Annotated in this window: 50 protein-coding genes and 1 pseudogene (2 of these 51 running past the window's edge); 20 read left to right on the top strand and 31 right to left on the bottom strand. The window is 61.5% G+C overall.

Going from position 1 to position 57671, the window contains the following annotated elements; translation table 11 throughout:
* From tcyN to CQ041_RS13090, 4 genes are all read right to left on the bottom strand, one after another.
* Positions 1–46: the beginning of an L-cystine ABC transporter ATP-binding protein TcyN gene (gene tcyN, locus CQ041_RS13105; protein WP_105524483.1), read on the bottom strand. 701 nt of this gene lie to the left of the window's left edge; only the first 46 of its 747 coding nucleotides appear in the window; the start codon lies at positions 44–46; its stop codon lies off the left edge, out of view.
* Between the two features lie 3 nt (positions 47–49).
* Positions 50–715 (bottom strand): cystine ABC transporter permease, encoded by a 666-nt coding sequence (gene tcyL, locus CQ041_RS13100; RefSeq protein ID WP_105524481.1) that lies wholly within the window; start codon positions 713–715, stop codon positions 50–52.
* Entirely contained in the window at positions 715–1509 is a 795-nt protein-coding gene (tcyJ, locus tag CQ041_RS13095; RefSeq protein WP_105524479.1) for a cystine ABC transporter substrate-binding protein, read from the bottom strand. The genes tcyL and tcyJ overlap by 1 nt, the downstream gene beginning before the upstream one ends.
* A gap of 215 nt (positions 1510–1724) precedes the next feature.
* Positions 1725–2720, bottom strand: coding sequence for a D-cysteine desulfhydrase (locus CQ041_RS13090; protein ID WP_105524477.1), 996 nt, complete (start codon positions 2718–2720; stop codon positions 1725–1727).
* Positions 2721–2887: 167 nt separating this feature from the next.
* On the opposite strand from CQ041_RS13090, the gene epsC reads away from it, so the two are divergent.
* The 3 genes from epsC to mgrA all read left to right on the top strand — a co-directional run bounded on the left by epsC (position 2888) and on the right by mgrA (position 7356).
* Positions 2888–3814, top strand: coding sequence for a serine O-acetyltransferase EpsC (gene epsC / locus CQ041_RS13085; protein ID WP_105524475.1), 927 nt, complete (start codon positions 2888–2890; stop codon positions 3812–3814).
* A gap of 401 nt (positions 3815–4215) precedes the next feature.
* Positions 4216–6177 (top strand): choline transporter BetT, encoded by a 1962-nt coding sequence (betT, locus tag CQ041_RS13080; RefSeq protein ID WP_163002060.1) that lies wholly within the window; start codon positions 4216–4218, stop codon positions 6175–6177.
* 141 nt (positions 6178–6318) lie between these two features.
* The gene (gene mgrA, locus CQ041_RS13075) at positions 6319–7356 is read left to right on the top strand and encodes an L-glyceraldehyde 3-phosphate reductase (protein ID WP_105524471.1); all 1038 of its coding nucleotides are present in this window, start codon (positions 6319–6321) and stop codon (positions 7354–7356) included.
* 195 nt (positions 7357–7551) lie between these two features.
* Here mgrA and tauD read toward each other — a convergent pair whose 3' ends face one another.
* The 7 genes from tauD to CQ041_RS13040 form a co-directional block, all read right to left on the bottom strand.
* The gene (gene tauD, locus CQ041_RS13070) at positions 7552–8388 is read right to left on the bottom strand and encodes a taurine dioxygenase (protein WP_105524470.1); all 837 of its coding nucleotides are present in this window, start codon (positions 8386–8388) and stop codon (positions 7552–7554) included.
* 11 nt (positions 8389–8399) lie between these two features.
* On the bottom strand, positions 8400–9236 hold the full coding sequence (tauC, locus tag CQ041_RS13065; RefSeq protein WP_105524469.1) for a taurine ABC transporter permease TauC: 837 nt from the start codon (positions 9234–9236) through the stop codon (positions 8400–8402).
* On the bottom strand, positions 9233–10012 hold the full coding sequence (gene tauB, locus CQ041_RS13060; RefSeq protein ID WP_017254560.1) for a taurine ABC transporter ATP-binding subunit: 780 nt from the start codon (positions 10010–10012) through the stop codon (positions 9233–9235). The genes tauC and tauB overlap by 4 nt, the downstream gene beginning before the upstream one ends.
* 16 nt (positions 10013–10028) lie before the next feature.
* The gene (tauA, locus tag CQ041_RS13055; RefSeq protein ID WP_105524467.1) at positions 10029–11006 is read right to left on the bottom strand and encodes a taurine ABC transporter substrate-binding protein; all 978 of its coding nucleotides are present in this window, start codon (positions 11004–11006) and stop codon (positions 10029–10031) included.
* 188 nt (positions 11007–11194) lie between these two features.
* On the bottom strand, positions 11195–12778 hold the full coding sequence (gene gshA, locus CQ041_RS13050) for a glutamate--cysteine ligase (protein WP_105524465.1): 1584 nt from the start codon (positions 12776–12778) through the stop codon (positions 11195–11197).
* Between the two features lie 214 nt (positions 12779–12992).
* Positions 12993–13376 carry a PaaI family thioesterase gene (locus tag CQ041_RS13045; protein WP_105524463.1) on the bottom strand — a complete coding sequence of 128 codons (384 nt, stop codon included), beginning with the start codon at positions 13374–13376 and terminating at the stop codon, positions 12993–12995.
* Positions 13376–15709: a Tex family protein gene (locus tag CQ041_RS13040; RefSeq protein WP_105524461.1), complete on the bottom strand. Its 2334-nt coding sequence runs from the start codon at positions 15707–15709 to the stop codon at positions 13376–13378. The genes CQ041_RS13045 and CQ041_RS13040 overlap by 1 nt, the downstream gene beginning before the upstream one ends.
* Before the next feature lie 357 nt (positions 15710–16066).
* On the opposite strand from CQ041_RS13040, the gene ompR reads away from it, so the two are divergent.
* Both ompR and CQ041_RS13030 read left to right on the top strand, forming a co-directional pair.
* A complete protein-coding gene (gene ompR / locus CQ041_RS13035; RefSeq protein ID WP_015373500.1) occupies positions 16067–16807 on the top strand; it encodes a two-component system response regulator OmpR in 741 nt (246 codons plus the stop codon).
* A gap of 117 nt (positions 16808–16924) precedes the next feature.
* Positions 16925–18238, top strand: coding sequence for an ATP-binding protein (locus CQ041_RS13030; protein WP_105524459.1), 1314 nt, complete (start codon positions 16925–16927; stop codon positions 18236–18238).
* Positions 18239–18316: 78 nt separating this feature from the next.
* Here CQ041_RS13030 and rimK read toward each other — a convergent pair whose 3' ends face one another.
* Both rimK and CQ041_RS13020 read right to left on the bottom strand, forming a co-directional pair.
* Positions 18317–19222: a 30S ribosomal protein S6--L-glutamate ligase gene (gene rimK / locus CQ041_RS13025; RefSeq protein ID WP_003187674.1), complete on the bottom strand. Its 906-nt coding sequence runs from the start codon at positions 19220–19222 to the stop codon at positions 18317–18319.
* Positions 19219–19668 carry an ATP-dependent zinc protease gene (locus CQ041_RS13020; RefSeq protein WP_371923017.1) on the bottom strand — a complete coding sequence of 150 codons (450 nt, stop codon included), beginning with the start codon at positions 19666–19668 and terminating at the stop codon, positions 19219–19221. Before CQ041_RS13020 ends, rimK begins: the two co-directional genes overlap by 4 nt.
* A 331-nt stretch (positions 19669–19999) precedes the next feature.
* On the opposite strand from CQ041_RS13020, the gene CQ041_RS13015 reads away from it, so the two are divergent.
* Positions 20000–20407: an RNA-binding S4 domain-containing protein gene (locus CQ041_RS13015; protein ID WP_105524456.1), complete on the top strand. Its 408-nt coding sequence runs from the start codon at positions 20000–20002 to the stop codon at positions 20405–20407.
* Positions 20408–20481: 74 nt separating this feature from the next.
* Here CQ041_RS13015 and CQ041_RS13010 read toward each other — a convergent pair whose 3' ends face one another.
* Positions 20482–21285 carry a phosphatase PAP2 family protein gene (locus CQ041_RS13010; RefSeq protein WP_105524455.1) on the bottom strand — a complete coding sequence of 268 codons (804 nt, stop codon included), beginning with the start codon at positions 21283–21285 and terminating at the stop codon, positions 20482–20484.
* Between the two features lie 124 nt (positions 21286–21409).
* Here CQ041_RS13010 and hslO point away from each other — a divergent pair, with 124 nt between their 5' ends.
* Positions 21410–22312, top strand: coding sequence for an Hsp33 family molecular chaperone HslO (gene hslO / locus CQ041_RS13005; protein WP_105524454.1), 903 nt, complete (start codon positions 21410–21412; stop codon positions 22310–22312).
* Positions 22313–22491: 179 nt separating this feature from the next.
* Positions 22492–24033 (top strand): phosphoenolpyruvate carboxykinase, encoded by a 1542-nt coding sequence (locus CQ041_RS13000; RefSeq protein WP_105524453.1) that lies wholly within the window; start codon positions 22492–22494, stop codon positions 24031–24033.
* A gap of 56 nt (positions 24034–24089) precedes the next feature.
* On the opposite strand, the gene CQ041_RS12995 is transcribed toward CQ041_RS13000, so the two are convergent.
* The 4 genes and pseudogenes from CQ041_RS12995 to CQ041_RS12980 all read right to left on the bottom strand — a co-directional run bounded on the left by CQ041_RS12995 (position 24090) and on the right by CQ041_RS12980 (position 27426).
* A complete protein-coding gene (locus tag CQ041_RS12995; RefSeq protein ID WP_105524452.1) occupies positions 24090–24941 on the bottom strand; it encodes an EamA family transporter in 852 nt (283 codons plus the stop codon).
* A 74-nt stretch (positions 24942–25015) separates the two neighbouring features.
* Complete coding sequence (locus tag CQ041_RS26570) at positions 25016–25654, bottom strand: DUF1493 family protein (protein ID WP_240995335.1); 639 nt, start codon at positions 25652–25654, stop codon at positions 25016–25018.
* A gap of 324 nt (positions 25655–25978) precedes the next feature.
* Positions 25979–26321 (bottom strand): annotated as a pseudogene (locus CQ041_RS26565) (hypothetical protein).
* A gap of 55 nt (positions 26322–26376) precedes the next feature.
* Complete coding sequence (locus CQ041_RS12980; protein WP_105522220.1) at positions 26377–27426, bottom strand: S8 family peptidase; 1050 nt, start codon at positions 27424–27426, stop codon at positions 26377–26379.
* Between the two features lie 163 nt (positions 27427–27589).
* Here CQ041_RS12980 and CQ041_RS12975 point away from each other — a divergent pair, with 163 nt between their 5' ends.
* Positions 27590–29527 carry an ATP-dependent DNA helicase RecQ gene (locus tag CQ041_RS12975; protein WP_105522219.1) on the top strand — a complete coding sequence of 646 codons (1938 nt, stop codon included), beginning with the start codon at positions 27590–27592 and terminating at the stop codon, positions 29525–29527.
* Between the two features lie 24 nt (positions 29528–29551).
* Complete coding sequence (locus CQ041_RS12970; RefSeq protein ID WP_105522218.1) at positions 29552–29983, top strand: thioesterase family protein; 432 nt, start codon at positions 29552–29554, stop codon at positions 29981–29983.
* A 71-nt stretch (positions 29984–30054) separates the two neighbouring features.
* Here the strand turns inward: CQ041_RS12970 and CQ041_RS12965 are convergent, their stop codons facing one another.
* The 4 genes from CQ041_RS12965 to CQ041_RS12950 all read right to left on the bottom strand — a co-directional run bounded on the left by CQ041_RS12965 (position 30055) and on the right by CQ041_RS12950 (position 34903).
* Positions 30055–30528 carry a glycine zipper domain-containing protein gene (locus CQ041_RS12965; protein ID WP_105522217.1) on the bottom strand — a complete coding sequence of 158 codons (474 nt, stop codon included), beginning with the start codon at positions 30526–30528 and terminating at the stop codon, positions 30055–30057.
* A 205-nt stretch (positions 30529–30733) separates the two neighbouring features.
* Positions 30734–33082, bottom strand: coding sequence for an FdhF/YdeP family oxidoreductase (locus CQ041_RS12960; protein ID WP_105522216.1), 2349 nt, complete (start codon positions 33080–33082; stop codon positions 30734–30736).
* The gene (fdhD, locus tag CQ041_RS12955) at positions 33079–33918 is read right to left on the bottom strand and encodes a formate dehydrogenase accessory sulfurtransferase FdhD (RefSeq protein WP_105522215.1); all 840 of its coding nucleotides are present in this window, start codon (positions 33916–33918) and stop codon (positions 33079–33081) included. Before fdhD ends, CQ041_RS12960 begins: the two co-directional genes overlap by 4 nt.
* Before the next feature lie 97 nt (positions 33919–34015).
* On the bottom strand, positions 34016–34903 hold the full coding sequence (locus tag CQ041_RS12950; protein WP_105522214.1) for a LysR family transcriptional regulator: 888 nt from the start codon (positions 34901–34903) through the stop codon (positions 34016–34018).
* A 132-nt stretch (positions 34904–35035) separates the two neighbouring features.
* Here CQ041_RS12950 and lysM point away from each other — a divergent pair, with 132 nt between their 5' ends.
* Positions 35036–35476, top strand: coding sequence for a peptidoglycan-binding protein LysM (gene lysM, locus CQ041_RS12945; RefSeq protein WP_105522213.1), 441 nt, complete (start codon positions 35036–35038; stop codon positions 35474–35476).
* A gap of 47 nt (positions 35477–35523) precedes the next feature.
* Here the strand turns inward: lysM and yrfG are convergent, their stop codons facing one another.
* The gene (gene yrfG / locus CQ041_RS12940) at positions 35524–36186 is read right to left on the bottom strand and encodes a GMP/IMP nucleotidase (RefSeq protein WP_105522212.1); all 663 of its coding nucleotides are present in this window, start codon (positions 36184–36186) and stop codon (positions 35524–35526) included.
* Between the two features lie 87 nt (positions 36187–36273).
* Between yrfG and nudE the strand changes: the two genes are divergently transcribed.
* Entirely contained in the window at positions 36274–36840 is a 567-nt protein-coding gene (gene nudE, locus CQ041_RS12935) for an ADP compounds hydrolase NudE (RefSeq protein ID WP_105522211.1), read from the top strand.
* Positions 36837–37673 carry a 3'(2'),5'-bisphosphate nucleotidase CysQ gene (gene cysQ / locus CQ041_RS12930; protein WP_105522210.1) on the top strand — a complete coding sequence of 279 codons (837 nt, stop codon included), beginning with the start codon at positions 36837–36839 and terminating at the stop codon, positions 37671–37673. The genes nudE and cysQ overlap by 4 nt, the downstream gene beginning before the upstream one ends.
* Before the next feature lie 65 nt (positions 37674–37738).
* Here cysQ and CQ041_RS12925 read toward each other — a convergent pair whose 3' ends face one another.
* From CQ041_RS12925 to rfbB, 7 genes are read right to left on the bottom strand one after another with little or no spacing between them, the layout of a single operon-like run.
* The gene (locus tag CQ041_RS12925; protein WP_105522229.1) at positions 37739–38194 is read right to left on the bottom strand and encodes a YiiD C-terminal domain-containing protein; all 456 of its coding nucleotides are present in this window, start codon (positions 38192–38194) and stop codon (positions 37739–37741) included.
* 20 nt (positions 38195–38214) lie between these two features.
* Positions 38215–39591, bottom strand: a complete 1377-nt coding sequence (locus tag CQ041_RS12920) for a sigma-54 dependent transcriptional regulator (protein ID WP_105522209.1) — start codon at positions 39589–39591, stop codon at positions 38215–38217.
* Positions 39588–41396, bottom strand: a complete 1809-nt coding sequence (locus CQ041_RS12915; RefSeq protein ID WP_105522208.1) for an ATP-binding protein — start codon at positions 41394–41396, stop codon at positions 39588–39590. The genes CQ041_RS12920 and CQ041_RS12915 overlap by 4 nt, the downstream gene beginning before the upstream one ends.
* Positions 41397–41430: 34 nt before the next feature.
* Positions 41431–42300 (bottom strand): dTDP-4-dehydrorhamnose reductase, encoded by an 870-nt coding sequence (gene rfbD, locus CQ041_RS12910; protein WP_105522207.1) that lies wholly within the window; start codon positions 42298–42300, stop codon positions 41431–41433.
* On the bottom strand, positions 42297–42842 hold the full coding sequence (rfbC, locus tag CQ041_RS12905; RefSeq protein ID WP_105522206.1) for a dTDP-4-dehydrorhamnose 3,5-epimerase: 546 nt from the start codon (positions 42840–42842) through the stop codon (positions 42297–42299). The genes rfbD and rfbC overlap by 4 nt, the downstream gene beginning before the upstream one ends.
* Positions 42839–43714: a glucose-1-phosphate thymidylyltransferase RfbA gene (rfbA, locus tag CQ041_RS12900; protein ID WP_105522205.1), complete on the bottom strand. Its 876-nt coding sequence runs from the start codon at positions 43712–43714 to the stop codon at positions 42839–42841. Before rfbA ends, rfbC begins: the two co-directional genes overlap by 4 nt.
* Positions 43711–44793, bottom strand: coding sequence for a dTDP-glucose 4,6-dehydratase (rfbB, locus tag CQ041_RS12895; RefSeq protein ID WP_105522204.1), 1083 nt, complete (start codon positions 44791–44793; stop codon positions 43711–43713). The genes rfbA and rfbB overlap by 4 nt, the downstream gene beginning before the upstream one ends.
* A gap of 153 nt (positions 44794–44946) precedes the next feature.
* Between rfbB and CQ041_RS12890 the strand changes: the two genes are divergently transcribed.
* The 4 genes from CQ041_RS12890 (at position 44947) to CQ041_RS12875 (ending at position 51167) form a co-directional block, all read left to right on the top strand.
* Positions 44947–47847, top strand: a complete 2901-nt coding sequence (locus CQ041_RS12890) for an aminotransferase (RefSeq protein ID WP_105522203.1) — start codon at positions 44947–44949, stop codon at positions 47845–47847.
* A 120-nt stretch (positions 47848–47967) separates the two neighbouring features.
* A complete protein-coding gene (gene aguA, locus CQ041_RS12885; protein WP_105522202.1) occupies positions 47968–49074 on the top strand; it encodes an agmatine deiminase in 1107 nt (368 codons plus the stop codon).
* Positions 49075–49308: 234 nt separating this feature from the next.
* Positions 49309–49521, top strand: a complete 213-nt coding sequence (locus CQ041_RS12880; protein ID WP_105522201.1) for a hypothetical protein — start codon at positions 49309–49311, stop codon at positions 49519–49521.
* Between the two features lie 350 nt (positions 49522–49871).
* Positions 49872–51167, top strand: coding sequence for an OprD family porin (locus tag CQ041_RS12875; protein ID WP_105522200.1), 1296 nt, complete (start codon positions 49872–49874; stop codon positions 51165–51167).
* 74 nt (positions 51168–51241) lie between these two features.
* Here the strand turns inward: CQ041_RS12875 and CQ041_RS12870 are convergent, their stop codons facing one another.
* Complete coding sequence (locus CQ041_RS12870; RefSeq protein WP_105522199.1) at positions 51242–53371, bottom strand: M48 family metallopeptidase; 2130 nt, start codon at positions 53369–53371, stop codon at positions 51242–51244.
* A 413-nt stretch (positions 53372–53784) separates the two neighbouring features.
* Here CQ041_RS12870 and CQ041_RS12865 point away from each other — a divergent pair, with 413 nt between their 5' ends.
* The 3 genes from CQ041_RS12865 to CQ041_RS12855 all read left to right on the top strand — a co-directional run.
* A complete protein-coding gene (locus tag CQ041_RS12865; RefSeq protein ID WP_105522198.1) occupies positions 53785–54717 on the top strand; it encodes an NAD-dependent epimerase/dehydratase family protein in 933 nt (310 codons plus the stop codon).
* 62 nt (positions 54718–54779) lie between these two features.
* Positions 54780–57593: a bifunctional glycoside hydrolase 114/ polysaccharide deacetylase family protein gene (locus tag CQ041_RS12860; protein ID WP_105522197.1), complete on the top strand. Its 2814-nt coding sequence runs from the start codon at positions 54780–54782 to the stop codon at positions 57591–57593.
* Positions 57571–57671, top strand: the start of a protein-coding gene (locus tag CQ041_RS12855) for a tetratricopeptide repeat protein (protein WP_105522196.1). It continues 3484 nt past the right edge of the window; only the first 101 of its 3585 coding nucleotides appear in the window; its start codon is at positions 57571–57573; the stop codon falls past the right edge of the window. The genes CQ041_RS12860 and CQ041_RS12855 overlap by 23 nt, the downstream gene beginning before the upstream one ends.

Genomic DNA, 57671 nt, shown 5'->3' with positions numbered 1-57671 from the left:
CCACCTGGCCGTTGAATTGCTTGGTCAGTTTTTCAACCACGATCATGCTTCAGGACTCCAGGTCATGCCGGTTGACCCGGGCTTCCAGACGATTTTGAAAATGCGCCAGGATGCTGGCCAAAATCCAGTAGATCAGGGCAGCGGAGAGATACATGGTGAAGATTTCGAAGGTCCGCGCCGACACCAGTTGCGCCTGGCGGAACAGTTCGGGCACCTGGATGGTCGCGGCCAGTGCCGTGTCCTTGACCAGCGAAATGAAGCTGTTGCCCAGCGGCGGCAAGGCCGTGCGCATGGCTTGCGGCAGGATGGCGCGGCGCAGGGTCTGCGCGCGGGTCATGCCGATACTGGCAGCGGCTTCCCACTGGCCGCGCTCGATGGAGCTGATGGCGGCGCGCAGGATTTCACAGGCGTAGGCGGCCATGTTCAGCGAAAAGCCGATCATGGCTGCCGGTATCGGATCCAGCTCGATACCCACTTGCGGCAAGCCGTAGTAGATCAGGAACAGCTGCACCAGCAAGGGCGTGCCGCGAAAGAACGACACGTAGACTCGGGCGGTCCAGCTCAGCAGCTTGAAACGCGACAAGCGCATCAAGGCCAGGCCGAAGCCCAGCAGCAAACCGAAGAACATGCCGCCGAGGCTGAGGATCACCGTGTAGTACGCGCCCTTGAGCAGAAAGGGCGCGGAGTCCAGCGCGAGTTGGAAACCTGCTTCCATTATTGAGTGACGTCAGCGTTGAAGTATTTCTCGGACAGCGTCTTCAGGGTGCCGTCAGCACGCAGCTTGTCGAGGGCCTTGTTCACCGCGTCGAGCAGCTCAGGCTCGCCTTTGCGCAGGGCAATACCGGCTTCCTGGCGGGAGAAGGCATCGCCGGCAACCGACGTGTCCTTGGCTTTCTTGGCGTATTCCAGGGCGGCCAGGCGGTCGATCAGGATGGCATCGATGCGGCCGATGCGCAGGTCCTGGAATTTGGTCGGGTCATCGTTGTAGGTCTTGATGATTGCTTTAGGCTGGTTGTCCTTGAGCCATTGCTCGTAGTTGGTGCCCAGGCCCACACCGACTTTCTTGCCGGCCAGGTCGTCGGCGTTCTTGATGGTGCCGACGTTCTTGGTCAGCACCAGCGCTTGAATGCCGGAGACGGTGTAAGGCTTGGAGAAATCGTACTTCTTCTTGCGCTCTTCGGAGATGGTCACTTGGTTGACCACGGCGTCCAGACGCTTGGATTCCAGGGCCGCGAGAATGCCGTCCCATGGCGTGGCTTGCAGCTTGACCTTCACGCCCAGCTCCTTGGCCAGGGCTTCGGACAGCTCGACTTCGAAGCCGCTGAGCTTGCCGCTTTCGTCGACGAAGCTGAACGGTGGGTAGGTGCCTTCCAGGCCGATCTTGATCTCGCCCGCCTTTTTGATGCTGTCCAGCTGTTCACCGGCAACGGCTTGGCCCATCAGGCCAGCCCCGAGTGCCAGGCCCAAGGTGCCAACCAACAACGTGCGACGGAATACGGAAATAGTCATGAAGAGCCCCTGTGTTTTTATGTTGAGCGAAGCAGGTGACGCGGTAGTCGTATCCTGCCTTAAAGCGCGTAGCGCGTCTTCGCCTGCGGCGCGATGATAATGCCGGTTTTTAAGACTTGAAAATAATATAAATCTTATTTGATATTCCAATAAGGAATATGCCAGGTCTGCTGTGGGAGGGGGCAAGCCCCCTTCCACATTTGCTCCCGGTTCCCTCAGTTGAAGACTGAGTCATAGGCAAACAACGCCGGTGCCCCGCCGGTATGCAGGAAAATAATCGGCCCATCCTCAAAGCGCTGGCGGCCGATGCCATCCAACAACCCCGCCATGGCCTTGCCAGTGTAGACCGGGTCCAGCAGCAGGCCTTCCTGGCTCGCCAGTAACTTGACCGCCGAAAGGGTGCCGGCGTTCGGTTCGCCGTAGCGCGGGCCGAAATATTCGTCCCACAGGATCACTTTGAACGCTTCGGGAATCGCCACACCGAGCAACTCGGCGGTGCGTTCAGCCAAACCTTGTACCTTGGGAAACTGCGCCTCTTCAGTGCGCGACACGGTGACCCCGATCACCGGCAGATCCGGCAGCGCTTCGCTCAACGCCAGCGCCAAACCGCTGTGGGTGCCGGCGCTGCCGGAGGCCAGCACGACGGCAGCAAATTCAAGCCCGCTGTCTTCGATCTGCGCGGCCAACTCAAGGCCCGCACGCACATAACCCAGGGCGCCGAGGGCGTTGGAGCCGCCGATGGGCACCAGGTACGGCTTTTTGCCGTTGCTGCGCAGGCGGTCGGCGAGGGCGTTGAGCTGGTCGTCGACGTTGTCGAGGTTCTCCACCAGCTCCACCTTGGTATCGAACAGTTCCAACAGCAGGCGGTTACCGTTGCCCAGGTAGTTGGGGTCTTCGGTACCGGTGGGGTTTTCCAGCAACGCCACGCAGCCCAGCCCGAGCTTGGCGGCGAGGGCGGCGGTCTGGCGCACGTGGTTGGATTGGATCGCGCCGGCGGTCACCAGGGTATCGGCACCCTGAGCGATGGCATCGGCGGCGAGGTATTCGAGTTTGCGCAGTTTATTGCCGCCCATTGCCAGTGGCGTGGTGTCGTCGCGCTTGACGTAGATATCCCTGCCCAACCAGGCCGACAGCCGCTCGAGTTTTTCCAGGGCAGTGGCGCCGCCCAGCAGTTCCAGACGGTTAAAGCGGTCGAGCTGTTGTTTGATCATGGCTACGCACGGTGATGAAGTGATGGGGCGACTATAGGCAGGCACTTTTCATCGGGCAACCGTCAATCGCGTTATGCCCGATGGTTCTTAGCATCGCACCATTGGTTCTTAAGAGCGGCGCGGGTGCATACCGTAAAGTGATGGGCATTTCGTCAGGAGTGAAAACCGTGAGTGAGCGTTCCAGCCATTGGCAATTACAGACCATCGTCAGCCAACTGCGCGGTGCGCGGGACCAGTGGCGAACGCGCAATGGCCGATTGAGCGGCGAGCACGGCGGTCGCGAATTGCCGTCCCGCGAGGCGGTGGCGCAGATCCTCGAGTCGCTCTGCGGTGCACTGTTCCCCATGCGCCTGGGGCCGGTGGATTTGCGCGAGGAAAGTGAAGACTTCTACGTCGGCCACACCCTGGACGTTGCGCTAAACGCCCTGCTCGCCCAGGCACGCCTTGAGCTGCGCTACGCCGCACGCCAAGGCGCCAGGGATGACAGCGAAGTCGATGCCCTGGCCATCCGCCTGATCCAGGATTTCGCCCTGGCGCTACCGTCCCTGCGCAGTCTGCTGGACACCGACGTACTGGCTGCCTACCACGGCGACCCGGCCGCGCGCAGCGTCGATGAAGTGCTGCTGTGCTACCCCGGCATCCTGGCGGTGATTCACCATCGCCTCGCCCACCACCTGTACCGCGCCGGCCTGCCGCTGTTGGCGCGGATCAGCGCGGAAATCGCCCATTCGGCCACCGGCATCGACATCCACCCCGGCGCGCAGATCGGCCCGAGTTTCTTTATCGACCACGGGACCGGCGTGGTGATTGGCGAGACCGCGATCATCGGCGAGCGCGTGCGTATCTACCAAGCCGTGACCCTCGGCGCCAAGCGCTTCCCGGCGGATGAAGACGGGCAGTTGCAGAAGGGCCATCCGCGTCACCCGATCGTGGAAGACGACGTGGTGATCTACGCCGGCGCGACGATTCTGGGGCGCATCACCATCGGCCAGGGCTCGACCATCGGCGGCAACGTGTGGCTGACCCGCAGCGTGCCGGCGGGAGCGAACATCACCCAGGCCAATCTGCAACATGATGACGGTACGCAAAAATAGCAGACCTCTACAAATCCGCTGTGGGAGGGGGCTTGCTCACGATTGCGGTGTGTCATTCACTCATGGGTAGGCTGACACGCCCTCATCGGGGCAAGCCCCCTCCCACCGTTTGATCGCGTTCCAATTTTAGTCAGCAATAGCTGAACGATTTGTCATCTTCATCCGTCATACCTTTCCTTGAGCTAGTGTAGGAATTACCTACCACTCAGCCCTGCGATTAGTCCCAGACCGCCTATCCATGTTTAACTTGAACACTCGTTCAAGTTAAACCCGGTGGTTCGCTGCCCGCTCACAACAGGAGGCTTACCTTTGCTGAGTCCGTTTTCTACAGCCATATCCCTCACCCTCGGGGTGCATCGTTCATGAGTGCATCGTCCACCCCACCCAGCGGCCTGGTGCGCATGAATGCGCCGGTCTTCTACTTCGCTGCAACCTTCATTTTGCTGTTCGGTGTCACGGTCATCGCGATCCCCCAGCAGGCGGGTGCCTGGTTGCTGGCGGCGCAAAACTGGGCGGCCAATACGGTCGGCTGGTACTACATGCTGGCGATGACCCTGTATCTGGTCTTCGTGGTGGTCACCGCGTTATCGGGCTACGGCAAGATAAAACTCGGTGCCGACCACGACGAGCCCGAATTCAGTTACCTGTCCTGGGCCGGCATGCTGTTCGCCGCCGGGATCAGCATCACGCTGTTTTTCTTCTGCGTTTCCGAACCGCTGACGCACCTGGTGCAACCGCCTCAAGGCGCACCGATGAACGCCGACGCCGCGCGCCAGGCCATGCAGATCCTGTTTCTGCACTGGGGCCTGCATGGCTGGGGCGTGTTCGCGTTCGTGGGCATGGCCCTGGCGTATTTTGCTTATCGGCATAACCTGCCGCTGGCACTGCGTTCGGCGCTGTACCCGCTGATCGGCAAGCGCATCAACGGCCCTATCGGCTATGCGGTGGATGGCTTCGGTATCATCGCCACGGTGTTCGGCCTGGGGGCGGACATGGGCTTCGGGGTGCTGCACCTCAATTCCGGCCTGGACTACCTGTTCGGCATCGCTCACACCCAGTGGATCCAGGTCGGCCTGATCACGCTGATGATGGGCGCCGCGATCATTGTCGCGGTGGCCGGCGTCGACAAGGGCGTGCGGGTGATGTCCGACATCAACATGCTGCTGGCCTGTGCGCTGCTGCTGTTCGTGTTGTTTGCAGGCCCCACCCAACACTTGCTCAACACCCTGATCCAGAACCTCGGCGACTACCTCGGCGCGTTGCCGACCAAGAGTTTCGACGTGTACGCCTACGACAAACCCAGCGACTGGCTGGGCGGCTGGACGGTGTTCTATTGGGCCTGGTGGATTGCATGGTCGCCGTTCGTAGGCCTGTTCATTGCGCGGATTTCCCGTGGCCGTACCATTCGCGAATTCGTGTTCGGCGTGCTGCTGATCCCGCTGGGTTTCACCCTGGCGTGGATGTCGATCTTCGGCAACAGCGCCATCGACCAGGTGCTCAACCACGGCATGGCTGCCCTGGGGCAGTCGGCCATCGATAACCCGTCGATGAGCCTGTACCTGCTGCTGGAAACCTACCCGTGGGCCAAGACCGTGATCGCGGTGACAGTGTTCATCAGCTTCGTGTTCTTCGTGACCTCGGCCGACTCCGGCACCGTGGTGCTCTCGACCCTGTCGTCCAAGGGCGGCAACGCCGACGAAGACGGGCCGAAATGGCTGCGCGTGTTCTGGGGTGTGATGACCGGGCTGGTCACCAGCGCCTTGCTGTTTGCCGGCAGCATCGACTCGCTGAAGTCAGCGGTGGTGCTGACCTCGTTGCCGTTCTCGATGATTTTGCTACTGATGATGTGGGGGCTGCACAAGGCGTTCTACCTCGAATCCCAGAAGCAGATTGCGCAATTGCATTCGCTGGCACCTGTGTCGGCGTCGCGCAGAGGCCGTGGCGGCTGGCGCCAGCGCTTGAGCCAGGCCGTGCATTTCCCGTCGCGGGATGAGGTGTACCGTTTCCTCGAATCGACGGTGCGCCCGGCGATTGAAGAAGTCACGGCGGTGTTCGTCGAGAAGGGCCTGAATGTGGTCACCCAGCCCGACCCGTCCAATGACAGCGTCAGCCTGGAGATCGGCCACGGCGAGGAACACCCGTTCATCTACCAGGTGCAGATGCGCGGTTACTTCACGCCGTCATTCGCCCGTGGCGGCATGGGCTCCAAGGAGATCAACAACCGCCGTTATTACCGCGCCGAAGTGCACTTGGCGGAGGGCAGCCAGGACTACGACCTGGTGGGCTACACCAAGGAGCAGATCATCAACGACATCCTCGACCAGTACGAGCGGCATCTGCAGTTCCTGCACCTGGTGCGCTGAGTAATGTGCGGCAAAACCGTTCCTCTCACGTAGGCCTTTGCTGTAAAAGGAAGAGGCAGACTTAAGCGATTCAGCGGGTTAAAAGCCCTGGGAATAAGGTTATTCCCAGGGCTTATTTGCCCCATGCCCAGAGAGGATTCGATGACGTACATTGCAGCCGAAAACCGCTATGAATCTATTCCGTATCGCCGCGTTGGCCGCAGTGGATTGGTGCTGCCTGCACTGTCCCTGGGGCTGTGGCACAATTTTGGCGACAGCACCCCGATCGAGACCCAGCGTGCCCTGTTGCGCACGGCGTTCGATCACGGTATCAACCACTTCGATTTGGCCAACAACTATGGCCCGCCGTATGGCAGCGCCGAGATCAATTTCGGCCGTTTGCTGCGCGAAGATTTCAAGCACTACCGCGATGAACTGATCATCTCCAGCAAGGCCGGTTGGGACATGTGGCCAGGCCCTTACGGCCAGGGCGGCGGTTCGCGCAAATACATCCTGGCCAGCCTGGACCAGAGCCTGCAACGCCTGGGCGTTGATTACGTGGACATCTTCTACTCCCACCGTTTTGACCCCGACACCCCGCTGGAAGAAACCGCCAGCGCCCTCGCGACTGCGGTGCAGCAAGGCAAGGCGTTGTACATCGGCATCTCGTCGTATTCGGGGGTGAAAACCCGCGAAATCGCCGCCCTGCTCAACGAGTGGAAAGTCCCGTTGCTGATCCACCAGCCGGCTTACAACCTGCTCAACCGCTGGGTAGAGAAAGACCTGCTCGACACCACCGAAGAACTCGGCGCCGGGGTGATCGCGTTCACGCCGCTGGCTCAGGGCTTGCTGACGGATAAATACCTCAACGGCGTGCCCGCGGATGCGCGCGTGAATCGTCCGGGTGGTGGTTCGTTGCAGGCCCAGCACTTGTCCGAGGCCAACATTGCTCACGTGCGGGCCCTCAATGAAATCGCCAAGGGCCGCGGCCAGAGCCTGGCGCAACTGGCTTTGGCTTGGACCTTGCGCGATCCACGCGTGACCAGCGCCCTGATCGGTGCGAGCCGGCCAGAGCAGATCATCGAGAACGTCGGTGCGTTGCAGAACCTGAGCTTCAGTGCCGAGGAACTGGCAGAGATCGACCGCTTCGCCCAGGAAGGCGGGATCAACCTGTGGGAAAAGCCATCCAGCGCTGAATAACCCGTAGAACTCAGTCAATGTGAGAGGGGCTTGCCTCTCCCACATTCGGTGGCTAGCGTGGCGAAGAAAGCGAGTACAACCTGATCAGTGTGGGAGGGGGCTTGCCCCCGATGGCGGTGGATCAGTCAGCTTATCCCTAGCTGCTCCACCGCAATCGGGGGCAAGCTCCCTCCCACACTTGAGTTGCGCCCCTCTCTAGAACGGTACGTCGCCCAGAATGGTCGCCCGGTGCATCACCCGCCGTTGCGGCCGGTAGTCATCCACCGCGTAATGCTGCGTGACGCGGTTGTCCCAGAATGCCACGTCGTTCTCCTGCCAGCGCCAGCGGATGGTGAACTCCGGGCGTGTCGCGTGGGCGAACAACAACTTCAGAATTGCCTCGCTTTCCGCCGGCTCAAGTTCATTGATCTTGGTGGTGAACCCATCACTGACGAACAGCGATTTGCGCCCACTCACCGGGTGCGTGCGCACCACCGGGTGGGACAGCGGCGGGTTCTTCCTGCGGGTTTCTTCCCAGCGCGCCAGGTCTTCGGCGGTGTTGCCAAAGCGCTCCAGCGGAAAGGATTTGGTGAAGTCGTGTGTTGCCGTCAAACCGTCGAGCAAGCGCTTCAACGGCGCCGACAGCGCCTCATACGCCGCAATCCCGCTGGCCCACAGCGTATCGCCGCCAAACGCCGGCAACAGCTTGGCACTGAGCACCGCGCCCAGCGCCGGGGTGGGCAGGAAGGTCACGTCGGTGTGCCAGACGGCGTTGTCGCGCACATCGGTCACGGCAGTGTCGAGGATCAGCACTTCAGGCTGTTCCGGCACATTGGGGTAGATCGGGTGGATGTGCAGGTCGCCGAAGTTCGCCGCGAACCGCGCTTGCTGTTGCGGGTTGATGGCTTGGCCACGGAAGAACAGCACCGAGTGGGTGAGCAACGCCTGCTCGATGGCGTCGCGCTGTTCAAGGTTCAGCGGCTGGGTGATGTCGACGCCACTGATCAGGGCGCCCAATGCGGTGCTGATGGGGGTAACGGTCAGGCTGCTCATGCGGTTCTCACTCAGTGTGCCTGGCCATGCCACGGCACTAATTTACGCTGCAGGGCACGCAGGCCCATTTCCATGGCGAAGGCGATCAGGGCGATGACGAGGATGCCCAGCACCACCACGTCAGTGACCAGGAACTGCGCCGCCGACTGCACCATGAACCCCAGGCCGCTGGTGGCCGCGATCAATTCGGCCGCCACCAGGGTGGACCAGCCCACGCCCAGCCCGATGCGCACGCCGGTGAGGATGTCGGGCAAGGCGCTCGGCAGGATCACATGACGAATCAACTGGGCCCGGGTGGCGCCCAACGACTGCGCCGCGCGCAGCTTGGCCGGGTCCACCGTGCGCACACCGGTCGCCGTGGCGATGGCAATCGGCGCAAAGATCGCCAGGTAAATCAGCAGCACCTTGGACAGCTCGCCAATGCCGCACCAGATCACGATCAGCGGCAAGTAGGCCAATGGCGGGATTGGGCGGTAGAACTCGATCAGCGGGTCGAGAATGCCACGGGCGATACGGTTGGAGCCGATGGCGATTCCCACCGGCACGGCGGTCAGCACCGCAAAGCCCAGGCCCAGGCCGATGCGGCTCAGGCTCGCGCCCAAATGCTGCCACAGGGTGGAATCCATGTACCCCGAGGTCGCCAGCAGCCAGCCTTTTTGCAGCACGGCGGACGGTGGCGGCAGGAACAGCGGCTCGATCAAGCCGGTGGCGGTCACGGCCCACCAGAGGGCCAGCAACGCGACCAGGGTCAGCACGCTGATCCAGCGCGTGCTCAAGCGGCGACGTACCGGGATAACCGCATGCACCGCCGGCTTGGCGGCTGAGACGGGAAGTTCATAGCTGCTCATGCGGACACCTGCCGTTGGGAGAACACTTTGCCCAGCACGTGTTCGCGGGTTTCGATAAAGCGCGGGTCGGACTTGATCGCCCGCGCCGATTCACCGGCGGCGTAGCGTTGGCCGAAGTCCAGGCTCAGGCGTTCGACGATCTGGCCGGGGTTGGGCGCGAGCAGGATCAGGTCAGTGGCGAGAAATACCGCTTCTTCGATGTCATGGGTAATCAGGAACACCGGCTTGGCCGTGCGCCGCCACACTTGCAGCAGCAACTCCTGCATCTGTTCGCGGGTGAAGGCATCGAGGGCGCCGAAAGGTTCGTCCATCAGCAGTACCCGTGGGTCAGCCGCCAGGGCGCGGGCCAGGCCGACGCGTTGCTTCTGGCCGCCGGACAGTTGCCAGATGCGACGGCTGTCGAACCCGGCGAGGTCGACCAACGCGAGCATTTCCCGGGCGCGTACTTCGCGCTGAGCCTTGGGTACACCGGCCAGCTCCAGGCCGAAGCCGACGTTGGCCAGCACATCCTGCCAGGGCAGCAAGGCGTCGTCCTGGAACACCACGCCGCGTTCGGCGCTGGGGCCTTTGACCGGCACGCCGTCGAGGGTGATGCGCCCGGCGGAGGGTTCGACAAAACCGGCAATCAGGTTCAACAGCGAAGTCTTGCCACTGCCGGACGGGCCGAGGGCCACCAGCAATTGCTGGGGCCCCAGGTCGATTGAAATGTCTGACAGTACCGGTTCTGTGGCGCCTGGGTACTGTGCGCTGATGCGCTCCAGTTGTAGCAAGGCCATCGCAATGAACTCCTGATCAGTTGGTAATGAACTTGGCGCTGACGTAAGGCGCGTAGTCCGGCAGCACGGCCTCGACCTTGCCCTGTTCCTTGAGGAACGCGGCGGTGTCGGTCACGGCCTTGGTGGTCGGGGCGCCCAGCAGGGTCACTTGGTCAGCGGCCAGCGGGTAGACGTTGCCTTGCAGCAGCAAGGGGATGTCAGCAGCCTTGGCGCCGGAGAGCTTCACCAGCTTGTCGACGTTGCCTTTGTCGGCGAGCCAGGCTTGTGGGTCTTTGCGGTACGCGGCGTAGGCATCCAGCGTGACCTTGGCGAAGGCGGTGACGATTTCCGGGTGCTTCTCGGCAAAATCCTTACGCACGATCCAGGCGTCAAAGGTCGGCGCGCCGAACTTGGCCAGTTCGCCGGAAGTGATCAGCACCTTGCCGTTTTCCTTGGCGACACCCAGGGCGGGGTCCCATACGTAGGTGGCGTCGATATCACCGCGTTTCCAGGCGGCAATGATGGCCGGCGGTGCGAGGTTGAGGACGGTGACTTTGGAGGGATCGATGTTCCAGTGCTTCAGCGCGGCGAGCAGGCTGTAGTGGCCGGTGGAAACGAACGGCACGGCGATCTTCTTGCCGATCAGGTCTTGTGGGCTGTTGATCCCCGAACCGTTGCGCGCCACCAGCGCTTCGGCACCGCCGATCTGGGTGGCCACGAGGAAGGTTTCCACCGGCACTTTGCGGGTGATGGCCGCGGTCAACGGGCTGGAACCGAGGTAGCCGATCTGCACGTCGCCGGACGCGATGGCGGCGATGATATCGGCGCCGTTGTCGAATTTGCGCCAGTTGATCGTGGCGTTAGTAGCTTTTTCATACGCGCCGTCGGCCTGGGCCACTTTGGCCGGGTCCACGGTGGTCTGGTAAGCAATGGTCACATCCGCCGCCTGGGCAAACAGGCTGGCACCGGCCAGTGACAATGCGGCCAATAGGCGCAGAGGGGTAAGCAGTTTCAAGGGGAAGCTCCTCAATCAGGCGGCCGAGGGTCGGCGTGTGAGGAGACTAAATGATCTAAGAATCCGAAAATAAATAACGTTTTCGAATTAGCTTATGAGAAGAACAGTGAGCGTCGATCCTTCATTGAAATGCGGGCAATGTGGGAGGTGGCAATCCCCCTCCCACATCTGGCCCCCTTTCAACAAGATCAGTTGCTGATGGCCAGGATGCTTGCCTGGTACGAGCCGACAAAAACGTCGAAATCGCCCACTTCGTTGCGCTCCAACTCCGCCTGCTGTTCCAGCGATTTGCGCGCCAGTTCTTCAAAGTGTGCCTGCTCTTGCGCCGGCAACGGTTCCTTGCGGAAATGCTCGGCATGCAGCTGGCTCTGATGCAGGGAGAACTGCGCGAAACTCTCTTTGCGCTCAGCCATTGCCGCCAATACCTGGGCCGATGGGGTCAGCGACGCGTCGCGGACCTTGGCCAACTGGGCGTCAAGCGCCTGGCTGTGCTCACTGATGCCGTGGCTCTCATCAAGCAAGGCGGCCAGCGGCGCGATCTTTTCCAACAGCTCGGTGGCCCATTCCTTCATGTCCACCGGCGCACCTTCGCGCTGCAATTGCAGGCCCGGACGGCGACCTTCCTTGACCACGCTGAGGAAGTTGGTGGTGGCATTGCCGCACTCGTTGTCGGCGAACAACGGGCTGTCGTTCAGCGCGCAGTACAGCAGGAAGGCATCGAGGAAGCGCGATTCCGGCAGGTCGATGCCCATCGGCAGGAACGGGTTGATGTCCAGGCAACGCACTTCGATGTACTGGATGCCACGGGCCACCAGCGCCTGGATCGGCCGCTCGCCGGTGTAGGTCACGCGCTTGGGACGGATATTGGAGTAGTACTCGTTTTCAATCTGCAGGATGTTGGTGTTGAGCTGCACCCACTCACCGTCCTGATGGGTGCCGATTTCGACGTAAGGCGCGTAGGGCGTTGCCACTGCTTCACGCAAGCTGTCGGTGTAGCTGTCCAGATCGTTGTAGCACGGTGTGAGTTCGGCCTGGGCGTTGCTCTGGTAGCCGAGGTCGCTCATGCGCAGGCTGGTGGCATACGGCAGGTACAGCGTGTCGGCGTCCAGTACCTCGAGCTGGTGCGAACGACCGCGCAGGAAGCCGGCGTCCAGGGCCGGCGAGGCGCCGAACAGGTACATCAACAGCCAGCTGTAGCGCCGGAAGTTACGGATCAGCGCGATGTAGGACGTGGACTGGAAGTCGCGGTCGGTGCCGACAAATCCTTCCGTTTCCTTGAGCAACGGCCACAACTGTTCCGGCAGGGAAAAGTTGTAGTGGATGCCGGCGATGCACTGCATGGTCTTGCCGTAACGCAGGGCCAGGCCCTTGCGATACACGTACTTGAGCTGTCCGATATTGGAAGTGCCGTAGTAGGCAATCGGAATGTCTTCCTCGGCCGGCAACGGGCACGGCATCGATGGGCTCCACAGGTATTCGCTGCCGAGTTTGGTGTAGGCAAAGCGGTGGATCTTGTCGAGGCTGCCCAGGGTATCGGCTGGGTTGGGCAGGGCCGGCGTGATGAACTCCAGCAGCGACTCGGAATAGTCGGTGGTGATTTGCTCGTGGGTCAACGCGGCGCCCAGCGCTTCGGGATGCGGCGTTTGTGCCAGGCGACCCTCAGCGGTGACGCGCAGGCATTCGCGCTCGATGCCGTGCAAGCAGTGCTCTAGCAGGGAGAGGTGTTCGCGCTTGCCGAGCAGGGCCAGGCGGCGGTTGAGAAGTTCGCTCAAGTTGGATTCCTTCACGCGTCAGTCGCCCCAATATGGGGGTGGGCAAGACGGTCTACAAGGGTGAAGTTAAAACTGGCGTTTTCGCCTGGTTAAGAGTCGATTTGATCCGCTCTGTAAAAGCCGACTTCACTCCATGAATTGGGCTACAGCGCAGCGAGAAAATTCCGACGCTGTTTGTACAGCGCCGAAATTAACTCAAATCGAGGGTGGGGAGCTATAGGACAGCGAAGGTGCCCTGTGCTTTTGCGACAAGTCTGTCGCCCTGGTACACGTCCGCTTCGACGACGAGTGTGCGTCGGCCGGCATGAATCACCCGGCTGGTACACAGCACGTCACCGTCTTCGACGGCGCGGATGTAGTTGATCTTGCATTCGATGGTTGCGCTCTGCTGGTCGAACCCGTGGGCGCTGGAGCAGGCCAGGCCCATGGTGATGTCCACCAGGCTGAAAATCGCCCCGCCATGGAGCTTGCCCGCGCGGTTGCGCAGGTGCGGCTCCAGGGTCAGGGCCACCTCGGCAACGCCTTCTTCAAGGCGTTGCAGGCGGCAGCCGATCAGTTCGCTGAAGGCGCTCTGGGTCAAGCCGGCCGGGATCTCCATCAGCGCTTCTTCAACTGCTTGGCGTTGGCGAACAGCGAGGCCATGGCGTTGTTGCTCGGTGCAGAGGTGGCGGTTTCCTTGCGCGGTGCACTGTCAGAGCGGTTTTGCGACTGGCGTGGCGCGGAGCCCGGGCGGGCACCACGGGCACCGTCGATTTTCTCCCCGGGGGTGTCGCTCATGCGCATCGACAGGCCGACGCGTTTGCGCGGGATGTCGACTTCCATGACCTTGACCTTGACCACGTCACCGGCCTTCACCGCTTCACGCGGGTCCTTGATGAATTTCTCCGAAAGCGCAGAGATATGCACCAAACCGTCCTGATGCACGCCGATATCCACAAAGGCGCCGAAGTTGGTCACGTTGGTCACCACGCCTTCGAGGATCATGCCCAGTTGCAGGTCCTTGAGGTCTTCGACGCCGTCCTGGAACTCGGCAGTCTTGAACTCGGGACGCGGGTCGCGGCCGGGTTTTTCCAGTTCTTGCAGGATGTCGGTGATGGTCGGCACACCAAAGGTCTCGTCGGTGTACTTCTTCGGGTCCAGGCGCTTGAGGAATGCGGCGTCGCCGATCAGCGAGCGGATGTCGCGGTCGGTCTCGGCAGCGATGCGTTGGACCAGCGGGTAGGCTTCCGGGTGGACGGCGGAAGAATCCAGCGGGTTGTCACCGTTCATCACGCGTAGGAAGCCGGCGGCTTGTTCGAAAGTTTTTTCGCCCAGGCGTGCGACTTTTTTCAGCGCGGCGCGGGTCTTGAATGCACCGTTCTCGTCGCGGTGGGTGACGATGTTTTGTGCCAGGGTGGCATTCAGGCCGGAGATACGCGCCAGCAGCGCCACGGAGGCGGTGTTCACGTCCACGCCCACGGCGTTTACGCAGTCTTCCACCACCGCATCCAGGCCGCGCGCCAGCTTCAGCTGCGACACGTCGTGCTGGTACTGGCCGACGCCGATGGATTTAGGGTCGATCTTCACCAGTTCGGCCAACGGATCCTGCAGGCGACGAGCGATGGACACCGCGCCACGGATCGACACGTCGAGGTCCGGGAATTCCTTGGACGCCAGTTCCGACGCCGAGTACACCGACGCGCCGGCTTCGGAGACCATGACCTTGGTCATCTTCATGGCCGGGTATTTTTTGATCAGCTCGGCGGCCAGTTTGTCTGTCTCGCGGCTGGCGGTGCCGTTGCCGATGGCGATCAGGTCCACGGCGTGCTTGGCACACAGCGCGGCCAGGATGGCCAGGGTCTGGTCCCATTTGTTGTGCGGCACGTGCGGGTACACGGTGGCGTGGTCCAGCAGCTTGCCAGTGGAGTCAACCACGGCGACCTTGCAGCCGGTACGCAGGCCCGGGTCGAGGCCCAGGGTGGCACGCGGGCCGGCCGGCGCGGCCAGCAGCAGGTCGTGCAGGTTGTGGGCGAACACGTTGATCGCCTCGGTTTCGGCGCCGTCACGCAGCTCGCCGAGCAGGTCGGTTTCCAGATGCGTGTAGAGCTTGACCTTCCAGGTCCAGCGCACGACTTCACCCAGCCACTTGTCCGCAGGACGGTTCTGATTCTGGATGCCGAACTGTTGACCGATCATGCCCTCGCACGGGTGCATGGTGCCCGGCAGCTCGTCGCCGACTTTGAGCGCGGAGCTCAGGATGCCTTCGTTGCGGCCGCGGAAAATCGCGAGTGCACGGTGGGACGGCATGCTTTTGAGCGGCTCGTCGTGTTCGAAGTAGTCGCGGAACTTGGCGCCTTCTTCCTCTTTGCCGGCAATGACGCGGGCACTGAGGATGGCTTCCTGCTTGAGGTAGGTGCGCAGTTTTTCCAACAGGCTGGCGTTCTCGGCGAAGCGCTCCATGAGGATGTACTTGGCGCCTTCGAGGGCGGCCTTCACGTCGGCGACACCTTTCTCGGCGTCGATGAAGCGTGCGGCTTCGGTGTCCGGGGTCAGCGACGGGTCGTTGAACAGGCCGTCGGCCAGCTCGCCCAGACCGGCTTCCAGGGCGATCTGGCCCTTGGTGCGGCGCTTCTGTTTGTACGGCAGGTAAAGGTCTTCGAGGCGGGTCTTGGTGTCGGCGAGCTTGATGTCGCGCTCGAGTTGCGGCGTCAGTTTGCCCTGCTCCTCGATGCTGGCGAGGATGCTGATACGCCGTTCGTCGAGTTCTCGCAGGTAGCGCAGGCGCTCTTCCAGGTGACGCAGTTGAGTGTCGTCGAGGCTGCCGGTCACTTCTTTACGGTAACGGGCGATGAAGGGCACCGTGGAGCCTTCATCCAGTAGAGCGACGGCCGCTTCGACCTGTTGTGGGCGTACGCCGAGTTCCTCGGCAATGCGGCTGTTGATGCTGTCCATAAAACCACCTGAAATTCTGAAAATCAGCTCGCAGGCCCGGAAAACAAGGCCCGGCAAGGCTGGTTGAGCGGCCCGACTGGCGCCGCTGCCTGGGTCAAGAGGCAGCCTATTGACCCTCGAAATCGAAATAATCACGACAAACGGGTAAAAAAAAGCCCGGCAGTAGACGGCAACAATCTGATGTTGCCCTGCACGAAGGCGCCGCATTATAACCAGCGTTCTGTCCTTGGGGGGTACTGCACCGGCGGTTGCAGGGCGCGGCTTCGCTGGCAGTAGAGGAAAAATCTGCTAACAATGCACACGGTGCGTATAACGGCAGCTACGCCATAATGCGCGCCGAGATAAGAGGAGCATCCAATGAGCAGCACTGCACAAACTGCTGAAGGCGAAAAAATTCTCATCGTTGATGACGATCCGGGGCTGAGCAGCCTGCTGGAGCGGTTCTTCAACTCCAAGGGCTACCGTGCCCGCGCGGTGCCGAACACCGAGCAGATGGACCGCCTGTTGGGGCGTGAAGTATTCAACCTGGTCGTCCTCGACCTGATGCTGCCCGGCGAAGACGGCCTGACCGCCTGCAAACGCCTGCGCGGCGCGAACAACCAGATTCCGATCATCATGCTCACCGCCAAGGGCGACGAGCTGAGCCGTATCAAGGGCCTGGAGCTTGGCGCCGATGACTACCTGGCCAAGCCGTTCAACCCGGACGAGCTGATGGCACGGGTCAAGGCTGTATTGCGTCGCCAGGCTCCGCCGGTTCCAGGCGCACCGGGCAGCGAAGACGAAAGCGTCACCTTTGGTGATTACGAGCTGTCGCTGGCCACCCGTGAACTCAAGCGTGGCGATGAAGTGCACATGCTCACCACGGGTGAGTTCGCCGTACTCAAGGCGCTGGTGATGAATGCCCGCCAACCGTTGACCCGCGACAAGCTGATGAACCTGGCCCGCGGCCGGGAATGGGACGCTCTGGAGCGTTCGATCGACGTGCAGATTTCCCGACTGCGCCGGATGATCGAGCCGGATCCGTCCAAACCGCGCTACATCCAGACGGTGTGGGGCGTAGGCTATGTGTTTGTGCCGGATGGCACCGCCACCAAGTGACCGATGATTTGCATCGGCGGGCATCCTGGCGTTTGACTCCATGAGGGTCGACGGGATGTCCGGCGTCTGCAATTCTGCGAGCACCGCTCGTTCCTGCAAGGTGTCTAGCAGTCTTCTATGAAAACCCCGTTGTGGTTCCCGCAAAGTTTTTTCTCTCGCACCCTTTGGCTGGTGCTCATCGTCGTGCTGTTTTCCAAGGCCCTCACGCTGGTTTATCTGCTGATGAACGAAGACGTGCTGGTGGATCGACAGTACAGCCACGGCGTCGCCCTGACGCTGCGCGCCTATTGGGCGGCCGATCCCGAAAATCGCGAGAAGATCGCCAAGGCCGCGACGCTGGTGCGGGTTGCCGGTGCCGGTGTGCCCGAGGGCGAACAACATTGGCCCTACAGCGAGATCTACCAGCGTCAGATGCAGGCCGAGCTGGGTGACGACACCGAGGTGCGACTGCGCATGCATGTGTCGCCGGCGTTGTGGGTGCGCGCGCCGAGCCTGGGTGAAGACTGGCTGAAGGTGCCGCTGTATCCGCATCCGCTCAGGGGGCAGAAGATCTGGAACGTGCTGGGGTGGTTCCTGGCGATTGGGTTGCTGTCCACCGCATCGGCCTGGATTTTTGTCCGCCAGCTCAACCAACCGCTCAAACGCCTGGTGTTTGCCGCCCGCCAACTGGGCCAGGGTCGCAGTGTGCGACTGCCGGTCAGTGACACCCCCAGCGAGATGACCGAGGTGTATGGCGCGTTCAATCAGATGGCGGAGGACGTCGAACAGGCCGGGCGCGAACGCGAGCTGATGCTGGCGGGAGTGTCCCATGACTTGCGCACGCCGCTGACGCGATTGCGCTTGTCCCTGGAGTTGATGGGCAATCACAACGACCTCACCGATGACATGGTGCGCGACATCGAGGACATGGACGCGATTCTCGACCAGTTCCTGGCGTTTATCCGCGATGGTCGTGATGAGGTGGTCGAAGAGGTTGACCTGACGGAGTTGGTGCGTGAGGTGGTTGCGCCCTACAACCAGAATGGCGAGCAGGTGCGCATGCGCCTGGAACCCATCCAGCCGTTTGCGTTGCGTCGGATCTCGATGAAGCGCCTGTTGAACAACCTGATCGGCAATGCCTTGCACCACGCCGGTTCCGAGGTGGAAGTGGCGGCGTACGTGTCCGGTGACAGTGCGGCGCCGTATGTGGTGCTGAGCGTGCTGGACCGGGGTGCGGGAATCGATCCCGAAGAGCTGGAAGGCATCTTCAACCCGTTTACCCGTGGCGACCGGGCCCGTGGGGGTAAAGGCACTGGCCTGGGGTTGGCGATTGTGCGGCGGATTGCGTCGATGCACGGCGGCAATGTCGAGTTGCGCAACCGTGAAGACGGCGGCCTGGAAGCGCGGGTGCGCCTGCCGCTGGGGCTGATGTTGCCTAGAGACGCGGTATAACCAACAGCACTGCACAAATGTGGGAGGGGCAAGCCCCCTCCCACATTGATTTTGCAGTGTTTGAAACGCTGGTTTTTATCAACCCTTACCCTTGGTCCGAGTCATATTCGGCCCACCATTTTTCTCCAGATGCTGAATGATGATCCCCGCCACGTCCTTGCCGGTGGTGGTCTCGATCCCTTCCAGGCCTGGGGATGAATTCACCTCCATCACCAGTGGCCCGTGGTTGGAACGCAGGATATCCACACCCGCCACGCTCAAGCCCATCACCTTGGCCGCTCGCAGCGCAGTCATGCGCTCTTCCGGGGTGATCTTGATCAGGCTGGCGCTGCCACCACGGTGCAGGTTGGAACGGAACTCGCCTGGCTTGGCCTGACGCTTCATCGCGGCAATCACTTTGTCGCCCACCACAAAGCAGCGAATATCCGCGCCGCCGGCTTCCTTGATGTATTCCTGCACCATGATGTTCTGCTTGAGGCCCATGAAGGCTTCAATCACCGACTCGGCGGCCGTCGCGGTTTCGCACAGCACCACGCCAATACCCTGGGTGCCTTCCAGCACCTTGATCACCAGCGGCGCGCCGTTGACCATCTCGATCAGGTCGGGGATGTCGTCAGGCGAGTGGGCAAAGCCGGTCACCGGCAGGCCGATGCCCCGGCGTGAGAGCAATTGCAGCGAGCGTAGTTTGTCCCGTGAGCGCGCGATGGCCACGGACTCGTTCAGGGGAAAGACCCCCATCATTTCAAACTGGCGCAGCACCGCGCAGCCATAAAACGTCACCGAAGCCCCGATCCGCGGGATCACCGCATCGAAGCCCTCGAGCGGCTTGCCCCGATAATGGATCTGCGGCTTGTGGCTGGCGATGTTCATGTAGGCCCGCAACGTGTCGATCACCACCATTTCGTGGCCACGTTCGGTGCCGGCCTCAACCAGGCGGCGGGTGGAATACAGACGCGGGTTTCGCGACAGCACAGCAATCTTCATGCAGCACCTGGGGCAGAAATAGTAGAGACCGGGAACACCGGCTTGTCTTGAACGTACTTGACGCCTGGACTGACCACCAATTGGCCGTCAACCAGCGCCTTGGAGCCCAGCAACAGGCGGTAACGCATGGCTTTGCGGCAGGCCAGGGTAAACTCCACCCGCCATACCCGATCACCCAGCGCCAGGGTGGTGCTGATCACATAGCGCACCTGCGCATGACCATTGGAGCTCTTGATGGTTTTCATCGTCACCAGGGGCGCTTCGCAGCGGCGGTGACGCAGTTGCACCACGCTGCCCAAGTGCGCGGTAAAGCGCACCCACTGCTCACCGTCGCGCTCAAACGGCTCGATATCGGTGGCGTGCAGGCTCGAGGTGCTGGCACCGGTGTCGATCTTCGCCCGCAGGCCAGCCACTCCCAAGTCGGGAAGTGCCACCCACTCACGCAGACCGACAACGGTCAAATGGTCAAATGTCTTCAATATGAGTAACCGGTCATTCAGAAATGTTTCGTAGTCGTCGAGGACAGTAACGTCCAACTGCGCACAGCGTGTGACAATCCCCGAATCATGGCCGAGGGTTCGGTGCTGAATTCGCGGTATTCACGCAGAATATCCGGCAAATGGCGACAGATATCTTGCGGGCTTGATCAATCAGTCATCGCGGTGCAAAACCGCGCAAATCGCGTGGCGCCTGGCGTATCTTAGGTGAGCCTTGAGGTTTATGCGTCGAAGGGTTTCAACGGTAAAGTTGCGACATTTTTCAGAGCGAGGAATTCAAGTGGCTCAAAAGCAGGAAGAGGAAGAAAAAGTCCGGTTGGACAAGTGGTTGTGGGCTGCGCGCTTCTACAAAACCCGTGCCCTGGCCAAGGCCGCCATCGAGAGCGGCAAAGTGCACCATCGCGGTGAACGCTGCAAGCCGGGCAAGGAACCGCGCGTCGGAGATGAGTTCCAGATTCGTACAGGGTTTGACGAAAAAACCATCGTGGTTCAGGCACTTTCCATCGTGCGCCGTGGCGCGCCTGAAGCGCAGGCATTGTACGCAGAGACCGACGCCAGCATCGCCAGGCGCGAGAATGCGGCGGCGATGCGCAAGGCCGGTGCCATGGGCTTGAGTACCGATGGCAAGCCGAGCAAGAAGCAGCGCCGTGACCTGTTCAAGTTTCGCGGCAGCGGCAATGATGACTGATTGCCCGGGCCTTCAGTCCCAGGGAGATCAACTGTGGAAGCGAGCAGGCTCGCTCCCACAGTAGGCCTGCATCGTCATGCGGCTGTGCGCACGACGTTCAGTCGTCCGACGACGGGCAAATGGCTCATCAACGTGAACACCGGTGCTGTCGCTCGCAACAACAGGCCCGACACCTTGGCCGCAAACGGCGTGTAATAGCCCCAGCCCAGGGCCAGCAGCGCCAGCAATACACCGCCGATGTAATCATCCTGGCCCCAATGCGCGCCGGCGACCAGGCGCGGCATCATGAACAGCAGCGCCAGGCCCCAGATCACCAGTATCTGGCCGATGCGCTTGGCAAATACCGTCATGAACATCCCCCAGATCAACAGCACCGAGGCGTGATCGCCCGGGAAGCTCTGGCTCGAGCGGTCCTTCAGTTCCCAGGTTTTTTCCAGCCCCGGGAAATAGTCGCTCATTTGGATCGCCCCGCTGATCACCATCGACGGGCTGCTGTGCTGCCAACCCATCGACGCCGCGAGCTTGGAAAACAGCATGCGTATGAACAACAGCAACAGCAGGATGGCGACAAATCCGAACAGCGCCTGGCGGACCTGCACGGCCTTGAACACCCAGTCGCCGCGAATCAGCAACGTCAGCAGAATCACGCCAACCACTGCGTCGAAAGGTCGCAGGCTGGCCACGGCCCACACATGCAGCCATGCCGAGCTGCTCGCCAGCGGGTCATTGAGCAGATGAAACAGCCATTCGTCGAAAACCACACACAGCATCTGGCCCGTGGGCCACAGCCAGAAAAGCAGCAGTCCGATCGCCAATAGATTGCAAGCGGCCCATCGCCCGAGGTTCCACTTGGCTTGGAACAAACCCGGATTGTTCATAAACTGTCCTCATCGCTCTAAAACTCTCCGCCATCCAGGAGAAAAGCCGCACCACAGTGGTGCTAAAGCGTTTAATTTTATAAACCTTGTAATCATTTTGTCATCAATTCAGATACCCAGACCTATGACTGATCTACCGGATACCGACTTCACCCAACGCTTCATCTTCGACGAGAGCGACGCCCGTGGCGAAATGGTCTCGCTGGAGCGCAGCTATGCCGAAGTCCTGGCCAAGCACGCTTATCCGGAGCCGGTCGCACAACTGCTCGGTGAGCTGATGGCGGCTGCGGCGCTGCTGGTGGGCACCATGAAGTTCGATGGTTTGCTGATCCTGCAGGCGCGCTCCGAAGGCCCGATTCCGTTGCTGATGATCGAATGCTCCAGCGAGCGCGAAATCCGTGGCCTGGCCCGTTACGAAGCGGACTTGATTGCTCCGGACGCTACCCTGGCCGACCTGATGCCCAACGGCGTACTGGCCCTCACCGTCGACCCGACCGTGGGCCAACGTTATCAAGGTATCGTCGACCTCGACGGCGACACCCTGTCGGACTGCTTCACCAACTATTTCGTGATGTCCCAGCAAGTGGGCACCAAGTTCTGGCTCAACGCCGATGGCCATCGCGCCCGTGGCCTGCTCCTGCAGCAACTGCCGGCTGACCGCATCAAGGACGACGATGAGCGCGCCGAAAGCTGGCGCAGCCTCACGGCCCTGGCCGGCACCCTGACCGCTGAGGAACTGCTGGGCCTGAGCAACGAAACCATCCTGCACCGCCTCTACCACGAAGAGGCCGTGCGCCTGTTCGATGCCCAGACCCTGCGCTTCAATTGCAGCTGCTCGCGCGAGCGTTCGGGCAACGCGCTGGTCAGCCTGGGCCTTGAAGATGCGCAGGCTTTGGTGGTGGAGCACGGCGGCAATATCGAGATCGACTGCCAGTTCTGCAACCAGCGTTACTTGTTCGATGCGGCCGATGTAGTGCAATTGTTCGCTGGAGCAGGCATCGACACCCCTTCGGACACCCGCCACTAAAACGTTTAAGCACAGGTAAATCACCTGACAAACGCCGGATTAGCGCAGTTCTGACGGGAGGGCCCTACTCTTTTTGGGCTTTTCTGGCATAATCCGGCCCACTTTTTTCGCGGTAGTAGTGCGCAACTTTCTACTACAAAACGTTTGGAGCACTCGGCCATAGGCCGACGGGGAACCTAATGACGCAAGCCAATAACGCCGTATACACCGATCTGAGTGTTGACGATCTGGTCAAAGAAGCCCTGCAGCGCGGTGAAGGCGTGCTTGCCGATACTGGCGCGCTGGTCGTAGAAACCGGTCACCGTACCGGTCGTTCGCCAGTCGACCGTTTCATCGTTGAAGAGCCAACCACCCAGGACGCCATTGCCTGGGGCCCGATCAACCGCAAGTTCCCGGCCGACAAGTTCGATGCCCTGTGGGCTCGCGTCGAGGCCTTCAACAACGCGCAAGAGCATTTCGTTTCCCACGTTCACGTAGGCGCGGCCGAAGACCACTACCTCGCCGTGAAAATGACCACCCAGACTGCCTGGCAGAACCTGTTCGGTCGCTGCCTGTTCATCAACCCGGCCCAGTACAACCCGGCCGGTCGCGAAGAATGGCAAGTGCTTAACGTGGCCAACTTCGAGTGCGTGCCAGAGCGTGACGGCACCAACTCCGATGGTTGCGTGATCCTCAACTTCGCACAGAAAAAAGTGCTGATCGCCGGCATGCGTTACGCCGGTGAGATGAAGAAGGCCATGTTCTCGGTGCAGAACTTCCTGCTGCCAGCCTCCGACGTACTGCCGATGCACTGCGCCGCCAACATTGGCGAAGCGGGCGACGTGACCCTGTTCTTCGGTCTGTCGGGCACCGGTAAAACCACCCTGTCCGCTGACGAAAGCCGTTACCTCATCGGTGACGACGAACACGGCTGGGGCGAAGGCGTGGTGTTCAACATCGAAGGCGGTTGCTATGCCAAGTGCATCGACCTCTCCGAGAAGAACGAGCCGGTCATCTGGAAAGCCATCAAGCACGGCGCCGTGCTGGAAAACGTGGTGATCGACGATGCCAAGCACGCCGACTACACCGACGTCAGCCTGACCCAGAACAGCCGCGCCGCCTACCCGCTGGAGCACGTTGCCAAGCGTTCCGAACAGAACCTGGGCGGCGAGCCAAACGCGGTGATCTTCCTGACCTGCGACCTGACCGGCGTACTGCCACCTGTGTCGATCCTCAGCGAAGAGCAAGCGGCCTACCACTTCCTGTCCGGCTACACCGCCCTGGTGGGCTCGACCGAAATGGGTTCCGGCGGCGGCATCAAGTCGACCTTCTCCACCTGCTTCGGCGCACCGTTCTTCCCGCGTCCGGCTGGCGAATACGCTGAACTGCTGATCAAGCGCATCCGCGGCTTCGGCTCCAAGGTCTACCTGGTCAACACCGGCTGGACCGGCGGCGGCTACGGCGTCGGCAACCGCTTCAACATTCCGACCACTCGCGGCGTGATCGCAGCGATCCAGAGCGGCGCGTTGATCGGTGCTGAAACCGAACACCTCGACACCATCAACCTCGACGTGCCACTGGCCGTTCCGGGCGTTGAGACAGGCCTGTTGAACCCACGTAACACCTGGGCTGACAAGGCTGCCTACGACGAAGCGGCGAAGGCACTGGCCGGCTTGTTCATCGAGAACTTCAAGAAGTTTGAAGTGAGCGATGCAATCATGGCTGCGGGTCCTAAGTTGTAAGACACGCGTGTTGTGAAAAAGCCGCCTCTTTGGGCGGCTTTTTTATGCGCGAAAGGTCAATCGACGATGTGCAAAACCACTGCGCCGACCAATACCAGCACCACCCCCAACACCTGCACCGCCGATAACCGCTCCTTGAAAAACACAAACCCCAGAATCGCCGCAATCCCCCCCGACAGCGTACTGATCACCGTCACTACCGACACCGAGCCCGCCATCGCCCCCCATGAAAATGCAGAGAACCCGCCCAGGTTCATCAGGCTTGCGCCGGTCAATGTCGCGCAGTTTTTCAGCGGCGGGATTTTCAGGCCGTCCTTGATCTTCAGCACCATCACCACCAATACGCACAGGCCCACCAGGTAACCCAGCCACAACATGGTGATCGGCCCCAGCGCCGGCAGTGTGTATCGCCCTTGCAACCAGAAACTGGTGCCGTACAGCGTTGCTGCGAGCATGGCGTAGGCGATGGACAGCTGTGGGTTGTTGTGAGGGACGCCGTTGTCCTTGTGGATGCTGGAAAGGGTCACGCCGATGACGCAGAGGGCGATGCAGCCGAGTTGAACGAGACTAATGTGTTCACCGCTGGCCCATGACAGCAGCGTGGTGACTACGCCGTAGGACGTCACCAGTGGCGCGACGATGGCGGCTTTGCCCAGGGCGAAGGCCTTGGACAGCGCGAGGGCGCCGGAGACGGTGAGTAGGGCGGCCACCATGCCCAGCAGCCAGACGCTCAATGCAGCATCAAGGGATTTAAACAGGAAGGCAGGGAAGACGACCAGCAGCAGGGTCATGATCAGGAAGCCGAGGGCTTGGCCGAAGTACACCGCACGCTTTACGCCAACGGCGCGGGCGTTGAGGCCCACGAGGAAGTCCGTACCGCCCCAGAGCAGGGCAGCCAGCAGGCCCATTGTTACGTCCATGTAAGGTCCTTGTTGTTTTGTGCGCCGCTCGCCAGGTTAGCGCAGATCGAATGTGCTTTGGATTAGCTGAGATTTTCCAGGGTTTGCGTGTCCCAGCTGTTGGTTTTGATCGCCAGGTAAAGCATGCCGATGGTCAGCGGCACTTTTTTGCCACGGCCCTTGGCGCGATGCTTGAGGAATACGTCGAAAACGGGCGGGTTGAAGTAACGGTAAGCATCATAGTCACCCAGGTCGAACGCAAACGCCTGTTCCACGGCTTCCATAAATTGCTTTGCCTCCGCACCGTCGCATCCTAGGTCGATGTTGATCGCGGTTTGCAGACGGAGGGTCTTGTGCTTGGGCAGGCCGATTTCTTCATGGAGTAGCTGCAGAAGCTGCTGCATCTCGGGGTCGTCGGGGAGGTCAGGGGCCAGGTTCATGGTGGGGGCACGCAGAAGTGGGTGAGGAGGGGAGGGACGTTTGAGGCGATATTTGTTTTGGCTCACCAGCAAAGCGATGCCGGTGACAAAAGCTATCACCGGCAGACTCTCCACCTGTGACCCTCCTATCCAGGCAGTCGCGCAGAATAAAAGTATTGGACCGGCTACCACAAGGATCAGCCCAACCCATTTTCTGAGTACGGGGCGCTTCACTATCTTCTCGACTAAAGCGGCGACAGCCAAGAGTAGGATCAGGCTGACCCATGAGTTGTTTTCGTTCATCGCATCAGCCGCCCTGGCCCTGTCGGACTGTGGCGGAGAGTGAGCGGCTTGGAGATAGCAACAGTCATCTTGCAAGGCAAGACGAGCATGCGAATCACGGTGAACGGGATGCCGCAATGGCCGATGTACTGGGTCCTTTCGATGTTCACAGTTGTTTGCCGAGGCTGTTGAAGGGGCGCTAGTTTCGGTCACGCGAATGTGGATTTTGTAGGGGGCGCGATCACTGTTTTAAGCAGTTTCGGAAATGGCTGACGCAGGGTGCTGCGGTTTCTTACAGGGGTTTCCGGGGTTTTGCTTTGACGGAAAGTGTCTGCCCGGAATAGGTCATTGGCGGGTGAGGTTCCCGGCGATGGCGGTGGCGCAATACAGGCAATTGACTGATGAGCGTGGGACGCTGATACACCGCTCGAAAATTGCCTCCAACCCCCGATAATCACACGCCACTGCATCAATATTCGCCGGCACCCACGCGGCGTGATGGATATGCTGCAGGCGCTCGAGGTCGTAGGGAGGAGGGAAAAGCGGAAGTTTGCCTACGGCGATTTCAGACAATTCCCGCATCGGCCTGATGCAAAAGGACTTCGTCATGCACATCAAGGCGGTTGCGAAGCACGCCGCTACCGGGGTAGCAGTAAGGGTCCTGGCCCACCCCGTATGTGTCGAGCATCAGCGTGGGGTACTGCGGTATTTATCGAGGACGGCTCTGCGTGTTTCGGCAATGGCTACGGTCGCGAGGCTGCGTCGAGGTCCATCAGCCCTCGACCATAGGCTTCGCTGTTGGCATAAATTCCGGTTTTATTCGCCGTACTGAGCAGGCGCTCACGCACTTGTTGCGGTGTCATCCCGGGAAAACGACTTTGCAATGCCGCCAAGGCACCACTGACCAACGCAGCGGCCGGCGAGGTGCCGGCGGTTGGCCCGTAGCTGCCGTCCTTATGGGTGGTCAATAACCCTGCACCACCGTCGCCCCCTGGCACCGCGATACACCAGCGTGCCGCGAGGCCGCAATAATTGGATTTGAGATTGATGGCCATGCCGTCGTTCTTGAGGGCCATGACGGCGATCCAGCCTTTCTCAAGTTCGGGAACCAGCGCGGGCAGCCCGGGTTCTGCGAGCGGCTCGCGCTTGACCTCATTACCCGTTGAGAAAACAAATACGGCCCCTTCGGCCACCCGTCTTTTTGCCACGCCCAACGCGTCACCCATCAGGCGCTCATAGACGGGAACCTCGTTGGTGTTGGCTTCAATGGGATTGGCCCATGAGTTGCTGAAAATGCGTGCCCCTTGGGTGAAGGCGAGGTCCCAGGCCTGGGCGATTTCACCGTCGAAGTAGAACGGCTCCCTGTCATCACCGAAGCGCATGGGTATCAGTTGGGCGTTGAAGGCGATGCCATGGATGCCCTGATCGTTCTTGTTCGCGGCGAGAATACCGGCCATCTGGGTGCCGTGGCCCTTGATGTCGAGGGTGCCTGGCTGCTGTGTCACGAAATCGTAGCCCGGGTCGGCCACGCGTCCCTGAAATTCTGGCAGTGCCTGGTTGAGCCCTGAGTCGATCAGCGCGACTTTAACGCCCTGGCCCGTGCCGCCCCGCGCGTAGAGGGAGGATGCTTTTACAATGGGCAGGGCTTTTTGCCGGAAATATTCGGGCGTTTCAAAACGCTGTGTGTCCGGTTCGGCAGGCATTTGGGCGGGGGCGCTTGCGCAACCCTGCAGGAATAACGGCAGCGTGAACACGACGAGACGTTGCAGTAAAAACGGTGTGCATCGAGACATCTACGACTCCTTGTCGGGGTGGTTGAGCAGGCGTGCTACTGTCTTCGTTTTTGCGCGGGCTTGCTGGTGTTCTCTGTATCAGTTTGTAGCGTTTATCCCCGACCTTTTCTTGATCGCTGATCTATGTTTTTTACTCCTTCAGCGGTCAACGGAGTGACAGCCTATGCACGACACCCTCCAGCAGGTCTTTGGGTATCCACAGTTTCGTTTGGGCCAGGAAGCAACGGTCAACGCCGTGCTGGCCGGTCGTTCGGCGGCCGCTATTTTTCCTACGGGGTCTGGCAAGTCCTTGTGTTACCAATTGTCAGCGGTGCTGTTGCCGCACCTGACGCTGGTGGTATCGCCGTTGTTGGCGCTGATGCAGGACCAGTTGGGTTTCCTGCAGCGCCACGGCATTTCGGCGGGCAGTATCGATTCGGCCCAGAGCCGTGAGGACGCCAATGACGTGATGGCGCGGGCGCGTTCCGGCGAGCTGAAAATCCTGATGATTTCCGTGGAGCGCCTGAAGAACGAACGCTTTCGCAATTTCCTGCAGAGCGTGCGGATCTCGTTGCTGGTGGTGGACGAGGCACACTGCATATCCGAATGGGGCCACAACTTCCGCCCGGATTATTTAAAGCTGCCGGACTACCAGCGCCAGTTCAATATCCCCCAAGCCTTGCTGCTGACGGCTACAGCGACGCCCAAGGTGATTGCCGACATGCAGGCCAAGTTCGCCATTGCTTCCGACGATGTGGTCACCACTGGCTTCTACCGGCCCAACCTCAACCTGCTGGTGGAGCCCGTCAGTGGCGCGGACAAGCGTCGCAGGCTGGTGCAGTGGATGAGCGAGCGGGCCAACCAGCCGAGCATCGTCTATGTCACCCTGCAAAAGACCGCCGAACAGATTGCCGAACACCTGAACCGCAACGGCATCCAGGCCGAGGCTTATCACGCCGGTTTACCCCACGATAAGCGCGAAGGTATTCAGCAGCGGTTCATGGGCGGGCGTTCCAATTGCATCGTCGCCACCATCGCGTTCGGCATGGGCATCGACAAGAGTGACATCCGCAATGTGGTGCACTTCGACCTGCCCAAGTCCATCGAGAACTACAGCCAGGAAATCGGCCGCGCCGGGCGTGATGGGCAGCCGTCCGATTGCCTGGTGCTGGCCAATCGCGACAGCCTCAACGTGCTGGAAAACTTCGTGTACGGCGACACGCCGGAGCAGGACGGCATTCGTCGAGTGCTGGAGGAGTTGCAAGCGGCGCGAGGCGACGGCCAGTGGGAGTTTTTGCTGCGCTCGCTGTCGGACCTCAGCAATATCCGTGAATTGCCATTGAAGACGCTGCTGGTGCAGTTGGAACTCAAGGGCGTGATTGCCCCGCGCTATGCGTTTTATGCCGAATACCGTTTCAAGTACCTGATCGAACCCGACGCGTTGCTAGCGCGATTTTCCGGTGAGCGACAGCAGTTCGTCGCGGCAATCATCGCGGTGTGCAAGCGCGCGAGGACGTGGGCAACGGTCGATTTCGACGCGCTGTATCAACAGCACAACGCCGGGCGTGACCGGGTAGTGAAGGCGCTGGATTACTTTCAGGAGCAAGGCCTGATCGAGCTTGAAAGCAAGCAGATGACCGAGGTCTACAGCCTGCTCGACACTGACTTCGATCCACAGGTGCTGAGCGCCGAGTTATACACAGGCTTCAAGCAGCACGAAGTGGGTGAGGTGGCGCGCATCCACGCCATGCTTGATCTATTCGCCACCGAACAGTGCCTGGGGCAACGCCTGGCGCACTATTTTGGCGATGAGCACGCGCCCCAGCGTTGCGGGCATTGCTCGGTGTGTCATGGGCAGGTTGCACATCTACCCCCACCCCCGAACTTGCCGCCGCTTGTGGATAAGAACTTCATGGGGCTGTGCGGTGATTTTATCCACAGGCATCATGAACACACCGGCCAGTTGCCTGAAGCGGAACGCTTGACGCGGTTTCTTGGCGGCATCAGCGTGCCGCTGTTTACCCAGTTGAAGGCGCGGGGGATTCCAGGTTTTGCTGCACTGGAGGATTACCCTTATGCCGACGTGCGTGAGTGGGCTCATGCCCATTTGAACGTCCTGTAAATCCATTGCCAAGAGACGCGTCCCATGCCTGATTCAGTGCCACAACGTGCCGACTACCCTCACTTCCAGCCGATCATCACGCGTTGGCACGACAATGATGTGTATGGTCATGTGAACAACGTCACCTACTACAGCTTTTTCGATACGGCGGTGAATACCTACCTGATCGAACAAGGTGGCTTGGATATCCATGACGGTGACGTAGTGGGCTTTGTGGTGAGTTCGGCGTGCGATTATTTTGCGTCGATTGCCTTTCCCGAGCGCATCGAGATCGGCCTGCGGGTGGGCAAGTTGGGGAACAGCTCAGTGCAGTACGAGTTGGCGGTGTTCAAGGCAGGCGAAGAGGAGGCCTGCGCGGCGGGGCGGTTTGTGCATGTGTTCGTGGACCGGGGGTCGAACCGGCCAGTGCCGATTCCGGGGATGTTGCGCGAAGCGTTGCAGCGTTTGGCAGTTTGACGCCAGCCTGTGCAGCAGTGGAGATAAAATGTGGGAGCTGGCAAGCCCACTCCCACATTTGAATCGCTGACTCAGCGGTGACGATAGTGATGCTTGTTCTTGCGATGGCCATAGGCATGACCGCGACCACGATGGTCATCACGGTCGTAACGACGGTGATCGCGCGAACGACGGTCGTCGTCGTCGCTCTTGTTACCCATGTAGTTGCCCAGTGCACCACCCGCGCCACCGCCGGCGGCTGCGCCGATCAGGCTGCCGGTGTTGCCGCCCATGCTGCGGCCCACCACGTTGCCGCCTGCTGCGCCCAAGGCGCCGCCGATGGCCGCTTCGCCACGGCTGCGTTTGTCCGCACCCACCGCACTGCCGCCTGCGCCGCCCAAGGCTGCACCGATGGCCGAACCGGTGTTGCCGCCGATCTGCTGGCCAACAACCGAGCCTAGAACCCCGCCCAATGCGCCGCCTACACCGGCTTCGGTGGTGCCGCCGGCCATGGCTGCGCCACTGACCAGGCCAAGGGACAACAAGAGAATCGAGGAGAACTTCATTCAGGGAAACCTCAAGGGGATGACGGCGCGATCCTGAGGCTGTATCGGCACAGTGACAATAGAAATCCGACCAATAACACGAGTTGTACACAATTCGCTAAGTTACTGTTTTAACTAGGGAACTTAAGTCTATTTCGCGGGTCTTTAGTTACTTCGGAACGGCCGCTTTTGTGCAAAAGCGGCCTTTTTTGTGCCTGGATTTTCGTCAGGCCGTACGTGCCATGATCAAGCCAGTATCGCTCGCCGCCTCCAGGCGAATCGCCACAAACTTCGACGTCGGCGTATGGCTGCCGTCCCCGGTGCTTTCCAACGGCACCAGTGGGTTCACTTCCGGGTAATAGGCCGCCGCCTGCCCCGCCGGAATATCAAAGGCCAGCAGGGTGAAGCCCTTCACGCGGCGCTCACGGCCATCTTCCCACAGCGACACGATGTCGGCCTTCTGCCCCGGCTTGAAGCCCAGGCGGATGATGTCGGCTTCGTTGACGAACAGCACGTCCCGTTGACCCTTGACCCCACGGTAGCGGTCGTCCAGGCCATAAATGGTGGTGTTGTACTGATCGTGGGAACGCATCGACTGCATGATCAGGTCGGGCACGCGGCCGGTGGCGTGGGTGCGTTCGTGGATCAGGTCCTTGGGCAGGATGTTCGGGCGGAAGTTGGCGCGCCCCGAGGGGGTGTTCCAGCGCCGCGCGCCGGCGGAGTTGCCGAGGTAGAAACCGCCCGGGTGTTTGATCTTTTCGTTGAAATCCTTGAAGCCCGGAATGGTGTCGGCGATCAGGTCGCGGATGCGCCCGTAATCGGCCACCAGCCAGTTCCAGTCCACCGGCGTGCTGCCCAGGGTCGCGGCGGCGATGCCCGCGAGAATCGCCGGTTCGGATTTCATCAGCTTCGACAGCGGTTGCAACTGGCCGTTGGAGCCGTGAACCATGCTGAACGAATCTTCTACCGTCACCGCCTGCGGGCCGTCGGCCTGTATATCGATGTCGGTACGGCCCAGGCACGGCAGGATCAGCGCATCCTTGCCATGGGTGAGATGGCTGCGGTTGAGCTTGGTGCTGATCTGTACGGTGAGGTCGCAGTTGCGCAACGCCTCGAAGGTGCGCGTGCTGTCGGGTGTGGCCTGGGCGAAGTTGCCGCCCAGGCCGATAAACACCTTGGAGCGGCCTTCGAGCATGGCGTGGATCGCTTCGACCACGTTGTGGCCGTTGGAACGTGGCACCTGGAACTGGAAGCGGCGTTCCAGCGCGTCGAGGAACGCCACCGGCGGACGCTCGTTGATACCCATGGTGCGGTCGCCCTGCACGTTGCTGTGGCCGCGCACCGGGCACAGGCCGGCGCCTGGGCGGCCGATGTTGCCGCGCAGCAGCATCAGGTTGGCGATTTCCTGGATGGTCGGCACCGAGTGGCGATGCTGGGTGATGCCCATGGCCCAGCACATGATCACGTTCTTGCTTTTGGCATACATGCGCGCCGCTTGCTCGATCTCCACCAGAGTCAGGCCGGACTGCTCGACGATTTCATCCCAGGAGGTGTCGTCGATCTGCGCCAGGTAGTCCAGCACGTTGGCACTGTGTTCGTTGAGGAAGTCGTGGTCGAACACGGCTTCCTTGCCTTCGGCCTGTGCCTGGCGCTCCCACAGCAGCAGGAACTTGGCCATGCCGCGCAGGATGGCCATGTCGCCACCCAGTGCCGGGCGGAAGTAGGCGGTGTTGGTGGGTTTGTCGCCGTTGGTGAGCATTTCCAGCGGGTGCTGCGGGTGCTGGAAGCGTTCCAGGCCGCGCTCCTTGAGCGGGTTGATGCACACCACCTGGGCGCCACGCTTCACCGCTTCGCGCAGCGGTTCGAGCATGCGCGGGTGATTGGTGCCGGGGTTCTGGCCCCAGACGAAAATCGCGTCGGCATGTTCAAAGTCGTCGAAGGTCACGGTGCCTTTGCCGACCCCCACGCTTTGCGCCAGGGCCACGCCGCTGGCTTCGTGGCACATGTTCGAGCAGTCCGGGAAGTTGTTGGTGCCGAAGGCGCGCACGAACAGCTGATACAGGTACGCCGCTTCGTTGCTGGCGCGGCCCGACGTGTAGAACTCGGCCATGTCCGGGCTGGGCAGGGCGTTGAGGTGCTTGCCGATCAGGTCGAACGCCGCTTCCCAGCTGATGGGCTGATAGCGGTCGGTGTGCGCGTCGTAGCGCATCGGCTCGGTCAGGCGGCCCTGGTATTCCAGCCAGTAGTCGCTCTGTGCAAGCAGGTCGGTCACGCTGTGCTTGGCGAAGAACGCAGCGTCGACGCGACGCTTGGTGGCTTCCCAGTTCACCGCCTTGGCACCGTTCTCGCAGAACTTGACCATGCCGCTTTCCGGCGAATCGCCCCAGGCACAGCCCGGGCAGTCAAACCCGCCGTTCTGGTTGGTCTTGAGCATCATGCGCAGGTTTTTCAGCGCGTTGTCGCTGGTCAGCCAGGCCTGCGCCACGCTGATCAGTGCACCCCAGCCGCCAGCCGGGCCTTTGTAGGGCTTGTAGCGCGGGGTGGGGGTTTGGTCGGCTTGGTGGTGTTGGCTCATGGCTGGTTCTCCATCGCAGGGCTGTAAACCCGCGGCGCACTTTTCTGCGGCAGGTGGATGAGATTGAGGTTGTGCCGGCGCGCCCATTGCAGGGCCAGGCCGGTGGGCGACGACAGGCTGACCAGGGTCTGGATGCCCGCGCGCAAGACTTTCTGGATCAATTCGAGGCTGCAACGGCTGGTGACAATCGCCAGGCCGCCCTCGGTCGGAATCTGTTGGCGGATCAAGGCGCCGATCAATTTATCCAAGGCGTTGTGCCGGCCGATGTCTTCACGGCCCAGCAGCAATTCGCCCTGGCCGTTCATGAACACTGCCGCGTGGACGGCGCCGCTGCACTGGCCCAGGGGCTGGAAAGCGCTGATGCGCTGGCGCAGGCCGTCGAGCCACGCGGCTGGCGGCAGGGGCGCGCCCGGCAGTACTTGCAAGTCGGGCAGGGCTTGTTCAACGGCTTCGACGCCGCACAGGCCACAGCCACTGGTGCCGGCCAACTGGCGACGCTGCTGCTTGAGGTTCCAGAAGGCCCGGCTGGAAATCTGCACCTGGGCATACTGGGTGGAACCCGAGCCGCTGAGTTTCAGGTCATAAATGTCACTGACGTCAGCGATAATGCCGCTGCCGATGCTGAAGCCGACAATGAAGTCTTCGAGGTCGGTGGGTGTCACCAGCATCACGGCCTGGCTGATGTCGTTGTAGGCAATCGCCAACGCCACTTCTTCGGCCAACGCAGTGCTGGCCACTTCAGTGTGTTCGAGAGTGCAATACTGGTAGCTCTGGCTGGCGGCGGGCGCGGGCGTTTCAGAAGCGGGCGCCGCGCAGACTGGGCGCTTGGCGTTCATTGGGCAGTACCACCGACGGATTGGTCAGTGTTTAGACTAGGCGCGACAAAGCGTCACGTCTAATTGCCAGTACTGATCCACCGATAGATGACGTCGATCAAGACTCGTTTTGCGATTTCTGAAACAGCGCGAAACAGGCTTCGGCCAATGCCGAACGGGGGGCGCTGCGACGCATGATCAGCCCCAGGCGCGCGAGGGTGTGAGCATCGTCGATGGGTTGCAGGCGCAAGTGTTCGGTGAGGGCGTCCAAGCCGCCTTCCAGTGGCATCACCGCACAGCACAGCCCGCCGTGCACGGCTTGCAGCAGCTGATGGACGGCATCGGTTTGCAGCAACGGTTGCGGGTTGAGCCCACGGCTATGGAAGTTATGGTCGATGGATTGGCGAAAGTGCATGCCGCTGGTGAGCATGCCAAGGGGCAGTTCGGTCAACGCTTCCCAGCTCAACGGTGTATCGCCGAAGTTGAAGAAACGCTGGTCATACAGCAGGCCCATGCGGGTTTCACCGAGGGCCAGCGAGTCGAAGCGCTCGCTGTCCAAGCGTTCCAGATAGGACACACCGAGGTCCAGCCGATTGCTCGCCAGCTGTTCAAGAATCTGCTCGGAGCTGAGTGCCGACAATTCGAAACGCAGGCTCGGGTGCTCTTTATGCAACTGTTGCATCAGTGCCAAGGGATCGAAGCTCGACAGCGGCACCACCCCCAGGCGCAGCGTGCCCACCAGGTTACCGCGACAGGCAGCAGCTTCAGCCTGCAAGCCGTCGTAAGCCGCCAGCACCGTGCGTGCCCAGGCCAGCACCCGTTCGCCGGGGGCGGTGAAACTCTCGAAGCGCTGGCCGCGATTGACCAGCGGCAAGTCCAGCTCTTCTTCAAGGCTGCGCAGGCGCATTGACAGGGTCGGCTGGGTGATGTGGCAACGCGCTGCCGCCTGGCCGAAGTGCCGGGTTTCGTCGAGGGCGATGAGGAATTTCAGCTGTTTGATGTCCATCTTCGCTCCGGGGCTTATTCCAATGGCGGGGGGATTCTAGCGCGTTTGGGTCTTGAGCCGGGTTGGAACCCAATTTCCCAGGACTGGTCTAGTCTTGAGCAACTGCAAACCAAACCACAAGGAGAGCGCACCATGAGTCTTTTTAGCTTTGTTAAGGAAGCCGGCGAGAAGTTGATCGACCTGTTGACGCCGGGCAATGCGAACGCCAGTGAGCAGTTGAAGGAACACGTGGCCAAGGTGGGTCTGGGCAATCCGAATGTGCAGACCACGGTGGAGGGTGACAAGGTAATCGTCACCGGTGAAGTCGCCACCCAGGAAGAGAAAGAGAAGATCCTGCTGGCGCTGGGTAATATTGCCGGTGTGGCCAGCGTGGAAGACAACATCACCGTTTCCGGGCCTGTGGTCACTGCCGCGCGTTTTGTCGTGGTGAAGAAAGGCGACACGCTGAGCGCGATTTCCCTGGCGGTGTATGGCAACGCCAACCAGTACAACAAGATTTTCGAGGCCAACAAACCGCTGCTGTCGCATCCGGACAAGATCTACCCAGGGCAGACTTTGCGTATTCCTGAGTAAAACGCAGAGCAAAATGTGGGAGGGGGCAGGCCCCCTCCCACATGGGTTCAGAGTCCGGCAATAAGATCTCGATAGTCTTCGACTGCTGCAAACTCCGCCGTATCCTTTGGTCCCTTCTGGCTGTCCGGCTCCTTTACCGCCAGCAAATGCCCCACGCCAAACGCCTGGGCGCTGCGCAGGATCGGTAGGGTATCGTCGATAAACAGACTACGCGCCGGGTCGAAGTCGATATCGGCTTGCAGGGCGTCCCAGAACTGCGGGTTTTCCTTGGCGAAGCCGTAGTCGTGGGAGCTGATCAACCGCTCGAAATACGGCGCCAACTCAATGCGTTCCAGCTTCAATGACAGCGAGTCACGATGAGCGTTGGTGATCATGATCACGCGCTTGCCGGCCTGTTTGATCGCGGCCAGAAAGGTGTCGGCGTCGGGGCGCAGGGCGATCAGGTGGGCGGTTTCCAATTTGAGTTCGCGCACCGGAATCTTCAGTTCGGCACTCCAGAAATCCAGGCAATACCATTGCAACTGTCCGGCGTTACGCTCGAACAGCGGCTGCAACTCCATCTCGGCCATGGCCAGGCTCACCCCGTGCAGTTCGGCGTAACGCTGGGGCAGGTGCTGCATCCAGAAATGGTTGTCGTAATGCAGGTCGAGCAGGGTGCCGTCCATGTCCAGCAGGACGGTATCGATGGCGTGCCAGGGCAAAGAAGGCATGGGGCGGTCTCTTGTAAGTAGAAATATCCGACACAGACAATCGGAAAAGCCACGGTATAGTAACCCGATCACACCAAGGAGCCGCTCATGCGCCAGAAACCCACCGTCCTCGCCCGCGAAATAGTCGCCAGTAGCCGTTTGTTCCGCGTGGAGGAGGTGCAGTTGCGCTTTTCCAACGGCGTTGAACGGACCTACGAGCGCCTGGTGGGCCGCGGTGCCGGTTATGGTGCGGTGATGATCGTGGCGATGATCGACGCCGACCATGCCTTGCTGGTGGAAGAGTACTGCGGCGGCACCGACGAATATGAGCTGTCCCTGCCCAAGGGGCTGATCGAGCCCGGCGAGGACGTGCTGGCGGCGGCCAACCGCGAGCTCAAGGAGGAGGCGGGCTACGGCGCGCGGCAGTTGGAGCACATCATCGAACTGTCATTGTCCCCGGGTTACATGAGCCAGAAAATCCAAGTGGTGCTGGCCACCGATCTCTACGAAGAGCGCCTTGAAGGCGATGAGCCTGAGCCGATGCGCGTGGACCGCGTCAACCTGCGTGAACTGGCGATGCTTGCGCAGAACGAGCAATTCAGCGAAGGCCGCGCCCTGGCTGCGTTGTATCTGGTCCGCGACCTGTTGACCCAGCGTGGAGTGTTTGGCGCATGAGCGAACTGTTCCTGGGTCACCCGTTCATTGCCCCCGTGATCGAATTGGCCCGCCAGGCCGGTGAAGTCATCCTGCCGTACTGGCGCGCCGACGTTGCCGTGACCGCCAAGGCGGATGATTCGCCGGTGACGGCAGCCGACCTGGCGGCCCATCATCTGATTCTCGCCGGCCTGACTGCGCTGGACCCGAGCATCCCGGTGTTGTCCGAGGAAGACGCCGATATCGACCAGAGCGTGCGCGCTGGCTGGCAACGCTGGTGGCTGGTGGACCCTCTGGACGGCACCAAGGAATTCATCGCCGGCAGTGAAGAATTCACCGTCAATATCGCCTTGATCGAGAAGGGCCGCGTGGTGTTTGGCGTGGTGTCGATGCCTACCAGTGGCCGTTGTTATTTTGGTGGCGCCGGCCTGGGCGCCTGGCGTTCAGATGTGAGCGAGGCGCCCAAGCAGATTCAGGTTCGCGTGGCACCGGCAGCGGGTGAAGCGTTTACCGTGGTCGCCAGTCGTCGACATACCAGCCCGGAACAGGAGCGTTTGCTCGACGGGTTGAGCGAAGGTCTGGGTGAGTTGAAATTGGCGAACATCGGCAGTTCGCTGAAGTTCTGCCTGTTGGCTGAAGGCAGCGCCGATTGCTATCCGCGCCTGGCGCCGACGTCGCAGTGGGACACTGCAGCGGCCCAAGGCGTGCTCGAAGGTGCGGGCGGCGAAGTGTTGGAGTTGAGCGGCGAGCCGTTCAGCTATCCGGCACGGGAATCGTTGTTGAATCCGTTCTTTTTGGCGCTGCCAGCCAAGGCTGCGTGGCGGGAGCGGTTGCTTAGCCTGGCGCGGTCCTGAGTCCCTGATGACTTGATGTGGGAGCTGGCAAGCCAGGTCCCACAGTTTGGGTTGTGTGAAGGCTTTTAGCGGTGCAGGACGTATTGGCCCGTGAAGGCCACTGCTTTTTCTTCACTGCCCTCGTTCAAGATCCAGGTCTGCAGCGTCAAGCGCGCGCGGCCATAGCGCTTGTACGTCGCTACAAACCGCTTCCATACCTTTTCCTCTGGCGCCTGGCACACCACGGTCGCGTCCCGCGTGACCGGCAGCGGATAACTGATCTGCCCCTCCTGAATCACGATATGCCCGTCTTCGATGCCTTCCGCGCGCAGCTGTAAATGCAACCAACCCCAACCGGCCAGCACCGCGCCGCAGTACAGACTGCCGCCAAACATGGTGCTCTTGTGGTTGATGTTGGCCTGCAACGGCAACTGCAGTTCCAGCCGCCCGTGCTGCCAGTCGCGCACTGTGAGGCCCATCTCCCGGGTCAGGGGGATGTCGTGGTGCAGGACGGATTCTAGGTAATGGCTGTCGCGGTTCATGGCGGATTCTTTATCGGTGTTCATTCGTCGTCGGCGCTTTGGTTGGCGAAGTTCAGGCCATGCTTGCGCAGTTTGTCGTGCAGGGTCTTGCGCGGCACGCCCAGCGCTTCGGCGAGGCTGCGCATGGAGCTGTGGGGGCGGGTCAACTCGGCGGCGATCAGGCTTTTTTCAAACTGCTCGACCTGCTCGCTCAGGCCGCCCGGCGTGGACGTCAGCACGCTGCTGGCAGGGTTGTCCGGCGTGGCATCCAGGGCCAACTCCAGGCCGAGGGCGAAGCGTTCGGCGGCGTTCTGCAGTTCGCGCACGTTGCCCGGCCAGCTATGGCGCAGCAGCAGCGCGCGCTGGCCCGGTTGCAGCTCGTGCAAGGGCAGGCCATGGCGGCTGCTGGCTTCGTCGGCGAAATGCTGGAACAGCATCAGCGCGTCTTCACCGCGTTCGCGCAGCGGTGGAATACGCAGCGGTGCAACGTTGAGGCGGTAGTACAAGTCGGCACGGAAGCGCCCTTGGTCAGCGGACTGGCGCAGGTCTTCCTTGGTGGCGGCGATGATGCGGATATCCAGCGGGATCAGTTGATTGCCACCCAGGCGCTCCACGACGCGTTCCTGCAGCAGGCGCAGGAGCTTGACCTGCACATCCAGGCTCATGCTCTCGATTTCATCGAGGAACAGCGTGCCGCCGTTGGCGAATTCGAACTTGCCGATCCGGCGCTTCTGCGCGCCGGTAAAGGCGCCCGGCTCATGGCCGAACAGTTCGCTTTCCACCACCGACTCGGCTAGGGCCCCGGCGTTGATCGCCACGAACGGCCCGCTGCGCCGGCTCGACAGGTCGTGCAAGGCGCGGGCGACCACCTCTTTGCCGGCGCCGGTTTCGCCGAGAATCAACACATCGGCCTTGGTCGCGGCCAGCGCACCGATCTGCTCGCGCAGGCGCAGCATTTGTGGCGAGTGACCCACCAGGCGGGTGCTCAATTGCTGGCGATCACTGAGGGCCAGGCGCAGGCTGCGGTTGTCCAGCACCAGGCGGCGCAGGGCCAGGGCGCGGCGCACGCTGTCGAGCAGGGCGTCGCTGGCGAAGGGTTTCTCCAGGAAGTCATAAGCCCCGGCGCGCATCGCCTGCACCGCCAGCGGCACGTCGCCGTGGCCGGTGATCAGCAGCACTGGCAGGTCAGGGTCCTGGCCGTGGAGCTCGGCGAGCAACTCCAGGCCATCCATGCCGGGCATGCGAATGTCGCTGACCACCACCCCCGGCCAGTCCCGCGACAGGCGTGCGGTGAGGCCGGTGGCTTCGCCCAGGGGCAGCACTTTCAGGCCGGCCAGGTCCAGGGTCTGGCTCAGGGCCTGACGCAGGTGCGGATCGTCGTCGATCAACACCACCTGAATCTGGTTATCGATACTCATACACTGCGGTCCTCGGACGGTTGCAGACTGACGCCCGGCGAGCCGGCACGCAATTTCAGGGTTAACAATGCGCCGCCTTCCTTGTGGTTGGCGAACAGCAGCTCGCCACCAAAGGCGCGCATCAGCGTGTCACAGATGGCCAGCCCCAAGCCCAGGCCCTGGGTGCGCGTCTTGGTGGTGTAGAACGGCTCGCTGGCGCGGCCCAGGGCTTCCATGCAAAAACCCGGGCCGTTGTCGCGAATGTACAGGTTGACGCCCTGTTCGGTGGTTTCGGCACTCAGCCAGAGTTTGCGCGGCGGGCCTTTCTCGGTGAGGGCGTCGAGGGCGTTGGCCAGCAGGTTGCCCAGCACTTGGCGTAGACGGGTTTCGCCGGCTTGCACCCACAAGGTCGCCTCGGGCAGGTCGCGAATCAGCTCGACTTCCATCGACCGTCGGCGCTTGGCCAGCAACGCCAGTGCATCGTCCAGTGCCGGTTGCAGGGCCACGCTTTCCGGCGCATGCCGGTCACGACGTGCGAAAGCGCGCAGGTGGGCAATGATCGAGGCCATGCGCCCGGTGAGCTCGCTGATCAGCTTGAGATTGCCCCGCGCGTCGCCGGTACGTTCGTGGTCCAGCAGGATCTCGGCGTTTTCGGCGTAGCTGCGAATCGCCGCCAGCGGTTGGTTGAGTTCGTGGCTGATACTCGCCGACATGGTGCCCAGCGCCGACAGCTTGCCGGCCTGCACCAGGTCATCCTGGGCGCGCACCAGTTCCTGTTGGGCCTGTTCGCGCTCCAGCACTTCCTGGCGCAGGCGCCGGTTCAGGCCCTCCAGGTCGCTGGTACGTTCGACCACACGGGCTTCCAGTTCGCGACGTGCCTTGGCTTCGAAGGCGATGCGATCGAGGTAGTGCCGGCGCCGCTGCATCATCAGGCCCAGCAACAGCATCAGCACCAACAGGGTGGCGCCCCCCACAGCGACCACTGTACGCACCGGCCGGTTGATCAGCGAGCGCGGGGCGAGAATCTCCACGTTCCAGCCGGTCTCGGCGATGGCTGTGGATTGGCGCAGCCAGGCGGTACTGCTCAGGCTCAGTGGCTGCGGATCGCGGGTCGGATAGGGCTGGATGGCGATGATGGCCTGGCGCTCTGCGGCGGTCAGTGGACGGGTAGCACGGAAGCGCCATTGCGGGCGCGACGTGAGGATCACCACGCCGTTGTGGTCGGTCACCAGCAGCTGCTCAGGGGTGTTGCCCCACAGGCTTTCGGTGTGGTCCAGGTCGACCTTCACCACCAGCACACCGATAACGTTATCGCCGTCACGCACGGCGGCGGCGAAAAAGTAGCCGCGCTTGGCCGAGGTGGTGCCCAGCCCGAAGAAGCGGCCCAGGCGCCCGGCCATGGCTTCGCTGAAATACGGGCGGAACGAGAAGTTGCGCCCGACGAAGCTGTCCTGTTTGTCCCAGTTGGACGCGGCGAGGGTATTGCCGTTGGTGTCCATCAGGTACATCACCTCCACCCCGGCCTGGGCGGCGACGTCCTTGAGCAGCACATTGGCGTTGGTCCGGTGACTGCTGACCTGCGGCGCGGCCAGTGCGGTGCGCAGGGCGGGCAAGTCGCCGAGGATCTGCGGCAGTACCTCGAAGCGGTGCAGGGTGCCCAGCAGGTTGGCGACGTACAGGTCGAGGGTCTGGCGGTTCTGCCCGGCCAGTTCGCTGCGGTAATAGCGCTCGGCCAGGTGCTCCAGTGGCCACAGCAGCGGCGCCAGGCACAACGCCAACAGGGCGAGGCTGCGCCAGCGGGGTCTTCGCGGGAGGGTTGGAGTCATGGGAATCGCGCCTGTGGGTACAGGCGCATTATGCCTAGTGCGGCGTTGCAAGACACTCGCGCAATGCGTCCTGCCACAGCGGCTGACTGACCTGCCATTGCTGGTGCAGGCGGCTGCAGTCCAGGCGTGAGTTCAGCGGGCGCCGGGCCGGGGTCGGGTAGGCGCTGGAAGGAATCGCTTCCAGCTCGGCACAGGCCTTGCCCTCGGCGCGCAGGTGTTCGCCAATCGCCTGGGCAAACCCAAACCACGAGGTCTCGCCCTGTGCGGTCAGGTGGTACACGCCCCATGCCCCGGCCTGGCCGGCCTGCCAGCGTTCGATCAGGGCGCGGGTGCTGTTGGCGATACTGCCGGCCCAGGTCGGCGCGCCGATCTGGTCGGCGACGATGCGCAGGTGCGGCTTCTCTTGCAGCAGGCGTTGCATGGTCAGCAGGAAGTTCTTGCCGTGGCTGGAATAGACCCAACTGGTGCGCAGGATCAGGTGCGCGCCGCCCACCGCCGCAATCGCCTGCTCGCCGGCCAGTTTGCTCTGGCCGTACACGCCCAGCGGGTTCGGGGCGTCCGCTTCGGTATATGGCGCAGGCTTGCTGCCGTCGAACACGTAGTCTGTGGAGTAGTGGATCAGCGGAATGCCCAGGGACTTGGCTTCCTCGGCAAGGATGCCAGGAGCGATGGCATTGATGGCAAACGCCGCGTCCGGTTCGCTTTCGGCCTGGTCGACGGCCGTGTGGGCCGCGGCGTTGATGATCAGGTCGGGGCGATGGCTGCGCACCTGTTGGCGGATCTGCTCGATGTTGGCCAGGTCCAGCTGATCACGGCCCAGCACGATCAGTTCACCCAGGCCCTGGAGCCGCCGTTGCAGCTCGCGGGAGACTTGGCCGTGCTGGCCGGTGATCAGGATTTTCATGGGAACAGGTCTGCGTCCTTGAGGGCTTTGCCGACCTGGTCCTTGGCGGACAACTGCGGCGCTTCGGTCAACTGCCAATCGATGTTGAGGTCCGGGTCGTCCCAGCGAATGCAACGTTCGGCGGCCGGCGTGTAGTAGTCGGTGGTCTTGTAGAGGAACTCGGCGTAGTCGCTCAGCACCACAAAACCGTGGGCAAAACCTTCCGGCACCCACAGTTGGCGATGGTTGTCTGCCGAAAGGCGCACGCTCACCCACTGGCCGAAGTTCGGCGAGCTGCGGCGGATGTCCACCGCCACGTCCAGGACTTCGCCGGCGGTGACGCGCACCAGTTTGCCCTGGGTGCGTTCGAGCTGGTAATGCAGGCCACGCAATACGCCTTTCTGCGAGCGCGAATGGTTGTCCTGCACGAAGTTGCGCTCCTGCCCGGTGGCCACTTCAAAGGCCCGGGCATTGAAGCTTTCGTAGAAGAAGCCGCGCTCGTCGCCAAACACCTTGGGCTCGAGGATCACCACCCCTGGCAGTGAGGTTTCAGTCACATTCACGTGCGCTCACCTGCCAGAGAGAAGAGGTATTGACCATAGCCGGTCTTGCCGAAGTACTTGGCACGTTCCAGCAGGTGGTCGCGGTCGATCCAGCCATTTTCGTAGGCGATCTCTTCCAGGCACGCCACCTTCAGGCCCTGGCGGTGCTCGATGGTCTGCACATACGTGGACGCCTCGAGCAGGCTGTCATGGGTGCCGGTGTCCAGCCAGGCGAAGCCACGGCCGAAGCGTTCTACGTGCAGGTCGCCACGCTTGAGATAGGCGTTGTTGACGTCGGTGATCTCCAGCTCGCCACGGGGCGAAGGCTTGACCGCCTTGGCGATCTTGATCACGTCGTTGTCGTAGAAGTACAGGCCGGTCACGGCATACGGCGACTTGGGCTTGGCCGGTTTTTCTTCGATGGAGAGCGCACGGCCGTCTTTGTCGAAGTCGATCACGCCGAAGCGTTCCGGGTCCTTTACCCAGTAACCGAACACGGTGGCGCCCGACGGGCGTTCGGCCGCAGTGCGCAACTGTTCGCCGAAATACTGGCCGTGGAAGATGTTGTCGCCCAGGATCAGGCACACCGGGTCATCGCCGATAAATTCTTCGCCGATGATGAACGCCTGGGCCAGGCCGTCTGGCGAAGGCTGTTCGGCGTAGGTGAAACGCACGCCGAACTGGCTGCCGTCACCCAGCAGGTTGCGGTATTGCGGCAGGTCAACCGGGGTGGAGATCACCAGGATGTCCTTGATCCCCGCCAGCATTAGCACCGAGATCGGGTAGTAGATCATCGGTTTGTCGTAGACCGGCAGCAGTTGCTTGGACACACCCAGGGTAATGGGGTGAAGACGGGTGCCGGAACCGCCGGCCAATACGATGCCCTTCATCATGCGATCAAATCCTTTGTGTCTGTATTGCCAAGGCGTTCGCCCTGATAGCTGCCGTCCTGGACCCGGCGGCACCATTCCAGGTTGTCGAGGTACCACTGCACGGTCTTGCGCAGGCCGGTCTCGAAGGTTTCCTCGGGCACCCAGCCCAGCTCGCGTTCGATCTTGCTGGCGTCGATCGCGTAGCGCTGGTCGTGGCCCGGGCGGTCCTTGACGAAGGTGATCAGGTCGGTGAATTTTTCCACGCCGGCCGGGCGTTGCGGTGCCAGTTCTTCCAGCAGGCCGCAGATGCCGCGTACCACGTCGATGTTCTTCTGCTCGTTATGGCCGCCGATGTTGTAGGTCTCGCCGACCACGCCTTCGGTCACCACCTTGAGCAGGGCGCGGGCGTGGTCCTCGACGAACAGCCAGTCACGCACTTGCAAGCCGTTGCCGTACACCGGCAGCGGTTTGCCGGCGAGGGCGTTGAGGATCACCAGCGGGATCAGCTTCTCGGGAAAGTGGAACGGCCCGTAGTTGTTCGAGCAATTGGTCAGCAGTACCGGCAGGCCGTAGGTGCGCTGCCAGGCGCGGACCAGATGGTCGGACGCGGCCTTGCTGGCCGAGTACGGCGAGCTGGGGGCGTAGGGCGTGGTTTCGGTGAACAGGTCGTCCACGCCGTGCAGGTCGCCATACACTTCATCGGTGGAAATATGATGGAAGCGGAAGGCCGCCTTGGCCGGCTCGTCGAGCTTTTGCCAGTAGGCGCGGGTGGCTTCCAGCAGGCTGTAGGTGCCGACGATGTTGGTCTGGATAAAATCCGACGGGCCGTCGATGGAACGGTCCACGTGAGACTCGGCAGCCAGGTGCATGATCGCGTCAGGCGCGAAACGCGCGAGCACGGCGCTCACGGTGGCCTGGTCGATGATGTCGGCCTGGACGAACTCATAGCGGCTGTTGGACGCGATGCTGGCCAGCGACTCCAGGTTGCCGGCGTAGGTGAGTTTGTCCAGGTTGAGCACTTCGTGCTCGGTGTGTTGAATCAAGTGGCGGATCAGGGCAGAGCCGATGAAACCAGCGCCACCGGTGATGAGAATGCGCATGTCGGAGGGCCTTTTCCTTAGACGGACATTGAGCGAATGAAGCATAGCTTGAGTTGTGCGGCGGGTCGGCGCAAGCGCTGTGTAGGACAGGGGGTTGCCTAACCCCCCGGAACAATGGCGAGATAGACGTCTAACAAAACAGAGGTCGTCACAATGCTGCTCGCCACGTTGATCCACCGCGCCAGTCTTCCCTGCCCACAAGTAGGCCCCGACCAGGCCGCGCAGCTCCTTGGCCAGCACTACGGCATTGCTGGCACTTTGCAGTCATTGGGCAGCCAGCAAGACCTCAATTACAAAATCGATAGCGACCGCGGCCGCTTTGTTCTGAAAATCTGCCGCGGCGATTACGCCGCCGTGGAGTTGCACGCGCAACACGCTGCCCTCAATAGCCTGCAGGCCGTGCGCGTGCCCAAGGTCATCCCGGCCCTCAACGGCGATGAGCTGCTGACCGTGAACCTCGATGGCCAAACCCTGCACCTGCGGTTGCTGGACTACATCGACGGCCAGCCCCTGACCCATCTGCCTCACCTGGGGCGCGAGGTGATCGCCGGTTTCGGTGACCTGTGCGCACGCATGAGCCAGGCGTTGGCGGCGTTTGAGCATCCGGGCCTGGAGCGCACCCTGCAATGGGACCCGCGCCACGCGCTCGAGTTGATCGGCCACCTGCTGGCAACCCTGCCACAGCTGGCGCATCGCGCCGAGTTGGAGCGCGTGGCCGCGCAGGTCGAAACGCACCTGCGGCCCTTGGCGGATCAATTGCCCTGGCAGGCGGTACACATGGACATCACCGACGACAACGTGGTGTGGCAGCGTGACGCCCAGCGTCACTGGCAGGTCCAGGGCGTGATCGACTTCGGCGACCTGGTGCACACCTGGCGCATTGCCGACTTGTCGGTGACCTGCGCTGCGCTGTTGCACCATGCCGAGGGCGACCCGTTCGCCATCCTGCCGGCGATCCAGGCCTTTCACGCCGTCACCCCCTTGCAGCACGTGGAATTGCAGGCGCTGTGGCCGCTGATCGTCGCCCGCGCGGCGGTGCTGGTGTTGAGCAGCGAGCAGCAGCAGCGCCTGGACCCGGATAACACCTACCTGCTGAAAAACGCCGAGCATGAGTGGGAAATCTTCCATGTGGCGACCTCGGTGCCGTTCGAATTGATGGAAGCGGCGATTCTGTGCAGCGTCGGCCACGCGCCAAGCGCATTGGCCAACGAGGATTTCGCGCCGCTGTTGCCCGGGCTGGTGGGGCGAGAATTCGCATTGATCGATCTGGGCGTGCTCAGTCCGCATTTCGAGGCGGGCAATTGGGAGCAGGCCGGTGTTGATCAGCGCTTGTTGCAGGAAGCAGCGGCGGTACACGGCCTGGCGGCGAGCCGTTATGGGCAATACCGGTTGTCGCGGACCCAGCCGGACAGTGCCCGGGAGCCGCAGACGTTCCCGCTGCATGTCGAACTGCAGGTGCCCCTTGGCACGGTTGTCGAGGCGCCGTTCGCGGGCATCCTCCAAGGCGGCACCGACGGCGAAGTGCGTGTGAAAAGCCACGCGGCTACGGTAAGGCTGTGGGGCGTCCAAGCACAGCTGCCACCCGGCGCCGCCGTGCTCAAGGGCCAGGTGATCGGTGAGGTGTCGGGCCCGCTCACGGTGCAACTGTGCCGCACTGACCTTGCGGCGCCGCTGTTCTGCACCCCGGCCCGCGCGCCGGCGTGGCAAGCGTTGTGCCCATCACCGGCGGCGTTGCTGGGGCTGGCCTGCGACGCCGAACCCGAGCTGGATCCCGCAGCCCTGCTGGCCCGTCGCGATGCCAGCTTTGCCCGCTCGCAAAAGCATTATTACGTCGATCCGCCGCGCATCGAGCGTGGCTGGCGCAACCACCTGATCGACATGCAGGGCCGCTCCTACCTGGACATGCTCAACAACGTCGCCGTGCTCGGCCATGGCCACCCGCGCATGGCGGCGGTGGCGGCGCGGCAATGGTCGCTGCTCAATACCAACTCGCGGTTTCACTACGCGGCGATCGCCGAATTTTCCGAGCGGTTGCTGGCGTTGGCGCCAGAGGGCATGGACCGGGTGTTTCTGGTCAACAGCGGCACCGAGGCCAATGACCTGGCGATTCGCCTGGCCTGGGCCTACAGCGGCGGGCGCGACATGCTCAGCGTGCTGGAGGCGTACCACGGCTGGTCGGTGGCAGCGGATGCAGTGTCTACCTCGATTGCCGACAATCCCCAGGCGTTGAGCAGTCGCCCGGAATGGGTGCACCCGGTGACGGCGCCCAACACCTACCGGGGCGAGTTCCGCGGGCAGGACAGCGCGCCGGATTACGTGCGCAGCGTGGAACACAACCTGGCGAAAATCGCCGCGAGCAATCGCCAGTTGGCGGGCTTCATTTGCGAGCCGGTGTATGGCAACGCCGGCGGTATCTCCCTGCCGCCGGGGTATCTGCAACAGGTCTACGGGCTGGTCCGCGCCCAGGGCGGTGTGTGCATCGCCGATGAAGTGCAGGTGGGCTACGGCCGCATGGGGCATTTCTTCTGGGGCTTTGAAGAGCAGGGTGTGGTGCCGGACATCATCACCATGGCCAAGGGCATGGGCAACGGCCAGCCCTTGGGCGCCGTGATTACCCGTCGCGAGATTGCCGAGGCGCTGGAGGCCGAGGGGTATTTCTTCTCGTCGTCGGGGGGCAGCCCGGTGAGTTGCCGCATTGGCATGGCGGTGCTGGACGTGATGGAGGAAGAAAAGCTGTGGGAAAACGCCCAAGGGGTGGGCGGGCATTTCAAGGCGCGGTTGGAAGCACTGATCGAACGTCACCCCCTGGTGGGCGCGGTTCACGGCTCCGGTTTTTATCTGGGGCTGGAGCTGGTGCGCGACCGGCAAACCCTGGAGCCGGCGACTGCAGAAACCCAGCTGTTGTGTGATCGCCTGCGGGAATTGGGCATATTCATGCAGCCGACCGGTGATTACCTGAACATTCTGAAGATCAAGCCGCCGATGGTCACGTCCCGCCACAGCGTAGACTTCTTCGTCGACATGTTGTCGAAGGTACTGGATGAGCAGCTGTAATTTACCGATTGTTATCGGTAATCAACTGTCACATTCATCCGTTATTGTTTAAGTGAGCTTCTAAAGTCGATTTTTATCCGTTATAAAGTCGGCCTTTACCCATTCGGAGTCCTGATCGCCATGACCACCCTGCACAGCACCCCCCGCGCCGATGGCTTTTATATGCCTGCCGAATGGGCGCCACAAACCCAGACCTGGATGATCTGGCCCGAGCGTCCGGATAACTGGCGCCTGGGCGGCAAGCCTGCGCAAGCGGCGCATATTGCCGTGGCCAAGGCTATCGCACGTTTCGAGCCGGTCACCGTGGCGGTGTCCGCCGGCCAGTACGAAAACGCCCGTGCGCGCCTGGATGTGCCGAATATCCGCGTGGTCGAGATGTCCAGTGACGACGCCTGGGTCCGTGACACCGGCCCGACCTTCGTCATCAACAACAACGGTGAAGTCCGCGGTGTGAATTGGGATTTCAACGCCTGGGGTGGTTTTGACGGAGGTCTGTACGCGCCCTGGAACCGGGATTCCCAAGTGGGCGGCAAGATCCTCGAGATCGAGCGCACGTCGCGGTACCGCACCGAAGGTTTCGTGCTGGAAGGTGGCTCGATCCACGTCGATGGCGAAGGCACCCTGATCACCACCGAAGAATGCCTGCTCAACCGCAATCGCAACCCCCATTTGGATCGCGCCGCCATTGAGGCCGTGCTCAGCGCCAACCTGTCGGTGGACAAGATCATCTGGCTGCCGGATGGCCTGTTCAACGACGAAACCGACGGCCATGTGGATAATTTCTGCTGCTACGTGCGGCCCGGCGAAGTATTGCTGGCCTGGACCGACGACGCGCAAGACCCGAACTACGCGCGCTGCCACGCTGCCCTGGACGTTCTGCAAAGCAGCACCGATGCCAAGGGCCGCCCGTTCACGGTGCATAAAATGCCGATTCCAGGGCCGTTGTACGCCACCGAAGAAGAATGCGCAGGCGTTGACGCGGTGGACGGCAGCCAGGAACGCAATCCGAGCGTGCGCCTGGCGGGTTCCTACGTGAACTTCCTGATCGTCAACGGCGGCATCATCGCGCCAAGCTTCGATGACCCGCTGGACGCCCAGGCCAAGGTCATTCTGCAGGACCTGTTCCCGCAGCATGAAGTGGTAATGGTGCCGGGCCGTGAACTGTTACTGGGTGGCGGCAATATCCACTGCCTGACCCAGCAACAGCCGGCCCCGCACAAAAATTGAGTGCGGTTGTAACAGCACTGTGACGGTGAACGTTCGCTGACCGTTTCCAGCCGTTACCACCAGCCCGCGGCCCAGCAAGGTCGCGGGCTTTTTTGTGGCCGAATGCTGGTGAAATCAAGACGTTGGCATAGCTCTTGTAATGGCATTTGCCCAGTAGCCCAGGGTCATGACTGCGCAGTTCTGTCACAAACCTTGAGTAAGTTAGCCGCTCACGCAGCTGGAGAGAGCGCGAAAATGAATGCCGATATCAACCCGATGTACACGCGCACGTTCCACCCTTCACGGGTCGAGGGCGAGGCCATCCACGCGCTGGCGCTCTGGTTGAGGGAAAACGGCTCGCGGCGGATCCGGCAGCCGGACATGCGCAGCCTGGTGAGCGAACGCTACCCGGCGGGGTTGTTCACCGAAGATGAAGTGCACGCGCTGTGCGAGCTGATGAGTAGCTGAACCCCCCCAGTAAGGTTTGGGCTGCAGCCTGAAAAATATGTTGCGAGATGTGTCTTCCTGTCTTGGAAGAGACCTTTTTTGTCGCTTTCAGAATGTCGATAGGCCGTTGCTTAGAATTTTTTCGCCTAAATACAGACGATTCGCGAAATTGACACAAAGTTCAACCCATGACTAGGATTGCGCCCAACGCCTGTGGCTAACCGCCATGACTCATCCAATAAAAAAAGGCCCGCGGCAGATCACGTCGTCCGCGGGCCTTCTTTTATTCCGGAAAAAGTCGACACCAGATAAGCAACACGGAGCCCTGGTGTCACAGCGCGTACTCAAACAGAAATAAGGAATACAAGAAAATGTTGAAGCAACGGATGAGTCTGATCGCTCTGGGGATTTTGAGCGCATCGACAGCAATGGCTAACGACCAAGCGGAATCGAAAGGTTTCGTTGAGGACAGCCACCTGAACATCGCAGCACGTAACGCGTACATCAGCCGCGACTACAAGAACCACAACCAGGACAAAGCTGAATGGGGCCAAGGCTTCATCGGCAAATTCGAGTCCGGTTTCACCCAAGGCACCGTGGGTGTGGGTGTGGACGTCCTGGGCCAATACGCTATCCGTCTGGACGGTGGTAAAGGTCGCAGCGGCGCCGGCGGCATCGACTTCTTCAAGCAAGGCGACAGCGGTTCGGCCGCCAACGACCTGGCCAAGGGCGGCGCAGCGGTCAAGGCACGTATCTCCAACACCGTGCTGAAATACGGCCAACAGCTGCCGAACGTACCGGTGCTGGCCTATGACAGCGGCCGTCTGCTGGCGGAAACCTACGAGGGCACCTCGATCGTTTCCAAAGAGATCCAGGGTCTGCAATTGGACGCGGGTCACTTCACCAAGCAAGGCCGCAAGAGCGCCGAAGGCAGCGACAGCGGCCACCTGAAGAGCATCAACTACCTCGGTGGTAGCTACAAATTCACCGAGAGCCTGTCGGCTGCACTGTACGCCTCCGACATGGAAGACGTGCTGAAGAAGCAATACGTCAACGTGAACTACGTATTGGCCCTGCCAGAAAAGCAGTCGCTGACGTTTGACTTCAACGGCTACAAAACCAAGCTGGACAAAGATTTCGCCCAGTTGACCCAAGGCGATCAAGACGCCCGCGACAACAAGATCTGGAGCCTGGCGGCCACGTGGGCTGTTGGCCCGCACAGCTTCACCGTCGCTCACCAGCGCAGCACCGGCGACACCGGCTACCTGTACAGCGGCTACCGCCAGAACAACCGCAACAGCGGTATCGGCGACGGTGGCAACACCATCCTGCTGGCCAACTCCTACTGGTCCGACTTCAACGGCAAGGACGAGCGCTCCTGGCAAGCCGGCTACGGCCTGGACTTCAGCGCCTTCGGCGTGCCTGGCCTGAGCTACAACATCGCTTACGTGCGCGGCACCAACATTGACGACGGTTCCAACCGTGGCAATGGCACCGAGCGTGAGATCTTCAACCAGATCAAATACGTCGTTCAGAGCGGCCCGGCCAAAGACCTGAGTCTGCGTGCCCGTGCCTCGTGGTTGCGCGTTTCCGACAACGCCAGCAACTACAACATTGGCGGTAATGAACTGCGTCTGTTCGCCGACTACCCGATCAACGTTTTCTAATGTGATCGCAGGTCGCGCCTGAATCTCAGGCGATAAAAACCCCGACTGGTTCGGGGTTTTTTTATGCGTGTGATTCAGCCTTGGCGACTGTTCAGCACTTTGCGGGCGAGGGCCGCGTTCACGTACTCGAGCATGAGCGTCAGGCCTTCATAGGGTTCGAGCTTGCGGTTGTCGATGCACAGTTGCGCCATGTGCAGCAGCACCTGGCGTTTCTTCTTGTTGACCCGTGCACCGGGCACCCCGAACGCGGTCTTGCGCAGTTGCGGCAAGGGCGCCTCAGGTGTCAGTTGCAGCGTCACCCAGAGGCCTTGCATGAACTGCAGCGAGACCTCGGCGATGTGCTCGATGGGCAGTGGCGCGGCCAGGTTGGCGAACACAAAATGCTCGGGCGTCAGGCGCAATGCAGTCTGTGGTGCGCGTTTGAAACGACGGGCCCCCAGCCACAGATAACCCACCCCAATCAGGCACAACACCGCCCCCGCCCCAAAGGCCTCCAGCGCAGTCCCTTTCAAGCGTTCCGGTGCCAGCCACGGCCGGCTGACTGCCCACACGCCCAGCAGCAGAAACGGTATCGCCACCATCACCATAAACACCCCGCGTCGCCGTCCACCTTCGTGAAAGGCCTGTTCACCCAGGCCCGAGGCCGCCAGGGTTTCGAGCAAGTGAGTGTTTGCGCTGTTCTCCGTTATCGCCAGGTCGATCAAGTGCGCGGACACCTCCTCGCGCACGGCTGTTGGCGCGCTGAAGCAGCTGTCGATTTGCGCACTCGCCGCTGCAGCGTCCACACCGCGGGTGGCGCTGTGCACAGCGTCATCCAGCGACACATTCAATGCGCGCAGGCGTTCGCCGTTGGAGGGGTGGGAGTCGGTGGGGTGAGCCTGATGAACCGCCAGCGCCTCAGGCGGCACGTGCAGTTCGAGGCCTTGCAGGGCGGCCAGTACCGCGTCGATCAACTCGCCCTCGTTGGCGCCTTCAAGCTGCGTCGCCAATGCGTCATCGATAGGGGCGTGCAGCACCGACACGCGCAGCAACGCAGACGCGGCCGCGGCATGGCCCACCAGGCGCGCACCTGCCGCATCGGCCAGCAACTCGCGCTCACGGCTCCAGTGGTTCACGGCGTGATCGAAGTGCTGCATGAAAAACACGCCAAGGTCGAAGGACGGGCGCATCAGTCGCCCCTGGATCACATCGCTGGCCAGCATGGTCTGCGCCAGCGCCCCCAGGCTGCGATTGACACCATCGTAGATTGGCAGGAAACGCAGGCTGTATTCGGTGTCCTCGCCGGCAAAATGCGCCAGTTCATGGCCGATCACCGCGCCGATCTCCGCCGGGCTCAACACGCCAAGATGCAGCAGCGGCACGTGCAGGGTACGTCCGCGCAGGGCGGTGTTGGCAGGCAGCACCTCGGCGTCGCTGGAGGTGACGTAAAATTCCTGGGCCAGGCTCACCACGATATGGTCCGGCGGCAGCGCGCCCAAACCGTGTGCCAGCGTGTTGACCTGGCGCCACAACGGCGGCGCCTGTTCAGGCGTGACCACCGAGCCGAACAGGGCCATAGGCTCAGGCTTGAACATCGCCAACATGGCGCGCAGCTGTTTAAGCAACTGCCAGATCGAATACAGGCAGAACGCGGCCACTACGCCCAGCACCGCGATCAGCTTGACCTCACCGCTGCCCATCCGCCCGATGTGCCACAGCGCCAGGCCTTCGAAGCTCAGCACCAGCGCGACGGTCGCGGCCATTGCCACCACATGGCTCACCAGCACATACGGCAACAGTCGGCTGCCCAGGGAAAAACCCTGCAACAGCTTCTCCCGCGACTGCCGCGCCCGCCGTCCCGCCCAGTGGGTGCCGACCAATGCTGCCAGCCCGATGAATGCCGCCAACCCGCCGAAACCCATCACCCAGGGGGCCAGTGCCCGCATTGCACGGTTCACACGGTGGGCGGCAGGCAGTTCCGGTTCGATGCTTTCAAGTCGCGAGAGCGCCAGTTGAACGCCGATTTTTTCCTCGGGCAACTCGACCATGGCCGTCGGATCCTTGGCCGCCAGCGCCTGCAGCTGTTGTTTCGCAATGTCGACATGGATGTGATAGTCGATCAGTGCGGTGGATTTCACCTCGGCACGTTGGCGTTCCCAGCCACCCACAGCGGCCAGCAGCAACGGAAAAACCACCAACAGACACAACAGTTTCAGCGCGTTCATGGGCATCCGTTCACCACGCAAATTTGAGCAGCAGTTTTCCACTTTATGGCTATGCTTGCGAAATCATCAACGGTGTCCTGTGGATGGAATCGCACTGGGGGCAACGCTGAATTTATGTCAAATAAATGACGACCATGATTGGATATTTACCGTTTGGCGGCAGACAAGACAATACGTTGACAGTTCCAGACGGATCCAACATTATTTGCGTCGATTTTGATGGCTCTAAGCCATTAAAATGGCATTAAATGACGCAGATTCGTCCCGTGCTGTTTTGCTTAAAGATGTAGGGATGTTGCGGCTTGTCCAGGGTTGGCCAAGCAGCGTTGATCAGTTTACCCAATAAACGCTGTCACCTTATTAGCAGGCCTGCTGTTTAGCATCTGCACTTGTGTCTTTAGGAAGAATACTTCATGGCAGTAGGACGAATTCTGGTTACGGGTGGTGCAGGTTTCATTGGGTCTCATCTGGTAGATGCTTTGCTTGGCAAAGGCTACAAGATTCGCGTACTGGACAATTTGTCGACCGGCAAGGTGGCCAACCTTCCCGTCGGTAATCCTGACCTGGAGCTGGTGATCGGTGACGTGGCCGACAGCGCCGTCGTGGAGCAGGCCATGCGCGATTGCAGCGCCGTGGTGCACTTGGCTGCAGTGGCATCGGTGCAGGCCTCCGTGGATGATCCGGTTGCGACCCACCAAGCCAACTTCGTCGGCACGCTCAACGTTTGCCAGGCCATGCTCAAGGCCGGCGTAGTGCGTGTGGTGTTTGCGTCCAGCGCAGCCACTTACGGCAACAACGGCGAAGGCACTGCCATCGTCGAAGACACGCCAAAATTCCCGCTGACGCCTTACGCCAGCGACAAGTTGGCCAGCGAGTATTACCTGGACTTCTACCGTCGCGAACACGGGCTGGAGCCGGTGATCTTCCGCTTCTTCAATATCTTCGGTCCACGCCAGGACCCATCCTCGCCTTACTCCGGCGTGATCAGCATCTTCACCGAGCGCGCGCAGGCGAAAAAGCCGATCACCGTATTTGGTGACGGCGGCCAGACTCGCGACTTCGTATACGTGCAGGATCTGGTCAGCATCCTTGTCCAGGCGGTCGAGGCCAGCAAGCCGGCGCCAGGCGCAATCAACGTTGGCCTCAGCCGCTCCACCAGCCTCAACGATCTGATCGCTGAACTGGGTGAAGCCACGGGCACTCCGTTGAACGTGACCTACCAGGCGCCACGTCAAGGCGACATTCGCCATTCGCGCGCCGACAACACCCGTTTGCTGGAACGCTTCGAACTGACGGAGCCGACGTCCATCGGCCAGGGTTTGGCGCAGCTTTTGCGTAGTTTGTAATCCGCCGGCCACCCAGTCCGGCGACAACGCAGTATCGGCTCAGTCATTTTCAAGAGTGAATTATGGAAATCGTTTTTCGCAGGACGCGTGTCCGCGCAATCGCTGAGCGGCTGCTAGCTGCTCTTGCTCTGTTTGTCGGTGTGCCGGCGGTGCATGCCGCTGCGTTGTCAGCCCCGACCAGCGTTGCTTTCTGGTACGCCGACCAGCCGCCGATTCCAGAGCTGTCGCAGTTCGATTGGGCGGTGGTCGAGCCAGGCCATATGACGCCAGCCAAGGTGAAAACCTTGCGCACAATGGGCAGCCAGCCATTTGCCTACCTGTCCATCGGTGAGTTCGACGGCAACAAAGCCGAAGTCGACAAGGCCGGGTTGAGCAAAGCGATCTCGCCCGTGCGCAACGACTCCTGGAACAGCCAGGTGATGGACCTCACCTCGCCAGCCTGGCGTGAGCATCTGTTCGGTCGCGCCAAGGCATTGGAAGCGCAGGGCTATGCAGGTTTGTTTCTCGACACACTCGACAGTTTCCAATTGTTGCCTCCGGCTTCCCGAGAAGCCCAGCGCGTGGGGCTGGCCAGTTTGCTGCGTGAGTTGCACAAGCGTCAGCCCAAGCTGAAGCTGTTCTTCAACCGTGGCTTCGAAGTGTTGCCAGAACTGGACGGCGTGGCGGCTGCGGTCGCGGTCGAGTCGATCCATGCCGGCTGGGATGCTTCTGCCAAACGCTACCGTCCGGTGTCCGAGTCCGATCGCCAATGGCTTGAAACGCACTTGCAGCCGCTGCGCGCCAAGGGTGTGCCGCTGGTAGCGATCGACTACTTGCCACCTGAGCGTCGCGAAGAAGCGCGCAAACTTGCCAAGCGTCTGCGTGATGAAGGGTTCATCCCGTACATCAGCACCCCTGATCTCAATACCCTGGGTATCAGCAGCATCGAAGTACAGCCCCGTCGCATTGCGCTGGTCTTCGACCCGCGCGAAGGCGCGCTGGAAGACACCGCCGGTCACAGCAACCTGGGCGGGCTGCTGGAATACCTCGGCTACCGGGTCGACTACCTGCCCGCCAACAGTGACCTGCCGCAGTACAGCTTCAGCGGCTTGTATGCCGGCGTAGTGACCTGGATGACCAGTGGCCCGCCCCAGGATGCACCGGCGTTCAACCGGTTTATCAATGCGCGCCTGGATGAGCAGGTGCCGGTGGTTTTTTTCAGCGGCCTGCCGGTTGAAGACAAACTGCTGCTCAAACGCCTGGGCCTCAAGCGCGATGTGCCTCCTCCCACCCAGGTGCTGACCATCACGCATCAGGACAAAGCCTTGTTGGGCTCGTTCGAAGCGCCGGTGGTACCGCGCTCCCGCGACCTGGCCTCCGTCTCGGTATTGCCCAACGGCCCGACGCCGGCATTGTCTTTGAGCGGTGCCGGCGGCGCTGTTTTCAACCCGGTGGTGGTCGGCAAATGGGGCGGCCTGGCACTGGCGCCTTATCTGCTGGAAATCAACAACGAGCGTAGCCGCTGGATCCTCGACCCATTCGCCTTCCTCCAGGCCAGCCTGCGCCTGCCGGCCCAACCGCGCCCGGACACGACCACCGAAAACGGCCGTCGCATCGCCACCGTGCACATCGACGGTGATGGCTTTCCATCGCGCGCCGAAGTGAAGGGCACGCCTTACGCTGGTCGCCATACGCTGGACGACTACATCAAGCCCAACCCTTTCCTGACCTCGGTGTCGATCATCGAAGGCGAAATCTCGCCGCACGGTGCGTTCCCTTTCCTGGCTCGCGAGCTGGAGCCGATTGCGCGCGAAATCTTCGCCAACCCCAAAGTCGAAGTGGCCACGCATACCTATAGCCACCCCTTTTTCATGCAGCCGGAAAAAGCCAAGAAGCGCGAAAACTTCAACCCGGAATACGGCTTGAACATGAAGATCGCGGGTTACAACAAGATTGATTTTCGCCGAGAGATTTTCGGTTCGCGCGACTACATCAACCAGAACCTGACCACCCCGGAAAAGCCGGTGAAGCTGGTGTTCTGGCCCGGTGACGCGCTGCCCTCTTCGGACACCATCAAGCTGGCCTATGACGCCGGCTTGAAAAACGTCAACGGTGCCGAAACCATCATGACCAAGGCCGATCCCTCGCTGACCGGCCTTAATCCGTTGTTGCGGCCTACGCCGGGCGGGTTGCAGTACTACGCGCCTATCATCAACGAAAACCTGTACACCAACCTGTGGAAGGGCCCGTACTACGGTTTTCGCGAGTTGATCGAAACCTTCGAATTGACCGACTCGCCGCGCCGCTTGCGGGGCCTGCACCTGTACTACCACTTCTACTCCAGCACCAAGCAAGCCTCGATCAAGGCCATGCACGAGATCTACGGCTATATGCGTGAGCAGCAGCCGATTTCGTTGTGGATGAGCGACTACCTCGACCGCCTGCACGGTCTCTACCAGTCCAGCCTGGCGCGTACCGCCGATGGCGCCTGGCAGATTCGTGGCATGGACGCCCTGCGTACCGTGCGCCTCGACCCGCAAATGGGCTGGCCTGATCTGCTCCAGTCAAAAGGCGTTGCCGGCGTGCGCGACTTGCCGCAGGGGCGTTATGTCGCCTTGAGCAGCGACAGCGCATTGCTGGTGCTGCGTGCCGACAGAGACCCGCGCCCGGCGCTGGAAGAAGCCAACCTGCCTTTGCTGGACTGGCGTTACCTGGATGATCGTCGCGTGAGCTTTGCCTTTGCTGGTCAGTTCGACCTGTCCTTCTCTGTGCGCTCGGCAACTGCCTGCCGTGTGGAAGTGGATGGACAACGTTTTGCGGGCAAGGCTTCGGCTGGCCTGTGGACTTTTCAATTACCTATGAAGCAGGTGAGTAATGGTCAACTCCTCTGCAACTAAAAACAGCCGCCTGCTCAATCCCTGGGCCCTGGCGGTCGTCGCGGTTGCCGTGGGAGGTCTGCTGTGGGCGACCTTCCA

The organism is Pseudomonas sp. MYb60 (genome assembly GCF_002979555.1).
Lineage (GTDB): Bacteria > Pseudomonadota > Gammaproteobacteria > Pseudomonadales > Pseudomonadaceae > Aquipseudomonas.
The sequence above is the reverse complement of the archived record's forward strand: the minus strand, read 5'-3'. Positions and strand labels throughout refer to the sequence as shown.

Coding starts and splice junctions, on each gene's coding strand:
- tcyL (WP_105524481.1), bottom strand. CDS start 715: ATGGAAGCAGGTTTCCAACTCGCGCTGGACTCCGCGCCCTTTCTGCTC.
- tcyJ (WP_105524479.1), bottom strand. CDS start 1,509: ATGACTATTTCCGTATTCCGTCGCACGTTGTTGGTTGGCACCTTGGGC.
- CQ041_RS13090 (WP_105524477.1), bottom strand. CDS start 2,720: ATGATCAAACAACAGCTCGACCGCTTTAACCGTCTGGAACTGCTGGGC.
- betT (WP_163002060.1), top strand. CDS start 4,216: ATGAATGCGCCGGTCTTCTACTTCGCTGCAACCTTCATTTTGCTGTTC.
- mgrA (WP_105524471.1), top strand. CDS start 6,319: ATGACGTACATTGCAGCCGAAAACCGCTATGAATCTATTCCGTATCGC.
- tauD (WP_105524470.1), bottom strand. CDS start 8,388: ATGAGCAGCCTGACCGTTACCCCCATCAGCACCGCATTGGGCGCCCTG.
- tauC (WP_105524469.1), bottom strand. CDS start 9,236: ATGAGCAGCTATGAACTTCCCGTCTCAGCCGCCAAGCCGGCGGTGCAT.
- tauB (WP_017254560.1), bottom strand. CDS start 10,012: ATGGCCTTGCTACAACTGGAGCGCATCAGCGCACAGTACCCAGGCGCC.
- CQ041_RS13045 (WP_105524463.1), bottom strand. CDS start 13,376: ATGGAGATCCCGGCCGGCTTGACCCAGAGCGCCTTCAGCGAACTGATC.
- CQ041_RS13040 (WP_105524461.1), bottom strand. CDS start 15,709: ATGGACAGCATCAACAGCCGCATTGCCGAGGAACTCGGCGTACGCCCA.
- ompR (WP_015373500.1), top strand. CDS start 16,067: ATGAGCAGCACTGCACAAACTGCTGAAGGCGAAAAAATTCTCATCGTT.
- CQ041_RS13030 (WP_105524459.1), top strand. CDS start 16,925: ATGAAAACCCCGTTGTGGTTCCCGCAAAGTTTTTTCTCTCGCACCCTT.
- rimK (WP_003187674.1), bottom strand. CDS start 19,222: ATGAAGATTGCTGTGCTGTCGCGAAACCCGCGTCTGTATTCCACCCGC.
- CQ041_RS13010 (WP_105524455.1), bottom strand. CDS start 21,285: ATGAACAATCCGGGTTTGTTCCAAGCCAAGTGGAACCTCGGGCGATGG.
- hslO (WP_105524454.1), top strand. CDS start 21,410: ATGACTGATCTACCGGATACCGACTTCACCCAACGCTTCATCTTCGAC.
- CQ041_RS13000 (WP_105524453.1), top strand. CDS start 22,492: ATGACGCAAGCCAATAACGCCGTATACACCGATCTGAGTGTTGACGAT.
- CQ041_RS12995 (WP_105524452.1), bottom strand. CDS start 24,941: ATGGGCCTGCTGGCTGCCCTGCTCTGGGGCGGTACGGACTTCCTCGTG.
- CQ041_RS26570 (WP_240995335.1), bottom strand. CDS start 25,654: ATGAACGAAAACAACTCATGGGTCAGCCTGATCCTACTCTTGGCTGTC.
- CQ041_RS12980 (WP_105522220.1), bottom strand. CDS start 27,426: ATGTCTCGATGCACACCGTTTTTACTGCAACGTCTCGTCGTGTTCACG.
- CQ041_RS12975 (WP_105522219.1), top strand. CDS start 27,590: ATGCACGACACCCTCCAGCAGGTCTTTGGGTATCCACAGTTTCGTTTG.
- CQ041_RS12970 (WP_105522218.1), top strand. CDS start 29,552: ATGCCTGATTCAGTGCCACAACGTGCCGACTACCCTCACTTCCAGCCG.
- CQ041_RS12965 (WP_105522217.1), bottom strand. CDS start 30,528: ATGAAGTTCTCCTCGATTCTCTTGTTGTCCCTTGGCCTGGTCAGTGGC.
- CQ041_RS12960 (WP_105522216.1), bottom strand. CDS start 33,082: ATGAGCCAACACCACCAAGCCGACCAAACCCCCACCCCGCGCTACAAG.
- fdhD (WP_105522215.1), bottom strand. CDS start 33,918: ATGAACGCCAAGCGCCCAGTCTGCGCGGCGCCCGCTTCTGAAACGCCC.
- CQ041_RS12950 (WP_105522214.1), bottom strand. CDS start 34,903: ATGGACATCAAACAGCTGAAATTCCTCATCGCCCTCGACGAAACCCGG.
- lysM (WP_105522213.1), top strand. CDS start 35,036: ATGAGTCTTTTTAGCTTTGTTAAGGAAGCCGGCGAGAAGTTGATCGAC.
- yrfG (WP_105522212.1), bottom strand. CDS start 36,186: ATGCCTTCTTTGCCCTGGCACGCCATCGATACCGTCCTGCTGGACATG.
- nudE (WP_105522211.1), top strand. CDS start 36,274: ATGCGCCAGAAACCCACCGTCCTCGCCCGCGAAATAGTCGCCAGTAGC.
- cysQ (WP_105522210.1), top strand. CDS start 36,837: ATGAGCGAACTGTTCCTGGGTCACCCGTTCATTGCCCCCGTGATCGAA.
- CQ041_RS12925 (WP_105522229.1), bottom strand. CDS start 38,194: ATGAACCGCGACAGCCATTACCTAGAATCCGTCCTGCACCACGACATC.
- CQ041_RS12920 (WP_105522209.1), bottom strand. CDS start 39,591: ATGAGTATCGATAACCAGATTCAGGTGGTGTTGATCGACGACGATCCG.
- CQ041_RS12915 (WP_105522208.1), bottom strand. CDS start 41,396: ATGACTCCAACCCTCCCGCGAAGACCCCGCTGGCGCAGCCTCGCCCTG.
- rfbD (WP_105522207.1), bottom strand. CDS start 42,300: ATGAAAATCCTGATCACCGGCCAGCACGGCCAAGTCTCCCGCGAGCTG.
- rfbA (WP_105522205.1), bottom strand. CDS start 43,714: ATGATGAAGGGCATCGTATTGGCCGGCGGTTCCGGCACCCGTCTTCAC.
- rfbB (WP_105522204.1), bottom strand. CDS start 44,793: ATGCGCATTCTCATCACCGGTGGCGCTGGTTTCATCGGCTCTGCCCTG.
- CQ041_RS12890 (WP_105522203.1), top strand. CDS start 44,947: ATGCTGCTCGCCACGTTGATCCACCGCGCCAGTCTTCCCTGCCCACAA.
- aguA (WP_105522202.1), top strand. CDS start 47,968: ATGACCACCCTGCACAGCACCCCCCGCGCCGATGGCTTTTATATGCCT.
- CQ041_RS12880 (WP_105522201.1), top strand. CDS start 49,309: ATGAATGCCGATATCAACCCGATGTACACGCGCACGTTCCACCCTTCA.
- CQ041_RS12875 (WP_105522200.1), top strand. CDS start 49,872: ATGTTGAAGCAACGGATGAGTCTGATCGCTCTGGGGATTTTGAGCGCA.
- CQ041_RS12870 (WP_105522199.1), bottom strand. CDS start 53,371: ATGAACGCGCTGAAACTGTTGTGTCTGTTGGTGGTTTTTCCGTTGCTG.
- CQ041_RS12865 (WP_105522198.1), top strand. CDS start 53,785: ATGGCAGTAGGACGAATTCTGGTTACGGGTGGTGCAGGTTTCATTGGG.
- CQ041_RS12860 (WP_105522197.1), top strand. CDS start 54,780: ATGGAAATCGTTTTTCGCAGGACGCGTGTCCGCGCAATCGCTGAGCGG.